Source organism: Streptomyces himastatinicus ATCC 53653, from assembly GCF_000158915.1.
GTDB lineage: Bacteria > Actinomycetota > Actinomycetes > Streptomycetales > Streptomycetaceae > Streptomyces > Streptomyces himastatinicus.
In genome coordinates, this window is record NZ_GG657754.1 from 5,624,973 (window position 1) to 5,669,813 (window position 44,841).

Sequence of the window (44,841 nt, forward strand, 5' to 3'; positions counted from 1 at the left end):
CCTGGTCGTGGACGCCGGGCAGCTGCCGGAGGCGGTCACCTCCGTCGTACGCCACCGCCTGGACCAGATGCTGCCGCTGTCGGAGGCGGAGCTGAAGGCCCAGGAGGAGGCCCGGAAGGCGGCCGAGGAAGAGGCGCGCCGCAAGGCCGAGGAGGAGGCCGCCCGGAAGGCGGAGGAGGAGCGGCTGGAGCGCGAGCGCCAGGAGGCGCTGGCCAAGGCGCGCGCCGAGGAGGAGGAGCGCAAGCGCCGCGAGCTGGAGGAGGCGCGGCAGCGCGAGGCCGAGCGGCAGGCGGAGGAGGCCCGTCAGCGGGCCGAGGACGCGCGTCGGCGGGCCGAGGAGGACCGCAAGCGCATCGAGGCCGAGGACCGCGCCCGCGCCGCCGAGCAGGAGCGGCTCCGCCGCAAGGCGGAGGCGCAGGCCCTGGAGCGGGCCGAGGCGGCTGCGCGCCGCCAGGAGGAGCAGCGCAAGGCGGAGGAGGCCCTGCTGCGGGCCGAGCAGGCGCGGATGGCGGCGGACGCTCCGACCGTGGAGACCGAGCTTCCGAAGCCGCCCGGTGCGGCGGATGAGGCCGGTGCGGCGCCTGATGCGTCGGCCGACGCATCGGCCGGGACGCCGTCCGACGCGCCGTCCGACGTGGCGGAGACGGTCCGGACGCCGCACTTCGACCCGCGGACGGCCCGCCCGGAGGCGGGCGAGACCGGCGCGGCCGCCGATGAGACCGCCGTGCTCCCGCCGGTGCGCCCCCGGCGCGAGCCGGATGCCGAGGAGACCACGGTCCTTCCCCAGCAGGAGTCCTCCGCGACCGACGAGACGGCTGTCCTGCCGCCGGTACGGGACGAGCGGCCCGTACGGGAGGAGGACCGGCCCGCCGATCCGGCCGACCGGGTTCCGCCGTGGATGTTCCGCAAGGAGGAGCAGGGCCAGGGGCAGGACCAGGGCCGGGCGGACGACCGGACGCGCGAGCTGCCGCAGTTCGACCAGGACCAGGGACAGGACCAGGGCCAGGATGAGCCGCGCCGTCGGCGTCCGCGCCCGGACTGGGCGGAGGAGACCCCGCTGGACGACCTTCCGACGCTCGCCGACGAACTCCTCGGCGACCCCGACCGCGACGACGAGGGCGGCGGTCGGCGCCGTCGCTGACCGCCCGGCGGTGTTGTCAGTGGGGTGCCCCACAATGGGACGCGTTGGGCAGATACGGCGGAGGCAGTCATGGCGGTATGGGACGACCTGGTCGGGCAGGACCGAGTAGCGGCCCAGCTGACCGCTGCCGCGCATGATGCGGACGCGCTGGTCACGGCCGGTGCGTCGGCCGAGCCCGCCGCCGAGCCCATGGCGTCGTCCAAGATGACGCACGCCTGGCTGTTCACCGGACCACCCGGTTCCGGCCGGGCCACCGCCGCCCGCGCCTTCGCCGCCGCGCTTCAGTGCGTGAGCCCCGACCGGGCGCTCGGCGGCGCCCCCGGCTGCGGTTTCTGCGACGGCTGCCACACCGCCCTGGTCGGTACGCACGCCGATGTGGAGGTGGTGCGTACGGACATGCTCACCATCGGCGTCAAGGAGACCCGCGAGCTCGTCCGCCGCGCCCAGCTCTCCCCGGCGGGCGGCCGGTGGCAGGTGATCGTCATGGAGGACGCCGACCGGCTCACCGAGGGCGCGGGCAACGTACTCCTGAAGGCCGTCGAGGAGCCCGCCCCGCGCACCGTATGGCTGCTGTGCGCGCCCTCCCTGGAGGACGTGCTGCCCACCATCCGCTCCCGCTGCCGCCTCCTCACCCTCCGTACGCCCCCGGTGGACGCCGTCGCGGACATCCTGATCCGCCGCGACGGCATCGACCCCGAGCTGGCCGCCTCCGCCGCCCGCGCCACCCAGGGGCACATCGGCCGCGCCCGGCGGCTGGCCACCGACGAGCGGGCCCGCACGCGCCGCAAGGCGGTGCTGAAGCTCCCGCTGCGCATCGACGACGTGGGCGGCTGTCTCAAGGGCGCGCAGGAGCTGGTCGACGCGGCGGCCGACGACGCCAAGCAGGTCGCCGAGGAGGTCGACGCCAAGGAGACCGAGGAGCTGCGCGCGGCGCTCGGCGCCGCCGCTGGTACGGGCGGGCGGCTGCCGCGCGGCACGGCCGGGGCCATGAAGGACCTACAGGACCGCCAGAAGCGCCGCGCGACGCGCACCCAGCGCGACAGCCTCGACCTGGCCCTGACCGAGCTGACGGGCTTCTACCGGGACGTGCTGGCCCTTCAGCTCGGCTCCCAGGTCGCGCTCGCCAACACCGACGTGCGGGACGCCCTGGAGCGGGTGGCGTCCGGTTCGAAGCCGGAGCGGACGCTGCGCAGGATCGAGGCGGTCTCGGCCTGCCGCGAGGCGCTGGACCGCAATGTGGCGCCGCTGCTGGCGGTGGAGGCGATGACGATGGCGCTGCGCGCGGGCTGAGCGCGGCGCGGCCGTCGCAGTGGGCCGGCCGTGGGGGCCTCCTCACCCGTACGAGTGAGTCCGGGGCCGCATGGAGCGTAGTCGGGCGGATACCCTCCGTATCGCTGGCGACTCCTCGCCGGCACCCGCGACCCGAGGGATCCGCCGATGGCCACCAGCCGCAGCAGCACGCTCACCACCATCGGCGTCGCCGTCGCGGGCGCCGCCCTGCTGTTCTCCGGCTGCTCCGTAGGAGCCTCGGCGCCGCGCGCCGAGGCCGTGCCGACGGCCGTCCCCAGCGCCCTCAAGCCGTACTACGAACAGACCCTGACCTGGCACAAGTGCCCCGGAGGCGCGGGCTTCGACTGCGCCACGCTGAAGGCCCCGCTCGACTACGCCAGGCCCGGCACCGGCCAGGACCTGAAGCTGGAGGTCTCCCGGAAGAAGGCGACCCGCTCCGCCCGCCGCATCGGCTCGCTCCAGGTGAACCCCGGCGGCCCGGGCGGCTCCGCGATCGGCTATCTCCAGAGCTTCGCGGCGATCGGCTACCCGGCGCCGGTCCGCGCACGGTACGACCTGGTCGCGATGGATCCGCGCGGCGTGGCCGGGAGCGAACCCGTCACCTGCCTGAACAACCGGCAGATGGACACCTTCACCCGGACCGACCAGACCCCCGACGACCCCGCCGAGACCCGTCGGCTCGTCGCCGCGTACAAGAAGTTCGCCCGCGGCTGCGCGGCCCGCTCCGGCCGCGTCCTCGGCCATGTCTCGACCGTCGAGGCGGCGCGCGACATGGACCTGCTGCGCGCCGCCCTCGGCGACCGCAAACTCGCCTACGTCGGCGCCTCCTACGGCACCTTCCTCGGCGCCACCTACGCCGACCTGTACCCGGCCCGCGTGGGCCGCCTCGTCCTCGATGGCGCCCTCGATCCCACGCTGACCTCCCGGCGCATGAACCGCGACCAGACCGCGGGCTTCGAAACCGCCTTCACCGCCTTCGCCCGCGACTGTCTCCGCCGCTCCGGCTGCCCCCTCGGCACGGGCACCGTGGGATACGCCCGCAAGCGGCTCAGCGCCCTCTTCCGCCGCATCGACTCCCACCCGGTCCGCACCGGCGGCTCCCGCACGCTGACCGAATCCCTCGCCACCATCGGCGTGATCACCGCGATGTACGACGAGGGCGCCTGGCCCCAGCTGCGCACCGCCCTCCGTGCCGCCCAGCGCGGCGACGGCAAGGGCCTGCTGGACCTCGCCGACCTCTACTACGAGCGCGACACCGACGGCCGTTACGCCAACCTCATGTACGCCAACCCCGCCGTCAACTGCCTCGACCTCCCACCCGCCTTCCGCACCCCCGCCGACGTCCGCACGTCCCTCCCCGCCTTCGAGAAGGCATCCCCCGTCTTCGGCAGGTCCCTGGCCTGGTCCGCCCTGAACTGCGGCTACTGGCCCGTCCGCCCGACCGGCCACCCCCATGCCCTCCGGGCCAAGGGCGCCGCCCCCATCGTCGTCGTCGGCACCACCCGCGACCCCGCCACTCCGTACCGCTGGGCCCGCGCCCTCGCCTCCCAGCTCACCTCCGCCACCCTCCTCACCTACGACGGCGACGGCCACACCGCCTACTCCCGCGGCAGCCGCTGCGTCGACACCGCGATCAACACCTACCTCCTCACCGGCCGACCCCCTGCCCCCGCCCACCGCCGCTGCACCTGACCTCCCGGTCCGCCGCCCCGGAACCCCGTACGGACCACCCCCCGGGACTGTGTAGACTTGGCGGAGCTGGTGCTGCCGAGCAGGCGCCACCAGCGTGCCGCCTTAGCTCAGACGGCCAGAGCGACGCACTCGTAATGCGTAGGTCAAGGGTTCGATTCCCTTAGGCGGCTCATCCTGAAGCCCAGGTCACACCTTGTGTGACCTGGGCTTTTTTGTGCGTCTCGCGCTCTGTTCAGGAGCCGCCACCGCCGCCGCCTCCGCCACAGCCGCCTCCGCCGCCTCCACCTCCACCGCAGGACGAGCCGCCGCCGCACGAGGAGCCTCCGCCGCAGGAGGAGCCGCCGCCTCCGCCGCCGGCCCACCAGCTGTTGGAGCCACGGCGCCTGCCGCCGAGGAGAGTGTCGTCCCTCGTCTCGGTCTTGGTCGCTTTGACGATGAGCGAGATGACCACGGCGCCGATCACGGCGGCCATCACGACAGTGAACATGGAACCCATCGAGTTCTCACCTTTCCTAGCTGGTCACCGTCGTAGACGAGTTGGGGAAGGCCCGCGGTTCGCCGCGGTAGCGATCTTTGCCTCTCGGGCGCCGATCAGGCGCCCTTCAGGTGGCGCATCAGACGCTCGAAGTCCTGCCAGCCGGAGAGGTCCGACGGGTCTCCCGGGAGGGGGTAGTACAGGGCGGGGCGGGTTTTGGGGCCGAGCTGGATCGGGGTGTCGGACAGGGGGGTGCGGCGGGCGCGGTCGCCGGGGAGCTGGCGGACTTCCTCCGCGCCGAGGACGAAGGCCAGCGGGACGCCGGGGCCCTCGAAGCGCGGTGGGACCGCGAGGTCACGGCGGGCCTTGCGGAGTTGGAGGAGCATGGACTGGAGGTGGTGGCGGGTGGCCAGGATCTCGGCGGTCCGGGGGAGGGCGTCCAGCGGGGGTTCCTCGTCGGGGCCGTAGCCGAAGGCCAGGGTGACGTCCTCCTCCACGCCCGCTGTCGTACGGCTGATGCGGACCGTGGCCAGGCCGGGGCGGGCGGGGGAGCCGACGACCACGAGCCAGGTGGGTTCGGGGGCCCGGTCGTGGGCGAGGTCGGTGAGCTGTCGCAGCGACCAGGGGAGGTTGGCCGGTTCGGCCGTGCCCCAGCCTGCCGGGGGTTCGCCGGTGATTTCGCGCCAGACCGACTCCAGGGCGCCGCCGAGGACGAGGCGGTCGTCGGCGGGGTGGACGGTGCGGTAGGAGATGGCCAGTTGGCGCTCACCGGTGTCCGCGAACTCCTGATAGGAGGCGGCGACTCGGGTGTGCGCGTCGTGGGCGGTCGCCTCGGCGGACTCGACCGTGGCGAACAGGCCGTTCTGCCAGGCCAGTACGGCCCCGGACAGGCCGTCGTAGTAGCCCTCGCGCTCGTCCTGCACGACCCAGCGCGACGGCCAGCCGCTCAGGCTGTTGCGGACGGCGGGGGAGAGGAGGACGTCGGAGGACGTGACGATCTGGAGGCCCAGTTCGGCGTCGGCGGCGGCCCGGTAGGCGTCCGCGAGCCAGGCGGTCATGGAGACCACCGGGCGGTCCTGGATGATGACCGCGACCTTGTCGGTGAGGGCGTCGACGGCGGGCTGCGCCGCGGCGGGCGTGGGCGCGACGCTCACGCCGTCGGTCTTCACCACGGCGAGGGAAGTCGCGGCCTCCGGCGGCCACGCGGAGCCGCCGGCCAGGGAGATGAGCCGGGCGGCGAAGGTACCCGCGAGCCGCTCGGCTTCCTCGACGCCGGTGGTGGCCCGGATCTCCGTCCACCAGAACGGAACCGGGGGCGCGGTGGCCCCGAGCAGCCGTTCGGCTTCGCCCGCGACCTGCACGAGCATCGGCGCCTCGACCGAGACGAGGGGGCGGCCCTCCGTGTCGCAGAGCTGCACGACGGCGTCGTCACCCGTCGTCCCGACCAGCTTGTCGGGGCCGCCGGAGAGCAGACCGGCGAGCACGCTCAGCGCGTCGGGCATGTTCGGGGTGAGGGTGATGACGTCCTTCGTCATGTGGTCGTCCGGCCCTTCGTGGTCCGTGGCGTGGTCCGTGGCGTGGTGGTCGTGTGCTCTGCGGCCCGTGTGCGCGGGGTGGCCGACGGGGTGGTCGCCCTGTGCCTCACTCGGGGGTGTAGACCGTCTGGATCAGGCGGTTCGGTCGGCCCCTGCGGACGAACACACCGCGGCCCGCGGGCTGCTGGCTCGCGTACACGCCGGGGAACAGCTGGCCCTCGCTGCGGTCGCCCGACATGAGGACGGCCGAGGCGCCCGACTCGCGCAGACCCAGCATCAGCGGCTCGTACATGCCGCGTGAGGCGCCCGCGACGCGTCGCGTCACGATGAAGTGGAGGCCGATGTCGACCGCCGAGGGGATGTAGGGCAGGAAGGGCGTGAGCGGCGCCTGCCCCGCCGTGGTCAGTACGTCGTAGTCGTCGACGAGGACCACGATCCGCGGACCGTTGCCCCAGCTCCCCGGTTCCAGGTCTTCGGTGTCCGCGCCTTCGTCGGGCAGCCGCTTGTCCAGCTCGGTGGCGATACCGGTGGCGAGGCCCGCGCACATCTTGGCGTTGTACGCGTAGCCGCCGCGGAACTCCTCGGGGATCGTGCCGCGCAAGCTGCGCCGCGGGTCCATGACGGCGAAGACCAACTCGTCCTCGCCGTAGCGCTCGATGAGGCCCTGGGAGATGGTCTTGAGGAGGTTCGTCTTGCCGCATTCGCTGTCGCCCAGGACCAGCAGGTGCTGGTCGTACTCGAACAGGTTGAGAAGGACGGGAGCGAGTGCCGTCTGATCGAGGCCGATGGGCACCTGCTTCGGCTCGGCGACCGGCCCGGGCAGCAGATGCGGTTCCAGGACGTGCGGCAGGACCCGTACGGGCTGGGCCACCTCACCGCTCCATGTGGCGCGGACGGTGCGAGCGGTGCGTTCCAGGACCGCGCCTAGATCCGAGGTGTCGGTGAGGCCGTCCGTGCGGGGCAGGGCGATCTGTGCGAAGAGCTTGCCGTCGGTGAGGACGCGGCCGGGCTCGTCGGGCGACAGGGTCTGGGCGAGCTTGCGGTCGATGCTGGACTCGCTGGGGTCGTTCAGCCGCAGCTCGACGCGGGTGCCGAAGTTGGACTGGGCCGCGATGCGGACGTCGTTCCAGCGCAGCATGCCCGCGACCACGTGGATGCCGTAGCCGCTGCCGCGCTTGAGGATGTCCACGACGGCGTCGTCCAGCTCCTCGAAGTCGTCGCGCAGCGCCCCGAAGCCGTCGATCATGAGCACGATCTCGGCCGAGGCCAGCTGGGGCAGTCGGCCCGCCGCGTGCAGGGTACGAAGCTGCTCGACGGAGTCGATGCCGTGCTGCCGGAAGAGATCTTCGCGGGCCCCGAGCATGTTGCGCACCTCCTCGACGGTGCGTGCGGCGCGCTCCCGGTCGGCGCGGCCCGCCACACCACCGACGTGCGGCAGCCCGGACAGCGCCTGTAGGCCGCCGCCCACCAGGTCGAGGGCGTAGACGCCGACTTCCTGCGGGGTGTGGGTCAGCGCGATCGAAAGGGCGAGGGTGCGCAGCAGGGTCGTCTTGCCGGATTGCGGGCCGCCGATGACGGCGGCGTGGCCGCCGGCCACCGTGAGGTCCAGGTACCACTGGCCCTGCCACTGTTTGGTGGGGTCGTCGAGCAGCCCGAGCGGTACCTGGAGCGGGCCGCGGCGCGTGGCGAGCTGCATACCGCGTACGCCGACCTCCACCGGGCCCGCGGCCTTGTCCAGGGCGATCGCGTCGGGCAGCGGGGGCAGCCAGATGCGGCGGACCGGATCGGCGGCGTTTTCCAGCTGTCCGACGACGACGCTCATCTCGGTGGGGCCGGTCTCGCGCCGCCGCATCGCCGGTTCCCCCTCACTCGAGGTCTCCGGACCGGCGAGGGTGTTGTACGCCTCGTACTCCAGGGCGAGCGGCCCGGTGTCCTCCTGCTCGGCGCGCTGCACCGGACCGCGGTAGGCACCGGATACGTAGCTCGCCTTGAAGCGCTCGTAGTGAGTGGTGTCGACCTTGAGGTAGCCGAAGCCGGGCAGCGGCGGCAGGTGGAAGGCGTCCGTGGTGTCCAGGACCGTGCGGGACTCGTCGGCGGAGAAGGTGCGCAGGCCGAGTCGGTACGAGAGATAGGTGTCCAGTCCCTTGAGCTTGCCGCCCTCGATGCGCTGGCTGGACAGCAGCAGGTGCACACCGATGGAGCGGCCGATGCGCCCGATGGACAGGAACAGGTCGATGAAGTCCGGCTTGGCGGTCAGGAGTTCACCGAACTCGTCGATGACCACGAACAGGTGCGGCAGCGGGTCGAGGTCGGGCCGCTTCTCGGTGCGCAGCGCGGCGTAGTGGCCGATGTCGGCGACATTGCCCGCGTCCTTGAGTACCTGCTGCCGGCGCTTGACCTCCCCGGCCAGCGACGCGTGGACGCGCTCCACGAGACCGGCCTGGTTCTCCAGGTTGGTGATGACACCGGCCACGTGCGGCAGGTTGGCGAACGGCGCGAACGTCGCACCGCCCTTGTAGTCGACGAGGACCATGGCGAGGTCCTCCGGTGGGTGCGTGGCCACCAGGGCGAGGACGAGGGTGCGCAGCAGCTCCGACTTGCCGGAGCCGGTCGCTCCGACACACAGCCCGTGCGGACCCATGCCGAGCTCGGACGACTCCTTCAGGTCGAGGAGCACCGGCTCGTGGGAGTCGCTGATACCGATCGGCACGCGCAGGAAGGCACGTTCACCGCGCGATGCCCACTGGCGCGAGAGGTCGAGCCCTGCCACGTCGTCGATGCCGAGCAGCCCGGCGAAGTCGACGGGGCCGGACAGGGGAGCGTCGACGAGCGACTCGGCGGACAGCCGCATCGGCGCGATCATGCGGGCCAGGCCCTCGGCGAACGGGATGCTGACCTCGTCCACGGTGCCGTGGGCGTTGATCGGTTCCTGCTCGCGCAGGTCCTCGATGACCACCCGGTCGTCGTCGACGGTGATCCGGACGCTGACGTGTCCCGGCTCCTGGACCCGCTCCTGGAGCAGGTGCAGGACCGTGACACCCATCTCGCGCAGGCCGACCGCGTCATCGGGACGCGGCAGGTCCACGGCGTCCTCACCGTGTCCGTCGGAGACGATGACCAGGCGGGACGTCATGATCAGGGCGTCCTTGCCGGACAGGCCCCGGCGCACCTCGGCCGCGTACGAGGCGCGGCGGCGCAGCTCCGCGCCGATCTGCTGGGCGAGCTGGGGCGGTGAGGGGGCGATACGGCGGGCGGCGACGGGGCCGTCGAGCTGATCGGGGTCGAGCAGATGCGGCATCCACTTGGCCCACTCCCAGTCGGCCAGGCGTTCGCCGGGCGCGGCGAGCGCGATGCCCACGTCGTCCGGCGCGTGGGTGGCGGCGGTCTGGACGAGGAGGGCGCGCGCGACGCGCAGGCAGTCCTCGCGCGGTCCGATGAGGCTGATGTTGCCGACCCGGTCGAGCGGGACGGTGAGCGGAAGTTCGGTACCGGTGCGGAAGCGGTCCATCAGCGCCGACGCCTCGTTCAGCATGAAGCGGTCGGGCGGGGTGAGGACCGACGAGCCCTGCTGGGCGATCTTCAGGTCGCGTACCGGCATCTCGCCGGTGCCGACCCGCACGCGCAGGAAGTCCCCGTCCGGGCGGCGGCGCTCCCACAGCCGGGCCGGGTCGCGCACGATGTCGTACAGGGCGTCCGGCGGCGGGTTGAGGACGTCGGCCTGCTCACGCCGCTCGCGCTCCTCGCCGGACAGCTCCTCGCGCAGGTCCTCCAGGTACGAGAGGTACGCCTCGCGCTGGGTGCGGCGGGTGCGCTGGGCCTTGCCGCGCTGCGAGAAGGCGAGGCCGAGGGTGCCTATCAGGGTGACGACGACGATGATCGCGCCGAGCCCGGCGAACTGGCTGTTCCGGACGACCGTCATCATGATCACGGACGACAGCACACCGGCGACGGGCAGCAGCGACATCGCGATGTTGCCCGCCTTCCCCTCGGGGAGGTTGGGCGGCGCTTCGATGGTGCGTGCCTCGGGTGCGGCCTGGGGCCGGACGGTCCTGGCCGGGCGGTGGATCAGTCGGGTACTCATCGGCGTCCGTCACTCACGGTCGGGCTCGGCATGGGGATCAGTGGCGCTGCTGGGAGAGCCGGAACGCGTCCGCGGCGAGGCGGGTGGCGGCCTCCCTCGTGGAGTGCGCGAGGAGTTCGGTACGGATCGTGCCGCCGGCCGCGAGGTGCCGGTCGTACGGCAGGGTCCGGACGCTCGCCCCGGTGGACGTCAGCTTCTTGACCGCCTCGCCGAGGTCGAGTCCGCTGTGCGGCACCAGCTCGGTGAGGACCACCACCGTGCCGGCGATCACGTGCGGGGGCAGCCCCTGCATCCACTGGAGCACCGCATATGTGCTGGTGACGCCCTCCAGCGTGGCGGGCGCGGTCAGCACACGGGCCTGGGCGGCGGACAACGCGACCCGGGCGACCTCGGCGGGCAGCGTCTCGCAGTCCACGACGGTCACGCCGAAGTACCGGCGCAGCGAGACCATGACCCGCTCGTACGCCCTGGTCTCCAGCATCGCGCCGATCTGCCCCTGGCTGCCGGGCAGCAGCCAGGCGTTGTTGGGGAGCTGCACGAGATAGCCGGTGACGTCCAGCAGCGACATCTGCGGCTCGACGATGCCCGCCAGGTCACCGGTGGTCCAGCGCAGCGTCTCGGCGCCGAGCCGCAGCGGCAGCGAGCCGAGCGACGGATCGGCCTCGACGAACAGGACCGGGTCCTGGCGGTAGTGCGCGTACGCCGTACCGAGCAGCGCCGCGACGGTCGACTTGCCGGAGCCGCCCCGGATGGACGTCACGGCGATCTGCCGGCCGGTGGTCACCGGCTGCTGGAGGACCTCGGCGCTGGCGGTGGTGTCGGCGACCTCGCGGGCGGCCGAGGAGGCGACGGTGCGGCGCAGGTTGCGCGTGGCCCGCGCGGCGAAGGACTCGCCGTGCCGCGGCTTGCGGCCGGTCAGGGCGAGCCCCTGGTCCACCACGGGCCGGGAGTCGGGGGTGCGCTGCGGGCGGGCCGGGGCGTACTGCTGCTGCGGCGCGCCCGGGTGGCCGGCGGCCTGCTGCTGGGGCGCGGGGTATCCGGAGGCGGGCTGCGGCACCGCCTCGTACCCGGGCGTGCCCTGTGCGGGCGCGCCGTGCGGCTCCCCGGCGGGGCCGTGCGCCCCCTGCTGCGGTGTGCCCTGCTGCTGCGGCGCCCCCTGTGGGGTGGCCCCGCCCCGCAGGTCACGCAGTACGTCGCCCTGCCAGTTGTCTCCGTTCGGCATGTCAGCCCTTCTTTTCCGCCCTGTTGCCCCGCCCGGAGCGCCTGCGCGTCGACTCGAACTTGTGGAGCATCAGAACTTGTTGAGTAGCTGTCCGTACACGCCGAACGCGCCGACGGCGAGCGGGAAGAGCCCCACCACACCGATCGACTCGACCAGATCGGCGATGCGCCGCAGCCGCACCTGCACATGCTCGGGCGGCTGCACGGCCAGGATCAGCAGCGGCAGCACCGCGGCCGCGCACAGCACGGCGAGCGGCCCGGCTCCCCCGGCGTGCTCCATCCACACCATCACCAGCCGTACGACGAGGACCGCGGCACCGGTGAAGAGCGCCACGACCTCCGCGACCAGCGGGAAGGCGCGCGCCCGGGAGAGCAGCACCAGGGCCACCAGCGAGGGGAGCGCCACGGTCCACACGGACGGCGTCGCGGCGCGGGTGAGCAGCCAGCTCCCGGCCGTCGCGGAGGCCGCGGTGACGATCGTGGCCAGTGCGAGACCGCGGTGGGTGGCCGCGAGCGCGTTGCCCACCTGGTGACGGCTGACGGAACTGCCGCCCGAACGGCGGTCGTCGAGCGCGGTGAGGCCCGAGGCCATCAGTGCGAGCCGGGGCAGCAGACCGAGCAGGATCACGGAGAAGACGGCCATCACGGCACCGAGCCGGACCGGGTCGTCCTGGATCGCGGTGACCGCCTCCCACACCACGGCCAGTCCGGTGGTGGCCGCGGCCCCGATGAGCCCCCCGCGGCCGAGCGGCGAGAAGTAACCGAGCAGGAGCAACATCACGACCAGCGCGCCCGTGACGGCGGCGAGCCGCGCCGTTCCCGACCAGCCGTAGGCATCGGCGGCGGTCCACGCGGTGAGCAGGCCGAGGCCGCCGGAGGCGAGCAGCAGCGCCGTGGCCAGCCCGCGGTTGCCCTCCCCGACCTTGGAGACCAGCGCGCCGGCGGTGAGGAGCACGAGCGTGACCGCGACCAGGACGCCCACGAGGGAGTCGAGCGCGAACTCACGGCGGGCGAGCAACGCGGCGATCACCGCGAAGGCGACCGTGGCCACCCCCGCGCTGATCCGGCGCGTGGCGGGCCGCCAGCGCCAGGCCTGAAGGTCGAGGTCGTCGGCCACCAGGTCCGTGACGTCGTGCACGACGGGGGCCGGCGGTGCGGAGTGGGCCCGGACGAGCCGCAGCACGGCGCCGTCCGCGACCTCGGCCGACGACAGCGTGCTGTCGTGCGGCAGCGCGGAGCCGTCGGACGTGATCAGCTGCCGGGTCATCGGGCGGGATGCCGCCCGGTCGTCCAGCAACTGGAGGATGTCCGGCAGCAGCTGCCCGATCGGAGTGTCGGAGGGCAGGACGATGTCGGCCCGGCGTCGCTCGCCGACCAAGGTCACCCGGCTGAGTTGCGCCCGGGATGTCGTTGTTGTGCTCACCACTTACGGGAACCTATCGTCGCGACTTGATGACTCGGGCCTGTTCGGCGTGCTCATATTACTAGGGCCTTTGCGTGGAATCCCTGGTCGGAGGTGCCGGAATCCCGTTTCGGGTACGTGAGTTGCGGTCGCCGTAATGCCGGAGATGCTACGAATTCCGAGAATTCTCCGCACTCTTCTGAGGATCTTGCGGTTTCGCCGTCTGCGGCGGCTGCTGGTATTGCTGTTCCTGCCGCTGCTGCTTCTCCTGCTCGGCCTTCTGCTTCGCCAGCGTGTGCTGGAGGAAGGACCACCCGACGCAGCCCGCGCACAGCACGGCCGCGATGGCGATCCCGGCGAACACCTTGCCGAGCCGCTCGTCCGCAGTGCGCCGCGCCCGCTGCGCGCCGAACAGCAGCGCGTCCCGCATCCTGCGCCGGCGTACCGCCACCGACTCCAGCAGCTGGCTGTCGTAATCCCGTGCCATCCGTCTTGTCGTCCGTTGCCTCAGTCGTGCGTTACGTGGGTCGTGGTCTTTGGAACATATGGCATGGGCGAGTTGGCAGTACACCCCAGGGGCGGGGCTGCGTCCGACTGCGCGGGGTGCGGAAGCTTTCTGATCTTGCGGCGTGCGACGAGATTCCAGATCAATGTGAACGGCGCGAAAACGAACCGCGAGAACGGGCTCCGCCGACCCTGCCCGGGCGGCTGGGCGTCGGGGGTGCCCCTCGCGTCGGTGCGTGCGGGCTCCGCCTCGTACCAGGTACGGAGCGACTCGACGGTGGCGTCCAGGAGGCCACTCTGCAACGCCTCGTCGATCATCCCGTCGCAGATCCGCTCCCCGAGCACCAGCACCATGGCCGCGCGGACGGCGTCGGCCGGTGACAGCCGCCCGTCCGGCGACAGCTGGGGAAGGGGGTTTGCCGACCACCGGTACTCGGTCGTGACGGCGATACCCCTCAGCGCGTTGACGGCACGCAACAGCCCCTCGCTGTAGAGGGGATACGGCATCTGGATCACGCCTCTGGCGTCCTTCTGCCCCCCACCCCACTCGACCTTCCGGTCCTCGTCCGTCAGCGCGTCGAAGGCGTCGGCGAGCTCCTGCCAGGCCGCCGCGTTGTCCCGGTCGAGCGCGGCGACCAGGCGCTGGTCGTCGGCCGGGGTGGCGGTACGGGCGAGCTCCTCGATGGCGTCCACATCGGGGGCGGCGGTGACGGGGCTGACGCCTGGCTCGCGGCTGAGGAGGCCGAGGACGTCAAGGGGTGCGACGCCGCGTTCCCGTGCCTCACGCACGTTGGCGTCGTACCACTCCATCCCCGCCTTGTAGGCATCGACGCTGCTCGCCTTGCGGTCCACCCAGCCGACATCGGCGGAGTCGCCCCAGGCGTACCCCATCACCTGTCCGTCGGGGGTGGCGACGCTGATGTAGTGCACGGGACCGGACATGTCGCTCAAGCTGTCCTGTCAGCCAGCCTTGGCAAGGGCCTCGACCGCGGCGGCGTTCGGGGCGTCGGCCAGGGAGCCGGGGAGGGGACGGCCCATGCCGGGCGGTTCCGGGTCGCCGTACAGCTCGGCGAGGGTCTGGCTCGGGCGGAGGCCGCGCGCCTTCCTCTCGCGTAGCAGGACGATCCAGGTCATGCCTTCGTTCGACGCGCGGGGGTCATTCTCCTCCCGCGGTTCGTAGGCGGCGGCGTCGTCCTCGTCGCCGGCCCAGAGGTACCCGAGGATCGAGCGGTCCTCTTTGTCGATGACGGTGAAGTACTGCACCGGCTTCTCGGTCCAGTCCTGGTAACGCGCCGGACCGCCCGGCTTCTCCCTGAACTGCAGGTCCTCTTCGAAGCTCGAGGGCTTCGGTTGCTCACTGCTCATAAGTCCACATTCCTTGAGTCGTCTGCCCGGTCCGGGACGCGGCTACGGCTTTGCCCTGGGCAGGACCTCTCCGTAGACCTGCCACTGTCCGCCCCCGTCCTTGAAGACGCGCGTCACCTTATATTCCGTACCACGAGCGAGGAGCAGCTCCCGCTCCCCCTTGTTCGAGGAGATGTGGTCGATCCAGAGCGCGGGAGTGCCCTTCGGGACCCGCAGATGCATGATCACCGGCATGTGGCCGAAGGCCGCGGTCTTGCCGAGCGACGTGGAGGTGTATCCGAGGTCGTCCCAGACACTGCCCTGCAATTCGAGTGGCGACCGCAGGTCGAGGTAGCTGACGTCGGTCCCTCGGACGACCATGACGTTCTCGGGCACTCGGCGGGCGCCCATGACCCGGTCCATGTTGTCAACGAGGCGCTGAATGTTGCCGTCCAGGGCCGCCCCCTGCCGGAGCGGGCCGTTGATGGACTTGTAGTAGAAGCTGCTGTACTTCTCCAGCGCACCCTTGGCTTCCGGGTCGAGCTGATCGAGGAAGTCGTTCCAGTGTGCGTTGCCGTACGCCTTACCTGCCTCGTCGGTGGCGCTGGGGCCGAGGTTGGTGCCGTCCGCCAGTTCGGCCTGGGCCACCGCATGCCTCTCCGCGTCAGTGCTCAGGCGGGCGAACTCGTGGTCCGACATGTGCGGCTTGTACTCGAACGGCTCCGCCGCACCGCTGCCCGGCACGTCCGTCCCCCCATGACCCGGGGCGACCGGCGCGTCGGTGCCGTGGTGCGCGGCGGCGCCCGCCACGTCGTCCACGTGGTCACCGGCGTGCGTCGCGTCGTCGCCGTGGCCGACCGCGTCGTCGCCGTGTCCGCCGTGCGCACCGTCGTGACCGTGCGCGCCGGGGGCGTCGTGGCCCGGCCCGTGCGGGGCATCGGCGGTGTGCGGGTGGCCGGTGCCGGGGACGTCGTGGGCGGGGACGTGCGGAGGGCCGGCCTGGCCCGGTACGTGGCTGCCCACCTCGCCCGGCACATGGCCGGCCGGAGCACCCGGGACATGATTCGACGGAGTCTGGTGGTACCACGGCGTTGACGAGCCGTGGCCGCCCCCGGGTACGTGTCCGGCGTTGCCGCCTGCCGCGTTGTCGAGGGACGTGGGGGCGGGCCCGTAGGAGCCCGGCGCGTGCGCGGGGCCGCCGGTCGGCACGTGGCCACCGGGGTTGGTGTGGCCGCCTGGTACGTGATCGAACGAGCCCCCCGGCGCATGCGCGCCTGCCGGGAACGGGGCTCCCGGCTGCTGGATTTGCCAGGACTCCGGCAGACCGGAGGCACCGTGGCCCGTGCCGTGCGCGGCGGGGGCCACGTCGACGGAGCCCGGAGGCGGGGGGACGAGGTTGCCGTTCGGCTCCAGGAGGGATCCGTTGGGCAGCTCTACCGCGCCGTCGGGCAGATGGGGGACGTCGACCTTCCCGATCCCCTTCAGCCCCTTGGTGATGTCGCCGATCTTGGACAGTCCTGCGCCCGCGCCCTTGGCGACGTAGGTCATGGGGTCGATGACCCGGCCTGCCTTGCCGGCGACGGAGAGGGCCTTGGCGACGGCGCCCGCCTTGCCGGCTCCTGCGGCGGCTCCGCCGGCGCCGCCGGTGAAGACAGTGGTGACGACGTTGAAGGTGACCGCTCCGGCGGCCCGGCCCGGGTTCTTGCCCCATTCGTCCCAGGCGACCAGAGCCTTGCCGGTTTCCTTCATGGCCGTGCGCGAGTCGCGGAGCCAGGAGGGGAGTTTGTCGTCGGGCAGGCCCCAGAAGGCTTCCCTGGCTCCGGGGACGGCGCTGATGGCCAGGCCGGTTCCCAGCTGGGCGAGGCCTTTCCAGGCTTGGCCCATGGCGTCCCAGCCGCCGCAGCCGACGAGCGTGCCCAGGCCCTTGATCGTGCCCCAGACGCCGTCGACGATGACGCCGTCCCAGACGAAGGATTTGACCCAGTGGCCGACTTCCCAGGCGTGGTGTTTTTCCTCGACCGGGTCGCCCCAGGGGAGTTTGGCGTTCTTCAGGTCATCCGCGTTGAAGCCGTACTGGTTCTTGGCCTTGGATCCGTCGCCGGCGACCATCTGGGTGCCGCCGAAGAGGGCGGTGATCTTGTTGTGGCAGGTGCGCTCGGCCGCCCAGAACGCGGCGACGGTGGCGGTGATGTCGTCGCGGAGCTGGTTGTGTTCGTCGACTTTGTCTTCGTCGTATTCCCAGTCGTCGTCGTCCTTGTTGTCGTTGACGAACTGGGTGGCGTCGGTTTTGAGCTGGGTCAGCTTGGTGACCAGGGGGCGGATCTCGGTGGCGTACTCCGACAGGGCGCTGGAGACTTTGCCCAGGTCGTCGGCGAAGGTGTCGGCTCGGTCCTTGACGGGTTTGGTGGTGGCGAAGAGCCGTTCGGCCTCGGGTGCCTTGTAGTAGGCGGACAGGCCCTGGAAGTGGGTGTGGACGTCCGCGCCGGTGTCCCGGATGTGCCCGGCGTCCGTTTTGAGGTTGCCGTGGGCTTTTTCCAGCAGTTCCAGGTTTCCGGTGTACTGGGGAATCTCTCCGGGCTTGATCATCCGGTCTGCTTCCCCGGCTTCTTCGGGTCCAGATCGGGTGCGCTCAGGGCCTTGGTCTGGGCCTGAGCAGCCCGTTCGGCCATGTGCTGGCCGCCCTTGAGGTACTCGGTCGTCGCGTCCATCGCCCCGTTCAGCGACTTGCCCGCACGCGCCGCGATGAACTTGAGATCGGGGGTGGTGTGCTCCGCGAACTGGGACAGAGCCAGGGCGACGAGGCCGCCCTTGGCCTCCCCGCCCTTGCCGCCACCGCCGCTGTCGCCATCGGCGCTGATGGTGCCGGCATTCTCTGCGGCCGACTGAAGATGCTTCCCGTACGACGTCGCGTGCTTCTCGATCTTCGCGGCGAACTCGCCCGTCGTCTTCAGCACGCTCGAAATGCCCTGCGGTTGCAGGTCCCAGCCCGTCATGACTTGCTTCGCGCTCCCCGTTACCGCCTGGTGCCTGTACGCACCAGATCAGCCGATGTTGTCGACCGCGGACTTCGCACGCGAGAGCGTGTGCTGGGCCGTGCCGTCGTTCTTCTCCAGTACCGTCTTCAGGAGCTGGATGATGCTCTTGACCTCCTGGGAGGCGCGGTTCCAGCGCAGTTCCTTGCCGTGGTACTCGTCCGCCACACCGTCCGCGGTGAAGTCGGTCATCGCCGCCTTCACCTGAGCGTCGCGCGCCGTGATCACCTGCTCCAGACGCGCGACCACCGCCTGGATGTTGACCTGCGCGTCCCCAGAGGCACCCGTGTCGTAGGAACGACGGTCATTGCCACCAGCCATCAGTCACTCACTCCCCGTCAAGTCCCGCAAAGATCAGCGGCCGCCGAAGCGGGCCGCGTCGAAGTTGGCTGCGGACATCTGCTGCCGCGCGTTGTCGCCATGCTCCTGGTCGCCCGAGCTGAACGCAGAGTCCATGCCCGCCTGACCACCGAGAATGCCTGACAGGGAACTCTGCAGAGACGAGGCGATCTCGTCCGACCGCGCCTTGAACGAGTCGAACATGACCTTCCCCGACCCGTTGAACTTCCCCTCCAACGGCTCCGCCGCCTGCACCAGTTGACGGATCAACGTTCCGAGGTCGTCGCTCGACCCACGCGACTTCGACTTCAGAGTCGACAGAACCTGCGATCCCATGTCGAACTTCATCTGGACTCCCCCTGCCAGGCTGAGCGGCTATATACGCAGAGTCCATCTCTATCAAGTGCCGGAAGGGCCCTGCAATGGGGGTTGGCTGATTGTGACGCGTTCATGGCTGAGTCGTGCCGCTGGGGCGGCGGGCGCATCATCCCGATGTGAGTCGAACGTCGCCTTTGACTGCGGTGACGAACGACGACCAACTGGCCGCCGGGAAGAGCAGCGCGGGGCCGTGGGGGTTCTTCGAGTCGCGTACGGGGACGCCTGACGGATGGCCATCCAGCACCTCGACGCAGCTGCCCCCATCGGGGTTGCTGTACGACGACTTCCGCCAGGCGCCCAGCGCGGCCGTGCTCCGGATTATGTGCTCAGCCATGATGTCCGTACTCCTTCGCGGTCGCCCTCATCAGGGCAAGTGACTCCTTCAGCGGCAGTGCGTCACCCAGCACAAGAGCGTATGTGGCTCGAAGCCGTTCAACCAGGGAGGGAGAGTCGTGCAGCCTGCCGACGCAATGAGCTTCGCTGTAGGCGGCCGGGGGCTGGTCCTCGAAACACATCAGCGACAGCATGCTCGACAACAACGGGTGAGTACCCAGGCCGAATGGCAGGACATGAATGCGTACGCGGTGGCTCTCCCCCAGACCGACCAGGTGCATGATCTGCTCGGCCATGACCTCCGGGCCGCCGACCGGGCGGCGTAGCACCGCCTCGTCAAACAGAGCACACACTACGGGCGTCACCGGGTCGTTGAGGATCGCCGCTCGCTCAAGTCGTGCGACGGCGAGCTTGTCACATTCCTCGTCACTCCGAGGGGGGAACGTAGAGCGCAGGACCGCATCTGCGTACCTTTTGGTTTGCAGGATGCCGGGGACGTAGGACAACGCGAACTCGTGGATCATGGTTGCCTGTTGTTCGAGCTGCCGCGCGGCCTCGAAGTAATCGGCGACCGGTGTGTCGTCCTGCGGCAGGAAACTGCTCAGCACATTGCCCGTGTTCAGGGCCTGGTCCAGGCGCCGGGCGTCTTCCTTGGACGGGATGCGGCGGCCTGCCTCGATGTGGGAGATGTGCGAGCGGGTCATGATCGCCGCGTCGGCCAGTTCCTGTTGGGTCATGCCCGCCGCTTCGCGTTGTTCCTTGAGCCAGTCGCCGTAGATGCTGCCCACCGGTCAACCCCCTTGCGACAGAACCTCTGTCACCTGCTGATTACTGGCGAGCCTAGCCCGCGTCGTCTCACTCTGTGAGTGGATCGCTACATAGCGATGCACGAGAAAGTCGATGACATGGAGGTAGCCGCGTGATCAGCCTGCCGGGCGGGGCCCGATTGCTCCCTTGGGCCACTGCGGAGGGCAAGCCCTGTTACGTCATCGGCGACGGGACGGGTTACGTGTCCCGCGTCGCCGACAACATGGAGTGCGTGCAACTCGGCATGGCCGCGGACCTGCTCGACCACGCCGCCGACATGCTCGGCGACGGCAAGGCCACCCCCGTGCAGCTCCGGTATCTCGCCGCGCGGCTGGCCGAGGCCTTGCGCGATGCGCACCGGATCGCTGAGAGCCGGGGAGCCCGCTTGTCCGAGTTCACGCCCCCTTCAGGCGGCGCATGAGGCGTTCGAAACCCTGCCGCCCGGACAGGTCCGCCGGGCCTCCCGGCCGCGGGGTCATTGCTCGGCGCCAGACCTTTTTTCGATGACCGCTTCAATGAATCGGGCGGCTTCGACGTCCCCAATCCGGGTATATGCGGCGGGCTGTAGTTCCTCTGTCGGCTCCCAACGAAGGCTCCAGGTGAAGATCTCGTCGCGCCTTTCCGTTCCACCGTTCAAGAGGCGTTGCCTCAGGACAGGCCCATGGGTCCCTGCTGCCGCGTAGTACGTGATCCGCCCTTCGGCATCAAGGGCGTCCAAGGTGGCGTTGCCGAGCGTGAGGAAGGGCGTGGTCCTGAGGTTGTCCCGCAGGCTCAGGGGTTTGATCGCTACGCCGGTCAGATCGAGGAACCCTGCGTGATCGGACAGGAATTCTCCGCCACGTTCATAGAAGAGGATCAGCGGCTCATAGAGGTCGGCCAGATCAGGAAGTGTTGCCGGCTTCTGGTCTCGGAGCCAGGCCAGGCGTACCGCGCCCAGGCACGTCTTTCGGATGGAGTACGAGGCGATGCTGCTGAGCAGTTCGTCCAGCTCCGTGGCGAGTTCGGACGGCAGGCGGAAGTTCGGATCCACGTAGTCGGTGACGTCGAAGAAAGGCCACGCGGCCTCGGAGGCATACGCCTGCGCCCAGAGCGCGGCGCGCCGCAGGTACTCGCGCATCAACAGGCGGCGTGAGCGTGCACGACGGCGTACGGAATTCCAGTCGCCGATCCAGTCGACAGCTCGGAGCCGCTCCAGCGTGATGAACGACGACCTGCCGGTCACGTCAACTTCCCCCGTATGCGGTCGTACGGAACGGATGAGCTCGGTCGCGGAGGGTCGCAGCCGCCCCTGGTGGGATCACTCTTGGCGGTCGTCTCAGCTCTTGCGCCAGTCCTTCGTGGGTTGCCCTTCTTCGTCCCACTGAAGGTCTTCCAGAATGGCCTGTCCGTTCTCAGTGAATAGCCGCTCGGAGGCGAGTGTGCCATTGGGGTGCCACGTTCTCGAGACGCCGACGGGGCACCCCATGTGCGCCGTGCCTTCGGAGCGGAGCGTGCCGTCCATGTACCACTCGCGACTCGGACCATGCTGGATGCCGTCCACGTACGCATCCAGGCTGACGACCGCGTCTCCCAGGCGCTCCTCAACCTCACCGGTGAACAGCTCGCCCTGGTACAACAGGCGTTGGCCATAGTCCATGTCGACTTCGGGATCGTCGATGTCGATTCGCTTCACGTCAGCCAACAGAGATTCCAGTTGTCGTTATTCGGCGGATTACCGGGGCACCTGCCCTGGAAGCCATCTAGCCCGCCTGGCAGCGTGCATGGTGTGCCTTGCTCGGGTGGGCTGTCGTCAGAGAGTGATGTGCACGCCCAGTTCCTGGGGGTGCATACGCTGCGGGGTTCTGTGGTTTTGCCGTGATCTGGGTGCCCTTGTCCGCGGATCATCTTGGAGGCCATGGCGGAACCGTCGAAGTGCGGAGCTGTCTCTTGGAGTGTGGTGGTGCGGCCGTCGTCCCGTGCGTCGTCCAGGGCCCACAGCTTATCGGACACCAAAGCGGACTCGGCGCAGCTTCCCGTGAAGAACCTGCGCTGCTCGGGCGGTAGCGATCCGACGAAGCCCGAGATGGCGGGGTGGAGATTCGCCTTGCCCTCGCCGACCAGGCTGGTGTGGCTGACCACTTTGCCGCCGACCAGCAGGGAAGAGGCAACCGCCGGGAACTGCTCAGACAAAGAAATCCTCCGCGTCTGGATCGGTGACGCCGCCCATGAAACGAGAGAATGCGTCGAATTCATTCTCCCTCAAGTAGTACCCTCCGGTGTGGTGGAGGTGGAAGAAGCGTCCTGTTTCGTCTACCAGGAGAATTCCTTGCTCGGACGTTTCGTATCCGATCGGAAAAATTTCGACTCCGAGTCCGAGTGCCAGTTCCCGGATCGATGCGGCGTCACCGTCGTACCCGACCGTCGGCTTCACTACCCAGGCAACCCCCGGTACTGTGGGGTGGCTGAGAGTGAGCAAGCCATAGGTGTGGATGAAACGTACGGCGGCCGGTACTGGTGTCAGAGGTGCTTCCTGCCGCTCGGTGTCCCGTACCCGTACCTGAATGAGTTCATCGGCGTGCTCTCCAATGTCGCGGCCCGGGGACCAGCCATTCCGGGTCAGCCAGTCGTGCACGAGTTGATGTCCCATCAGGATGTCAGTAGCGGCCTGACAACTCTTCCAGGAAGTCCAGGGACGGGGCTTCTTGCGGAGTAGCTTCGGTGATCGTGCCAATTTTCGGTCGTGAGGGAAGACGGGTCAGCCAGTCGAGAGCTGCTACGGCGTCGAGCCCTTGCTCGTGCGCTGTTCTGAGGCGTAGGAGCCATTCCCTTCCAGCCTCGAATGCCTCGTCGCCAGCTGCTGTTCGGGGCTCGTAGCACGCGGCGTTGTCACCGATGGAAGCCCAGACGTAACCGATAGTCCGGCCCTCACGCTGAATAGTGAAGTACCGCACCGGGTGGTCGGTGATCTCTTCATAATCGTTCTCGGTCAGCGGTAGGTCGGCTCGGAGCCGACGGGATCGAGCCGGGACCTCGAAGGTTCCCCAGGAGTCGGCATAGGCAGTCCCCTCGACCATCGGGTCCTCGAAGCCAGTCTCCGTTGGGGTCGCGTGACGGTTCGGGTCGCCGGGGGTGGGCGCGCTTCCGAGCGCTGCCGAGATCTCCTCCAGGGCGGCGGCAAGCCTGGGAGCGTTTTGTGCGTGTACCGAGATTTGCTCGCGCTCACGCGTATCCATGGTCAACCAGGCGTCAGAGTAGGTTTCCAACGTGACCACGATGAGATTGCGTTGCCAGATGTCAACTGTGGCGACGAATAGTTGTTCTACTCTGTGGGTATTTCCTGATTCATACCACAGGCCGGGGCACTGAGCCCGAGCGCTGACGACGAGGTCACCCTCATTTTTTTCTACCCGGCTAACGGCGTCCGAAATGGTGGTCCCGGAACGGAACGAACCTGCATGCAGAATCTGATCTTGGACATGCACCCAGGTGTCACTCATGTTGCCTCTGGGCCGTGCCGAGAAGCTGATTCTTCCTGGCGGGGTTGCCAGGTCGAACTTGGCCAGGATGCGCCAGATTGCGGTGGTGATCTCCACGGCGCGAGAAGGGCGGGCGTCGCCATGGCTGGGGGTGATCTCCCATGTCCAGTCGCCGATGGGATCCGTGGTGATCACAGCATGTCCTTAGGGTCGGTCTTGCTCCCCGGTGGGATCACGAGTGTTCCGTCGTCCAGACGTACGACAAACGTGATGCCCTCGCCCTTCGGTCCTCGTCCGCCTCGATGGATGTCCATGAGGTCATCGTAGGCACCGTTGGACATCCACTCGGCGCGACTTCCCTTTCCGCCGTCCACGAGCATGACCTGATGGTGTGCTTCGGATTTGGCCAACTGGAGCAGGTACTTGCCTCGAGTGATCTCATTTATGGGGTCTATGGGATCGTTGAGGTGCTTCATCTGGTAGGCGTATATTTCCCCGGATTCATCCTTGATGCGCACGTCCATGTCGGCGCCCACTGGGACCTTTTGTTCGAAATCGATGGCATGCGCGGGTACGCCGCCGCGAACCAACTCGTCCGCGAAGAGGATTTGGTCGGCGGCGGGCCGGTACATTGCCTCTTTTCGTGCTCCGAGAGCGGACACGACTTCCCCGAAATTGTCGCGTTGATTGAATTTTCCAGAGGAGATGACTTCGGCAACTTGCTGCCCGCCAGGTTCCGACGCGAGCCGGTCGAGTGCCCGCTCCAGGACATCCGGCTTCGGTCGCTTCTTGCCCGGGATGCCCTTGACTGCGTCACGGAGACGCTGTTCTGTTTCGCCTCCGCGGGCCATGGGCTGTGCTTCGTGGCCAGCCGGGTCTCTCGGCTCGACGGGTACATCATGGTTGGAGCTGTGGGAGCCATGTGGGGGTTCTGTCCCGCCAGGGGTGCCGGTGTCGCCGTGCCCGTGTGAATTCGGTTCATGGCTATCGCCGTGGTGGACACCGTCATCTGCATGGCTGTTCAGTGCTGTGCTGTCGCCATGAGATGCGGTCGACGACGGGTCACGGGGGCCACCTGGGGGTTCATGGCTGGCGGAGGGGCCGTGGCCGAGGTCGTGGGCGCTGCCACCGGGGAGGTGGTCGCCTGCGTGGCCGCCGGGCATGTGGTTTCCGCCCAGCCCGCCGCCCGGCAGGTTGTCCCCGACGTGGCCTGTGGGTAGCTGGTCACCGACGCCGCTGCCCGGGAGGTTGTCGCCGATGTGGGACGGGCCGGGGACGGTGTCGCCGGTGCGGCCGATGTCTCCGAGGTCGTTGCCGAGGCTGTCGCCCAGGCGGATGTGGGTGGCGTTGTCGGTGGTGCGGGCGCCGGCGCCGACCAGGGCCGGCTGTTTGGCGGGGTTGGTCGGGTCGGGGGCGTTGGTGTCGGTTGCCGGGGCGGTGTTCGGGGGGTCTTCCTTGCGGGCGTTGTCGATGCTGTCGAGGACGTTGCCGTGTTCGTCGAGGAAGTTGCCGTCCGGGTCGTAGTACCGGGCGGGTTTGCCCGGGTCGGTGGGCAGCTTGGTGGTGCCTTCCGGGAGCGCGGGGACGTCGTCGGGCAGTTTGACGGTGCCGTCGGGGAGCTTGGCCGCGCCCTCGGGGATGGCGGCGCCCTCGGGGAGGTCGACGGTGCCATCGGGCAGCCTGACGGTGCCTTCGGGGAGTTTGATCGTGCCGTCGGGGAGTTTGGGGATCTCGATGGCCTGGATGCCCTTGAGGCCCTTGGCGATGTCGCCGACCTTGGACAGACCCGCGCCGACGCCTTTACCGACGTAGGTCATGGGGTCGATGACCCGGCCCGCCTTGCCGGTCGCGGACAGGACCTTGGCGACCGCGCCGGCCTTACCCGCGCCGGAGGCGGCTCCGCCGGCGCCGCCGGTGAAGACGGTGGTGACGACGTTGAAGGTGACGGCTCCGGCGGCCCGACCGGGGTTTTTGCCCCATTCGTCCCAGGCGACGAGGGCCTTGCCGGTCTGCTTCATGGTGTTGCGGGAGTCGCGGAGCCAGGAGGGGAGTTTGTCGTCGGGCAGGCCCCAGAAGGCTTCCCTGGCTCCGGGGATCGCGCTGATGGCCAGGCCGGTCCCCAGCTGGGCGAGGCCTTTCCAGGCTTTGCCCATGGCGTCCCAGCCGTCGACGCCGACGAGGGTGCCCAGGCCCTTGATGGTGCCCCAGACGCCGTCGACGATGACGCCGTCCCAGACGAAGGATTTGACCCAGTGGCCGACTTCCCAGGCGTGGTGTTTTTCCTCGACCGGGTCGCCCCAGGGGAGTTTGGCGTTCTTCAGGTCATCCGCGTTGAAGCCGTACTGGTTCTTGGCCTTGGATCCGTCGCCGGCGACCATCTGGGTGCCGCCGAAGAGGGCGGTGATCTTGTTGTGGCAGGTGCGCTCGGCCGCCCAGAACGCGGCGACGGTGGCGGTGATGTCGTCGCGGAGCTGGTTGTGTTCGTCGACTTTGTCTTCGTCGTATTCCCAGTCGTCGTCGTCCTTGTTGTCGTTGACGAACTGGGTGGCGTCGGTTTTGAGCTGGGTCAGCTTGGTGACCAGGGGGCGGATCTCGGTGGCGTACTCCGACAGGGCGCTGGAGACCTTGCCCAGGTCGTCGGCGAAGGTGTCGGCTCGGTCCTTGACGGGTTTGGTGGTGGCGAAGAGCCGTTCGGCCTCGGGTGCCTTGTAGTAGGCGGACAGGCCCTGGAAGTGGGTGTGGACGTCCGCGCCGGTGTCCCGGATGTGCCCGGCATCCTTCTTCAGATCGCCGTGGGCCTTTTCCAGCAGCTCCAGGTTGCCGGTGTACTGGGGAATCTCTCCCGGCTTGATCATCCGGTCTGTCTCCCGGGCTTCTTCGGGTCCAGATCGGGTGCGCTCAGGGCCTTGGTCTGGGCCGCTTGAGCCCGCTCGGCCATGTGTTGACCGCCCTTGAGGTACTCAGTCGTCGCGTCCATCGCCCCGTTCAGCGACTTGCCCGCACGCGCCGCGATGAACTTCAGATCAGGCGTGGTGTGCTCCGCGAACTGGGACAGGGCCAAGGCGACCAAGCCGCCCTTGGCCTCCTTGCCACCACCGTCGGCGCTGATCGTGCCGGCGTGCTCCGCAGCCGACTGGAGATGCTTCCCGTACGACGTCGCGTGCTTCTCGATCTTCGCGGCGAACTCGCCCGTCGTCTTCAGCACACTCGAAATACCCTGCGGCTGCAGGTCCCAGCCCGTCATGTCCTACGTCACCCCCCGGCGACTGCCCCCTTCGTGGGTCAGCCGATGTTGTCGACCGCGGACTTCGCACGCGAAAGCGTGTGCTGCGCCGTACCGTCGTTCTTCTCCAACGTCGTCTTCAGCAGCTGGATGATGCTCTTGACCTCCTGGGAGGCGCGGTTCCAGCGCAGTTCCTTGCCGTGGTACTCATCCGCCACGCCGTCCGCGGTGAAGTCGGCCATCGCCGCCTTCACCTGGCCATCGCGCTCCGTGATGACCTGCTCCAGACGCGCGATCACCGCCTGGATGTTGCCCTGCGCGTCCGCTGAGGCGCCCGTGTCGTACGAACGGCGGTCATTGCCACCAGCCATCAGTCACTCACTCCCCGTCAAGTCTGCAAAGATCAGCGGCCGCCGAAGCGGGCCGCGTCGAAGTTGGCCGACGACATCTGCTGCCGCGCGTTGTCACCCTGCTCCTGGTCACCTGTGCCGAACGCCGAGTCCATGCCCGACTGGCCGCCGAGGATGCCCGACAGGGAGCTTTGCAGGGACGACGCGATCTCGTCCGAGCGCGCCTTGAACGAGTCGAAGGCCACCTTCCCCGCGCCGTTGAACTTGCCCTCCAACGGCTCGGCGGCCTGTACCAGTTGGCGGATCAACGTTCCGAGATCATCGCTGGACCCACGCGACTTCGACTGCAGAGTCGACAGCGTCTGGGCCCCCATGTCGAACTTCATGTGGCTCCCCTTGCCAAACGAGAAGGTCGTTACCGGGGTTATTTTCACAACCTCGGGAAATCGCCGCAATGGACTATCGATCGGCTGTGACACATGCGTGACAGACGCATTGGCCCGGCGACGGGCAGGGAGGGCGAAGCGGGACCGGCAGTTCTTCAGCGCCTGTAGCTGTCCTGAACCCTCTGCCCTGGAGCTTTCAGAGGGGGAGCCCGATCAGCCCCCACCGGCGCCGTTCGGCTTCGCCCACGGTTTCGGCCCAGCCGGACAGCAGCGCTGTGAAGTCCTCGAAGTCCGCGGCCCACCCCCCAGGGGATGCGGCGTGGCGCGCGTACGGTTCGCGCAGTTGCGGCAGTACGGGGGCAGCCGCCTGCCAGTAACGGTTCAGGTGGGCCACGGTCTGGGGGCCGCGGGCGATGAGCGGCCCCGACCGCCACAAGCGAGCGCCGGAAGGGAAGACACCTGCATCCACGTGCTCAGCGTCGGTGTCAACCTCAGGACCCCACCAGATCAGAGCGCTCAGGAAGCCGTCCAGGGCCACCCGCAGCTCGCGCTCGGCCCCGCCCCGGACGTAGTCCCATGCATGGGCGGCCCAGAAGTGCGGCTTGTACGAGCCGAGGGTGCCGCCGAACTCGTACCGGCCCAGCCAGGACCTGTCCGGCTCGGCAGGCCACACCCACCCCGCGTCGATGTCGAGGTCGCTGTCGTCGTCCGCGTACGCCGACTCCTGCAGCACCTCGAGCCGGTCGTCCGGCGCGATCTCCATGAGGTGCTCCCAATCGACGACCAGCACCGTGATGTCCACGCCCATGCCCTGAGGCTAGCCAGTACCGGCTACTGCGTGTAACGCGTTTTCCGTGTGGCGAGCCGGTAGTCGACCGTCACCCTGAATCCGGCCCTGACCGGTCCAACCGGGCGGGTGGCTGCGTCGGTTGGGGGGTCGGGGTGCCCAGGTCGGCTGCGGCGTCCTCTTTTGTTGCTCATGGAAAAGGCATGGGGGTGTGAATGCTGGGTAGGCGGGTCCTCGTTCAGCTGAAACAAGCCGAGTGGGCCGGGAGGGCGAAGTGAACGGCACGGCAACCGTGGATTCGTCGGAGCTGACGGCAGGGGAGGCTGAGCGGACGTGCGTGGCGGTGGGGCTGCCGGCCGTAGCGGACCCGACCAAGGTGACGCCACAGGACGCTCGTGCGCTGACCAAGGTCTTCCTTGACCGGCTAACCGAGTTGGAAGAGGGGACGCACGACTACCAGTACGTGCGGAACACCCTGATCGAGTTGAATCTGTCACTGGTGCGGTACGCCGCTCGGCGGTTCCGTAATCGTTCGGTGGAGATGGAGGACGTCGTCCAGGTCGGGACGATCGGGTTGATCAAGGCGATCGACCGGTTCGACCTGAGCCGTGAGGTCGAGTTCACGACCTTCGCCGTTCCGTACATCGTCGGTGAGATCAAGCGGTTCTTCCGTGACACGAGCTGGGCGGTGCATGTGCCGCGCCGGTTGCAGGAGTTGCGGATCGACTTGGCCAAGGCGAACGAGGAGCTGTTCCAGCGGTTCGACCGGTCGCCGACGACGACCGAGCTCGCCGAGCATCTGAACCTGAGCGAGGACGAGGTCCTCGACGGGCTGGTGGCCAGCAATGGGTACAGCACCTCGTCGCTGGACGCGCCCGCCGATCCCGAGACCGGTACGACCCGCGTCACCACGTACGCGGACCGGATCGGTGAGGTCGATCCCGCGATGGAGGTCGTGGAGAATCTGCACGCCCTCAAGCCGCTGGTGGAGCAGCTCGGGGAGCGGGACCGGCGCATCCTTCAGATGCGGTTCGGCGAGGAGATGACCCAGTCCGAGATCGGTGCCGAGCTGGGCGTCTCGCAGATGCATGTGTCGCGGCTGCTCACGAAGTCGCTGACGCGGCTGCGGCGCGGGGATGCTGACGCGGCTGCGGCGCGGGATGCTGGCCGACTAGGTCGATGCAGCGTAGTTGAAGCTCGATGAGCGTATGAGTGGGGCCCGACCGGAGATCCGGTCGGGCCCCATTTTCCTTGTGGTGTGCTACCAGCGGTACCAGCGTCCCCTGCGGCCGCCCGTCGTGGGACGGACGATGAAGCCGAGCAGCCAGACGGCGAGAACGATGACGGCGATCCACCACAGTGCCTTGAGGGCGAACCCGGCACCGAAGAGGAGGAGCGCGAGAAGCAGTACCACGAGAAGGGGGACCATGATTATCAACCTCCGCCGCTCGAGTACCCCTCCGCGTATGGCACACGCCTGATCATTTCGGTCAGTTGTCGAACGCCGTCGCGAGGCGCAGCCTGGAGGTGTAGAGGGCGGTTAGGGCAGAGGGTGATGGTCATGATCCAGCCGGCTGATATCCGTGAGTGGCGCGACCGCGATGTCGTGGACGACGAGGGGCGCAAGATCGGTGCGCTGGAGTCGGTCTACGTGTCGACGTCGACCGACCAGCCCGAGATGGCGACGGTCCGTACCGGGGTGCCCACCCGGCACCGTCTGGTCTTCGTTCCCGTGGACGACGCGATCGTGGGGCCGGGCTACGTGAAGGTGGCGTATGCGCGGGCGTTGGTGAAGAAGGCCCCGTCGCTGGGTGTGGACGATGTGCTGCCCGCCGACGAGGAGGGCGAGATCTTCCAGTACTACGGCAAGGCGTACCAGGCGGGTGCGGGCGGTCAGCGGCGGCTCGCCCGTCGCTGACGGTCGTCCCTGAGGGGATGGGAGGTGTCGCGCGGTGGCTCTCTTCCTCTTCTTCGTGATCGTGGCGATGGTGCTCGGGCTCATCGGCACGGTGGTGCACGGGCTGAGCAATCTGCTGATCGTCGGCGTGGCGGTGTTCGTGGCCGATGTGATCTTCCTGGCCGTGCACTGGTCGCGGCGGGCGCGGCGGCGGCCACTGCGATGAGGAGGGCGGAGCGGGTCGGCGTTCCGTTCGGCGGGCATTCCTTCCCGTACGCGCCCGGTGTGCTGCGGCTCTCCGGCGACCCGGAGGCCGTCGACCAGCGGGTTCTGGAGCACTACCGGCTGTGGAAGAGCCATTTCGTACGGCCCCGGGGCGATGGCTCGTGCGCGGTGTACGCCCCCGACGCCGCGTATCCGTACGTCGCCGAAGCGCAGGGTTACGGCATGGTGATCAGCGCGCTGATGGCGGGCGCCGACCCCGAGGCCCGGGACGTCTTCGACGGAATCCTCCGGTACGTCCTCGCCCATCCGTCCTCCGGCCATCCCGATCTGCACGCCGCCCAGCAGGACGGGGCGGGGCGGGACGTCGGAGGGGCGAACTCCGCGACCGACGGTGACCTGGACATCGCTTACGGGCTGCTGCTCGCGGACCGGCAGTGGGGCGGCGGCTACCGGGCGTCGGCCCTCCGCCGGATCGACGCCCTCCGGGAGACGGAGCTGCCCGCGGCGGGCGGGCCGATCAAGCTCGGCGACTGGTCCTCCGGCCACTTCGACGAGGTCTCCCGCACCTCGGACTGGATGCCCGGCCACTTCAGGGCGTTCCGGGATGTGACGGGTGACCTGCGGTGGGGCGAGGCGCTGGACACGCATCTGTCGCTGGTGCGGGCGTTGCAGCGGCAGTACGCGCCGGACACCGGGCTGCTGCCGGACTTCGTCGTGGACGCGGGGAGCGACCCGAAGCCGGCGCCGGGGCGGGTGCTGGAGAGCGAACACGACGGTGACCACCACTGGAACGCCTGCCGCGACCCCTGGCGGATCGGCGCGGACGCGGTGGTGAGCGGCGACGCGCGGGCGCGGGCGGCCGCCGGGCGGATGGGGCGGTGGATGTGCGCGGCGACGAACGGTGATCCCGGCCGGATCCGGTGCGGGTACCGGCTGGACGGCGCGGCGTATGGGGAGGGCGCGTCCGGGGCGTTCGTCGCGCCGTTCGGGGTGGCGGCGATGGCGGGCGGCGGCGGGCAGGAGTGGCTGGACGCGCTGTGGGAGTGGATGGCGGCGTCACCGCCGGAGCCGGACCGGTACTACGCGGCGAGCGTGCAGTTGCAGGCGATGCTGGTGGTCAGCCACAACTGGTGGCCGCCGTAGCCCGGTCCCCGGGGTGGAATCGGGCGGCGCCGGGCGGGGTTCCCGTGAGGTGGAGACGCACAGGAGACCGAGCGCTGCCGCTGCCGCTGCCGCTGGCGCGGGCGGGTACGGGTGCGATGGTGCGGGCGCGCGCCGATGCGGTGGCGCGGGCGGTGGCGCGGGGGTGCGGCGGGTCGTGGCGCGGGCGCTGGTACGGCGGCGCGAGCCACTGGACCCCGGGGCGCTGGCCCGGCTGCGGCGCTTCGGGGAGGCGCTGTCCCGGGGCGAGCGGCCGTCGTGAGGGTGGCCGCGGCCGTGGGACTCGGCGGGCGTCCGGGTCAGGTGGCCTCGGCCACCGCGTCGCACAGGTCCGCCAGGGCCGTGCGGGCCGGGCCGGCGGGGAGGGGGGTGAGGGCTGCGTGGGCCGCGGCGCACTGGCGGAGCACCTCGTGGCGGGCCTCGGTCAGGGCCGGGGCCGTCGGGTCGCCGGAGAGCAGGACCGGGAGGGTGGGGGCGCCCTGGACCGGGGTGCGGAGTTCGGCGGCGAGGTGGCGGGCCACGCCCAGCCGCTCGCCGTACACCGCGAGCGTGTCCGCGATCTCCTCCGTGGCGCCGGAGGTCACCGCGCCGAGGCGGCCGGAGACGGCGGTGAGGGCGCCGGTGCGGGCGGCCAGGGTCCGGAGGTGGTGGGCGACGGGGTCGTGGCCGTCGCGGGGGCCGGTCGTCTCCAGGATCTGGCCGCTGACCAGGCGTTTGAACGCGTCGGCCTGGAGCCGTACGGCCCGTGGCCCCAGCCCGGCCAGGAGGCGGGAGGCGCGGGCGAAGAGGAAGTCGCCGATGAGGACGGCGACCGAGGGTTTCGCCTCGTGGCGTACGTCGTCGTGGTAGCGCGTCGCCAGATGGGTCAGCTCGACGACGACCGCCGCGGGCACCACGCCCGGGGCGTCCGGGTCGCCGAACCGGGCGGCCAGCAGCACCAGCAGCGGCCGTAAGCGGCGGCCGCCCGGGCGGGCCAGATGCCGGGCGGCCTCGGAGATGAACGGCACGTCGCTGCGGGTGGCCTCCACGAGGCCCTCCTCGACCGCCGCCAGCGCGGCCCGCAGGTCCGGTTCCCGCGTGTGGTTCCCGACGACGGTCACCCGGGGCTCCCTTCAAGAGGGTCAGAGGTCACAAGGGTCAGAGGTCAGCAGCGCAAGAGGTCAGCAATGTCTCATATGTCGCTCGGGTCCGGCTCAGGGCTCGGCCGGGACCGTGGCGCGGATCCGGCTGCCCTGCCCCGGGCGGCTGTCCACGAGCAGGGTGCCGCCCACCTCGCGGGCCCGTTCCCGCATCGAGAGCAGCCCGAGGTGGCCGGGGAACGTGCCCTGGGAGTCGAAGCCCACGCCGTCGTCGGCCACGGTCAGCGTGACCGTGCCGGGGCCGCTGAGCAGATGGAGGGTGACGTTCCGGGCCCGGGAGTGCTTGGCGATGTTGTGCAGCGACTCCTGCGCGATCCGGTACAGGGCGTGCTTGGCCTCCGGTGTGGTCTCCGGCTCGGAACCGAGCGTCGCCTCGGCCGTGATGCCGTACCGGTCCCGCAGCGTCTCCACGTGCTGGGTGAGCGCGGCGACCAGGCCCTCGGCCTCCAGCGACTCGGGCCGCAGCTGGCACAGCAGGGTGCGGGTCTCGGCGATGGCGACGTCCGCGAGCCGCCTGATGTACTCGATGGGCTCGGCGAGCTGGGCCAGCTCGGCGACCCCCGTCGGCTCGGCCAGATCGCGTTCCAGCAGCTCACGGGCGGTACGGGCGCCCAGGGCGATGCCGTACAGCGCCTGTGAGACCGAGTCGTGCAGCTCCCGGGAGACCCGCCGGCGTTCCTCCCGTACCGCCGTCTCCCGGGCGGCCGCGCGCTGCCGGTCTTCCTCCACCGCGCACGCCGCATGGCCCGCGATCACCTCCAGGACGGTCATGTCGGTCTCGCCGGGGCGGCGGCCCGCGGGGAAGTGGCAGCACATCGCGCCGATCACGGTGGTCTCGCGCAGCAGCGGCCAGGCGGCGACCGCGCCCCGCGCCGGGGCGTCCTCGGTCCCGGGCTCGCCGGCGAGGAGGACGGGCGCGGCGCCCGCGATCGCCTCCAGCGCGGGTTTACGGGACGGCGGGGTGTGCCCGTGGCCGCCGCCCGCCATGCGCAGTACGGCGCCAGGCCCGGGCTCCAGGAGGTAGACGGTGCAGCTCGCGGCGGTGGTACGGGCCACCGCGCCAAAGGGCGGGGAATCCAGGGTGCGCCGTACGGAACCCTGTCCGGCGGCCGCGGCGGTGGTGGCGGCCACCCGGCGCAGCTGTTCGCGGCCGCGGAGCCGGGCCACGGCGAGTCCGGCGGGCTCCGCGAACATCCGGACGGTCCGCACATCGGCCCGGGTGAGCCGTCGGCCGCCGCGCCGCGTCGCGACCTCGATCACGCCCGCGACCTGGCCGCGCACCAGCAGCGGCGCGTCCAGTACGGAGGTCAGGGCCGCGTCGTGCGGGACATGGTGGAAGAGACCGGACCGGCGCTCGCCCCCGGAGACCGTGGGCCGCCCGGCGCGGATCGCCTTGCGGGCGGGCGCGGACCCGCCAGGGGTGAGCAGCCCGCGGGGGACGGCGTCCGGGGTGCCGTCGGTGGCGCGTACGGCCAGGACGTCGCCCGGCTCCAGCACCATCACCCGCGCCAGGTCGGCGCCCAGCAGCTCGCGCAGGCGCCGGGCGATCAGCCGGAGCACCTCGTCGCCCGGCTCGCCCGTCAGGACCCGCTCGGTGACCTCGGCGAGCGCCGCGCGGCGCCGCCGCCACCGGAACGGGAAGCCACGCCCCAGGCCGTACCCCCGGCCGCAGCCGCACCCGTACCGGTGCCCATGGATCTCGAATGCGATCACGCCGACCACCACTGCTCCCTCGTCGTGGATTCCAGCGCCTCGGGCGGGGTCAGCTCACCGGCCGGCACCAGGCCCGACTGCACCGCGTACACCGCCGCCTGGGTCCGGCTGTGCACGCCGAGTTTGGTCAGGATGTGGCTCACGTACGTCTTCACGGTCTGCTGGCCGATCCGCAGATCGCGGGCGATCTCCTTGTTGGCCTTGCCGCGGGCCAGCATGGTGAGCACCTCGGTCTCCCGCTCGGTGAGCTGTTCGGGTCCGCTCGGCTCGCGGACCTGGCCCATCAGCCGGGAGATCGCGGCGGGGGAGACATGGATCTGTCCGGCGGCCGCGGCCTTCACCGCGTTCCTCAGGTCGTCGGCCTCGGCGTTCTTCAGCAGGAAGCCGATCGCCCCGGCCCGTACGGCGCCCATCACCATGGCGTCGTCGAGGGAGCTGGTCAGCGCCACCACCTCGACCTCGGGGATGTCCTGGCGGATCTCCGCCGTGGCCGACACCCCGTCCATCACGGGCATCAGCAGGTCCATCAGGACGACGTCGGGGCACAGCTCCCGGGCCAGCCGTACGGCCTCGCGGCCGTTGGTCGTCTCGCCGACCACCTTGATCTCGTTGTCGAGTCCCAGGATCATGCGCAGGCCCTGCCTGACCACCGCATGATCGTCTGCGATCAGAACGCGAAGCGCCACGTTGACTCACCTGCCCACGAAAAGGAGAACGACGGGAACAACGGAACGGAGCGTCCAGCTGTGCGCAGGGGGTGCGCACGGGAGGGGAACCCGGTGAGCGGTGTCCGGAATTCCATCAGTCGGGGGATTTCGTCCCCCATTCGTCCGCCCCTGGTTGGCGGAGGCGCCGGAAGGGGGAGCTACCGGGGTCTCACTCCGGTTCGACGGGCCGGAAGCCCCACTCGGTGGCCTTGGCGACCGCCTCCAGCTGCGAGCGCACCTCCAGCTTCTCCAGGATCTTGCGCACATGGGTGCGCACGGTCGCGTAGCTGATGCTCAGCTGCTCCGCGACCGCCCGGTTGTCCAGGCCCTGGCCCATCAGGGTGAGGATCTCCTGCTCGCGCCGGGTCAGGCTCTCCAGCCGCCCGGTCTGCTCGGCGGTCGAGCGCGCCGATTCACGGTGCCGGGACAGCACCTCCACCAGGGTTCCGGCGGGGATCAGGGTCTCGCCCTCGGCGGCGGAGCGGATGGCGGAGGCGATCTCGTCGCCGCTCGCCGACTTCAGCAGATAGCCGCAGGCGCCCGCCTCCACCGCGGCCAGCAGCGCGGAGTCGCTGGCGTCGGCGCTGAGGATCACGATCGCGCAGGAGGGGTCATGGGCCCGGATGCCCGCGGCCGCGTCGGCCCCGGTGCCGTCGGGCAGCCGGAAGTCGATCAGGGCCACATCGGGGGTCAGCTCCTTGGCCATGGGCACGGTCTCGGCGACCGAATCGGCCCACCCGACCACGGTCAGGTCCCCGTACTCGGCCAGCAGCGCCCACAGGCCCTCGGCGACCACCCGGTGGTCCTCGACGATCAGGACCTTGGTCAGCTCCGCCGGGGCGGTCACGGCTCCGGTTCCCCTTCCGAGGACGGGGAGCCGAGGGACGAGGCGCCGAGGGCCGGGACCGGCGGATCGCCCAGCGGCACCCAGAACTCGACGGTGGTGCCGGTGCCCGGGGCACTCTCGATGCGGCACCAGCCGCCCGCGATCTGGGCGCGCTCCTGGATGAGGGACAGCCCGAGGTGGCCCGGGCGGGACTCGACTTCGAGGGGGTTGTAGCCCCGGCCGTCGTCGACGATCCGTACGAGACAGCCCTCGTCCAGCCCGAGCAGCTGGACGTGCACCGTCTTCGCCCGGGCGTGCTTGCGCACGTTCATCAGGGCTTCCTGCGCGGTCCGGTAGATCAGCGCCATGGTCTCGGCGGGCGGCTTGGCCGCGAGCCGGTCCTCCAGCCGGTAGGTGAGCCCGGTCTCGGTACGGATCTGCTCCAGCAGCCCGCGCAGCGCGGCGGCCAGGCAGCCGTGCTCCAGGCTGGACGGGCGGAGGTCGAAGATCAGCTGCCGCAGTCGGCTCAGCGACAGCTTCAGGGTCTCGTCCAGCTTGTCCATCACCCGCTGCTCCTCGGGGTCCCGCAGCCGCCGCCGCAGCTGCTGGAGCCGGAGGCTGGCCGCGGTGATCACCTGGATGGTGTCGTCGTGGATGTCCGCGGCGATCCGCCCGCGCTCGGCCTCCTGGGCGTGGACGAGATGGCTGAGCAGGGCCTGCCGGTCCCGGTCGGTGACCTCCAGCAGCTCCAGGCTGCGCTCCAGGACGAACTGGGCGCGCTGCACCTCGGTGATGTCCCGGACGGTCAGGACGGTCAGCATCCCCTCCTCGGTACGCAGCGGGCTGATGCTGACGTCGGCCGGGAACTGCTTGGCGTCGCTGCGCCGGCCGACCAGCTCCATGCTGTGGCCGAGCGGTTCCTCGGACTCGTCCCATTCGCGCAGCGAGATGGTCAGCGGCTGGTCGGGCAGCAGCGCCTCGACGGCGCGGCCGATGAGATGGTCGCGGTCGTAGCCGAAGAGGCCCTCGGTGCGGTTGTTGGCGGCCTGGATGCGCCCGCCGGTGTCGACGATCATCATCGCGTCCGGGGAGGACTCGATGAGCTGGCGGAACCGGCTCTCGGCGGCCCGCAGCTGGCTCAGGTCGGCGACGAAGACGACGCCGCGGGCCCGCTTGCCCTGGAGATGGCCGCCGCTGAACTGGGCGGGGAACTCGGTGCCGTCCCTGCGGCGGCCCGTCATCGCGGAGGGCGCGCTGAACACCCGGCCGACGAGCTGTTCGGAGGCGGTGCGGTAGCGCTCGGGGACGAGGTCCCGCAGCCGCTTGTCGCGCAGCTCGGCCGAGCTGTAGCCGAACATGTGCCGTACGTGGGCGTTCGCGAACTCGATCCGGCCGCGGGAGCCGAGGACGAGCACTCCGCAGGGGGCGTGGCCGAGCAGGTCCACGTACGACTCCTCCAGCCGTCCGCCCACCAGGTCCTCGAAGCGCCAGGAGGCGCGGTCGGCGCGGCGCAGCGGCTCCGCGCAGTCGGCGAGCAGATCGGCGGACATGGAGAACTGGTCGCGGGCGGCCCTGTTGATCGCCTCGAGTATCTCCTCGGCGGGGGTGCCCTTGACCAGGTAGCCGGTGGCGCCGACGGCGAGCATGTTGAGGACGGTCTCGCGGTCGCCGTGGGCGGACAGCGCGACCACGCGGGCGTCGGGGGCCTGGTCACGGATGGCGCGGACGCTGCCCGGGGCGTCGCCCTTGGGCATGTGCACGTCCATGATCACGACGCGGGGGTGGTGCTCGACCGCCTCGTGCACGGCCTGCTCGTGGTCGATGGCGAGCCCGACGAGTTCCAGGTCGGGGTGGGAGTCGATGAGGTCCGCGAGGGCTTCCCGGACTGCCGGGTCGTCATCGGCCACCACAACGTCGATCCGGTCGTCACCCATCGCTACCCACCTCCCTTGAGGACGGCACCCTGGAGTTCGCGGGTGCTGAGTTCATCGCGCCGGCAGTGCGACAGCGACGGCATGACCGCTGCGAGCGGCGCGACCAGCACGTTGTAGTGGCTTCCGATGCGATCGCATACGGCGACCGCCGCCGCGGCGTCCCACACCGCGGCCCAGAAGGCCCAGTCGTGACGCCGGTGGTTCTGCGCCGCGTCCAAGGCGGCCCGGCGCGCGACGGCGGCGGCCACGAGGATGCGGTACCGCTCCTCGTCGGTCGTGGTGCGGTGGACCTCCGCCCATCCCTCGGCGCGGGTCTGGCTGGAGGTCTGCTTCCACAGATCGGCCACCCGGTCGATTTCTTCGGGGGAGAGGTCCTCGATATGGGTCAGGAACTGGAGGACTCTTCGCGAGTTCGGGCCGAAAATAATACTCATAGGACACTCCAGGACGCATGGTACATCTCCGGACTATCGCGAACGTGGGCCCAGGCCCCCGAGGCGGCCGGAACGACCTTCCGGCCCACGCTCCCGCTCGGGCGTCATCGCCGACGTCACCGGCGTCACCGGCGTACCTAATCGTTCTGTCCGTGGCCCGAGGACATGTTGATGCTCGCCTTGGCGATACCGCCGCTCTTCTGGCCGACGAGCTGGAACGCGACGCCGTTCTCGTCGGCCGCGGTGATCCGGTACGAGCCCACCGCCGACGCCTTGCCGCGCTCGTCGACCTGGAAGGTCCCGATCTTCCGCTGCCCGGTGGAGCCGGACCCGGCGTACGCGACCACCGTCTCGCCCGGGGCGAAGCCCGCGACGTAGAAGCTCAGCGTGGTGCCCGCCCTGCCGCCGAAGGCGCTGGGCTCGGCGGACGGGGAGTACGGCAGCACCGTGAAGCCGGAGCGCACCACGGCCCGGCTCTGGTCGCCGATCGCCATCAGCGTCTGGCGGCCCTTGAGCCCGAACGGCACGTTGAACGCCACGTCGCGGATCTGGCCCATGCCGTTCGCCTGGGCGGTGAAGGCGGGCAGCCCGCTGTTGCGGTTGATGTAGACCAGGACCCGCTCGCCGGGCGCGAACTTGTTGGCGGACAGCGTGATCCGCTGACCGGCCTTGAGCGCGTACGGCTTGGACTTCATCGACGGGTACATGGCCAGCATCTGGAAGGGGGCGGTGGCCGTGGTCTTGCTGCGCTTGCCCACCAGGACCAGCGTGCTGTTGCCGGTCGGCGCCACCCCGACCTTGATGTCCGCGCGGCCCACGCTGCCGCCGCTGTCGGTGTGCAGCGTGGTGACGGGGGTGCCGGTGGTCCGTCCCCAGAACACGTCGATCGACTCGCCGGGCCGGAAGCCATGGGCGCTGACCATGACGATGTCGCCCGGGCGGCCGACCATCTTGTTGATCCGCGCGGTGCCGACCGCACCGCCTGTGATCACTTTGGCCTCGGCCGCGTTGGCGCTGCCGCGCTGCTGGGCGACGAGGGTGGCGGGCCGTCCGCTGTTGGACTCGGGCACGGTGAACCGGGCGTAGATCGAGCCGTAGCGGTCGGTCTTGACGCTGCCGATCGCCCGGCCCTTGGTGTCCGACGCCCGGGCCTTGAGCAGCAGGTCCACGGTGGACTTCTTGCCGAAGCCGCCGCCCTCGACCGTCGCCTTGCCACCGGGGGTCACCAGGCCCGGGTTGAGCACGATGATCGGGCCGGACGCCTGCGGGATGCGCTGGTTGCCCAGCTTGATGGTCTTGGGCTGCTTGGGCGGCCGTACCTCCTGCCGCTCATGCGGATGCCCCTTCTTCGGGGCGCCGCCGCCTCCGTTGCCGGTGGTGTCGAGGGCGCCACCGAAGCCACCGCGCGCGATCACCTGCACGAGCGATCCGACGATCGCGAAGACCACGAGAGCGAGCAGGACCGTCTTCCAGGTGAGCTTCTTCTTGTGCTTGTCGCCCGGGTCTTTCCCGGCCGGGGATTTCTCCTCGTACTCGGGAACATCCCTGTCCTCCGGAACATCCCAGTCGTCGTCGTACTCAGGCATGGCCTTCACCTCCTCTTCCCGCGGCTATTGCACCCGGTAGATTTCGAGCTTGATGTTGCCCTGGATTCTCGACCAGACCCGGTCGGAATTCTGGAGGGCCTTGAGAATCCAGTTCTCGCGCCCGTCGGCGTTGTTTGTGGCCATCGACTTGCGCATCTTGTTCGACATGATGATGTAGTCGATGTTCTGCCATCTCTTTTTGAACAGCTTGTCGCGCACATCGGGGTCGGATGCGGCGTTCCAGTGGGAATGCGCGTACGGGTAGAACGGGCGCACATCGTGCAGCTCGCCCCAGAGGTCGTCGTCCATGATGATGCGTGCGTTGGACGGGACGTGTTTGCGCACCCAGGCGATCTGATCATGCTGCATTTTGGTGAGGTTCAGCTTTTTCTGGTACTGGTCCGCGATTTGCACGACGCCCTCGGTATTGGTGTGCACCAGATATCCGGAGGACGGTGACATCAGCAGGACGACCGCGACCAGTGAGGGCGCACCGACCCGGACGAGCCCATGGGCTCCCCGCAGGAAGCGGTTCTTGAACGAGGCCTTCAGCAGCCGGTCCACGGCCATGCCGATGCACATCGCGAACATGGGGATCAGCGGGGTGACGTAGAAGTCCAGCACCACGCTGCCGCGCAGCAGGTAGAAGGTGTAGCCGAAGGCCAGGGTCCCGATGATCAGGTGGCCCAGGTTGCGCTGCCGGTCCCGCAGCCCCCACCACAGGCACAGCAGCATCGCCGCGAACCCGGCGATCAGCATGAACGAGTCGCGCATCAGCCAGCTCGTGTACAGCAGCCCGTCGTGGCTGAGCAGGTTGCCCTGGCTGCGGTTGAGCTGCCACCACAGGGTGTAGAGCAGCGAGACGTGGTCCGCGGGCGGATTGTTCAGGTCGAAGTCGAAGCTGCTCGGCAGCAGCTCGTTCTTGAGCAGCGCGTACGTCACATAGGCGCCGATCGGGGCCGCCGCGGCGAACGGCCAGAGCGTCCGGAGGAACCGGTGGCTCGGCGACCCCTTGATCCGCCGGTAGAGCAGATAGATGAAGCTCGGCACGAAGAAGATCGCGTTTTCCTTGGTGATCAGTGCGAGCCCCAGCGCCACCCCGCCGCCGAACACCGACCTGATGGTGGTCTCCCGGCGCAGCAGGGCGAACAGGCTCAGCAGCAGCCAGAACATCATCAGGTTGTCCAGCAGCACCTGGCGCTGGTAGTAGACCGCGATCGGCGAGACGTTGAAGAAGAACGCGGCGACGGTGGCGGCCAGCACGCTGCCCGACAGCCGCCGGGTGATCTCGAACAGCAGATAGACGCTCGCGACATGCACCAGCAGCATCAGGAAGCGACCGGTGTTGATCGCGTTGCCGAACGTCTCGAACTGCTGCGGCAGCGGGAAGACCCAGCCTGCCAGCGTGATCCAGCCCGCCGGGGCGTGGTCGTAGTCGTAGGTGTACGGGGACAGGCTGGTCTCGCGCACCAGCGACCAGGCCCGCTGCATGTAGATGCCCTCGTCGGTGAGGTAGAGGGGGTAGCGGAACAGGTGGTAGCCGTGGGTGAGCGCTCCGGTCAGCAGGGAGACCGCCAGGGCGATCTTCCCGGCGTTCCCCAGCGGCGGGAACCAGCCGCGCTCCACGGAGAACCGGCGGCGGCGCCGTGCGGGAGGCCGCTGCGGGGCGGCCTGGTCCTGGCCTGCGCTCTGGTCGGCACTTTGGTCGGCGTTCTGGCCGACGGCGACCGGCGGGTTCGAGGGTGCCCGGCTGGGCACGGGGTCATGCGACACGCGACTCCGCCTCCTCGGTCGAGCCCCGGTGGGCGCCCACGTGCTGTGTCTTCTCCCAGTCGTGGCGGCCGGCCAGCTGCCGCCGCATGGCCCGCAGCGCCGCGTAGGCGAGGACCATCTGGAACGGGAACCAGGCGATCGCCATCCGGAGGACGGCCTTCGGCGAGGCCTCGAGGCCATGGGCGTCGGTGAACTCGTACAGGCCGACCATCTGCACCAGGAAGTGCGCGACCAGCAGCAGTACGGGCAGATACGAGCAGAGCGCGATCAGCACCGGCACCTTGAGGATCAGGATCATGCCGAGCGAGATCGGCAGATAGAGGCCGAGCAACGCCTGCCCGCGCGGGAACACCAGCACGTAGAAGGCCAGCCAGCGCTGTTTGCGCGTCGGCATCTTCTTCCACGTGCCCTTCTTCAGGGTCTGCATGAAGCCCTGGCTCCAGCGGGTGCGCTGCCGGATGAAGTGGCCGAGGGTGGGCGGCGTCTCCTCCTTGGTCACGTACCGGTCGTCGTAGACCACCCGCACCCGCTCGCCCATGGCCGAGATCCGCAGGCCCATGTCCGCGTCCTCGGTGAGGTTGCGGTCGTCCCAGCCGCCGAGCCGCAGCAGCAGTTCGCGGGCGAAGAAGACGGTGTTGCCGCCGAGCGGGATGGAGCCGTGGTGGGCGTGGTAGTGCAGCCGGCTCTTGAACCAGAAGAAGTACTCCAGGACGTTCAGCGTCGAATACCAATTGGACTGGTAGTTCATGAGCTGGACGCCCGCCTGCACCACCCGGACCCGCTCCTTCACCATCACGGTGTTGACGAGCCGGAATATCTTCGGGTGGATGTCGTCCTCGGCGTCGAAGATGGTCACCACCTTGTTGGCGGTCTGCGGCAGGGCGGTGTTGAGCCCGTGCGGCTTGTTGATCGGCCCGTCGTCGAAGACCACGACCCGCACGTTGTGCAGCCCTTCCCGGGCCAGCTGGTCGATCTTCTCCTCGGCCTTCTTCACGGTGCCGTCGTCGTCCTGTGAACAGATCACGAAGACCTCCAGCAATTCGGCCGGATAGTCGGCGCGCACCACTCGCTCGATGGTGGACTGGATGACGTCTTCCTCATGCCGGGCGGGCAGCAGCACGCTGAAGGAGAGCCGCGGCGGAATGAAGGTGTCCGGCGCCCTGGCCTTCCGTTCGGCGTCCCGTCGGTCCCAGGTGTAGAGCATGAGGTAGAGGACGTGGGTCGACTGCACCGTGAGCAGGATCGAGACCAGCACCAGCACCAGATAGACGATGGGGATAATCATCGGCTCCGCCTCCCCCAGACCCATCCCGTACTACAGGCGAAGTTGACCGCGAACGCGGCGGAGATGCCGAGGCAATTCGCCAGCAGGAGATGCATTCCGGAGCGGACCAGCGACCAGACGAGAACGACGTTGACCGCGAGTCCGCCCAGTACGGATACGTTGAACTTGACGAAACGTCCGGCCGACGGCGTGGGGACGGCGAAGGTCCACCGGTCGTTGAGCAGAAAGTTGTGGACCACGGCGAGTTCCACCGCGATGCCGGAGGCCACCAGAAGCGGAAGCCCGGCCCAGTGGTAGAGCGCGAAGAGCGCCGCCGAGTTCACCAGCACACCGCCCCCGCCGACCACGGCGAAGCGCAGCGCCAGACCGGGCAGACCCGCCATCCTGTTCCGCGGCGAGCGGGCCCGTACCGGGCTCCCGTTTCGCCTGTCGGTGGCCACGTCCGCTCGATCGCCCGGCTCTCCCGCGCGCTCACTGAACGTTCGGAAACGCTGCATCGCGACTCCCTCGACAGGAGGCTCTTATCGCCGTCGAGTCCCAGAGTGCGTCACCCGCAAAGGAGGTAGTACCCGCGCCCGGGGGAGCGGTGAGTGCACCTTCGGCGGACCTCTTTCCTCCCCCATTTCGGGGAGCGCGGGGTTTTCCGGACCCGGGCCCTTCCCCCGAAGAGGGGAAGGGCGGATCCCTCACCCGCGGGTGTCAGTACTTCCGGGGGCTGCCCAAGATGAAAGGGGCCCGACGGCCTTGCGTCCCGTGCGACGAGAGTAGGTGACGTAATGTCAGGTCACGTGATGTCACGCCATCCATTCGCCGGCCGGGCCGGAGCGGTCATCGCAGCGATGACCCTCGCACTGGCCACGCCGGCTGCGGCAAGTGACGCCGCGGCGAGTGATTCCGACAGCGGTGCGTTGCACGATTCCGAATGGGCGCTGACCGCGCTCAAGGCGGAGCGCGCATGGAAATTCAGCAAGGGCGCCGGAGTGACCGTGGCGGTCGTCGGCACCGGGGTGGACGCGACCCATCCGGATCTGCGCGGGCGGGTCGCCGCCGGAAAGGACTTCGCGGGCGGCGGCAGCCCCGTCACCCGGGACGACGGGAACGAGGACGAGCAGAGCACCCACGCCGCGGGCATCATCGTCGGCACCGGCCGCAACTACCGCGGCGACGGGGTGTACGGGCTCGCGCCCCGGGCCCGGGTCATGCCCCTCGGGGTGTACCGCAATGGAAAGCCCCAGGTCACAGCCACGGCCCGGGCCATCCGCCATGCGGCGAGCCATGGCGCGCACATCATCCACGTGGCCGTGTCCTTCAAGCGCCCGAGCGCCGACCTGAAGTCCGCGGTGAAGTACGCCGCCGGGCAGGACGCCGTGGTCGTGGCGGGCGCCGGTGACAACGGCAAGGACGGCAACAAGCCCACATACCCGGCCGCCCTCCCCGGCGTCGTCGCCGTCGTGGCCACCGACAAGAAGGGCGCCGTGTGGACCTCGTCCCACCACGGCGGGACCATCACGCTCGCCGCGCCCGGTGTCGCCATCCTCACCACCGCGGGCAACAACGACTACTGGACCGGCGACGGCACCGGCTACGCCGCGCCCTGGGTCGCCGCAGGGGCGGCGCTGCTGCGCTCGGAACACCCCCGCTGGAACTCCCGCCAGATCGTGCGGAAGCTGATCGACACCGCCGACCGGAAGGGCTCCGCGGGCCACGATCCGCGCTACGGCTACGGGGTGATCGCCCCCGCCAAGGCGCTCGCGGACCGGGCCGCGCCGCCGCCCTCCGCCGAGCCCACCGTGGCCCCCTCCCCGCACCGCACCAAGGCGGCCGCCGCCTCCGAGGCGGCCGGGGATACATCCGCCCTGGTCACGATAGGGGTGGTGGCCGCCGTGCTGGTCGTGCTCGCGGTGCTGGCCGTGGTGCTCATCAGCCGCCGCCGCCCGCCGCCCGGCAACTCCCACAACGGCTGACGGCGGAGCCGGCGATGTTCACCGGACCGCGCGACCGCGCCGACCGGGCCCGCCGGCCGGTGCGGTCGCGCCGGACCGCATGGCTGAGCCGCGGCATGGCCCATGTGCTGGTCATGGTGCTGGTGGCCGAGGTCGTGATGGCCATCACCACGGTGGGCCCGCTGCTGGAGCCCGCGGCCACGCATGCCTTCAGACCGTCACTCCCCGTGACCAAGCCGTTCTATCCCGCGACGACCCGCTTCTACACCGACCCGCACAACCCCGCGGCGTCCTGGGTGCGCGCCCATCCGCGCGACCGGCGGGCGGCGGCCATCCGCAAGCACATCGCCGCTCAGCCGCAGGCAGCCTGGTTCACCGAGACCAACGAGTCGCTGGTCGAGGAGCGGGCCCGGGGCCTGGTCGACACGGCCGCGGCCCAGCGG

43 protein-coding genes, 1 tRNA gene and 2 pseudogenes are annotated in these 44,841 nt (G+C 69.9%); 11 read left to right on the forward strand and 35 right to left on the reverse strand.

The features are described 5' to 3' along the window. The 4 genes and pseudogenes from SSOG_RS23785 to SSOG_RS23800 form a co-directional block, all read left to right on the forward strand. Nucleotides 1-1,141, forward strand: a pseudogene (locus tag SSOG_RS23785) (dTMP kinase); the annotation flags it as partial. 69 nt (nucleotides 1,142-1,210) lie between these two features. After that, a complete protein-coding gene (locus SSOG_RS23790; RefSeq protein ID WP_009716796.1) occupies nucleotides 1,211-2,431 on the forward strand; it encodes a DNA polymerase III subunit delta' in 1,221 nt (406 codons plus the stop codon). 147 nt (nucleotides 2,432-2,578) lie between these two features. After that, complete coding sequence (locus SSOG_RS23795; protein WP_009716797.1) at nucleotides 2,579-4,123, forward strand: alpha/beta hydrolase; 1,545 nt, start codon at nucleotides 2,579-2,581, stop codon at nucleotides 4,121-4,123. 96 nt (nucleotides 4,124-4,219) lie between these two features. After that, nucleotides 4,220-4,293 (forward strand) — tRNA-Thr (locus tag SSOG_RS23800). Nucleotides 4,294-4,355: 62 nt separating this feature from the next. Here the strand turns inward: SSOG_RS23800 and SSOG_RS23805 are convergent. From SSOG_RS23805 to SSOG_RS23865, 14 genes are all read right to left on the reverse strand, one after another. After that, nucleotides 4,356-4,610, reverse strand: coding sequence for a hypothetical protein (locus SSOG_RS23805; RefSeq protein WP_106516660.1), 255 nt, complete (start codon nucleotides 4,608-4,610; stop codon nucleotides 4,356-4,358). Nucleotides 4,611-4,714: 104 nt separating this feature from the next. Then, nucleotides 4,715-6,133, reverse strand: a complete 1,419-nt coding sequence (locus SSOG_RS23810) for a DUF6177 family protein (protein WP_009716799.1) — start codon at nucleotides 6,131-6,133, stop codon at nucleotides 4,715-4,717. A 106-nt stretch (nucleotides 6,134-6,239) separates the two neighbouring features. Next, complete coding sequence (locus SSOG_RS23815; protein WP_009716800.1) at nucleotides 6,240-10,214, reverse strand: type VII secretion protein EccC; 3,975 nt, start codon at nucleotides 10,212-10,214, stop codon at nucleotides 6,240-6,242. A gap of 37 nt (nucleotides 10,215-10,251) precedes the next feature. Beyond that, nucleotides 10,252-11,436, reverse strand: a complete 1,185-nt coding sequence (locus SSOG_RS23820) for an ATPase (RefSeq protein WP_009716801.1) — start codon at nucleotides 11,434-11,436, stop codon at nucleotides 10,252-10,254. Between the two features lie 69 nt (nucleotides 11,437-11,505). Continuing rightward, the gene (gene eccD, locus SSOG_RS23825) at nucleotides 11,506-12,861 is read right to left on the reverse strand and encodes a type VII secretion integral membrane protein EccD (protein ID WP_009716802.1); all 1,356 of its coding nucleotides are present in this window, start codon (nucleotides 12,859-12,861) and stop codon (nucleotides 11,506-11,508) included. 145 nt (nucleotides 12,862-13,006) lie between these two features. Further along, on the reverse strand, nucleotides 13,007-13,324 hold the full coding sequence (locus SSOG_RS23830) for a hypothetical protein (protein ID WP_050799943.1): 318 nt from the start codon (nucleotides 13,322-13,324) through the stop codon (nucleotides 13,007-13,009). Between the two features lie 20 nt (nucleotides 13,325-13,344). Next, nucleotides 13,345-14,283, reverse strand: a complete 939-nt coding sequence (locus SSOG_RS46855; RefSeq protein WP_050799944.1) for a DUF6508 domain-containing protein — start codon at nucleotides 14,281-14,283, stop codon at nucleotides 13,345-13,347. Between the two features lie 18 nt (nucleotides 14,284-14,301). Beyond that, a complete protein-coding gene (locus SSOG_RS23840; protein ID WP_009716805.1) occupies nucleotides 14,302-14,706 on the reverse strand; it encodes a hypothetical protein in 405 nt (134 codons plus the stop codon). Nucleotides 14,707-14,748: 42 nt separating this feature from the next. After that, on the reverse strand, nucleotides 14,749-17,271 hold the full coding sequence (locus SSOG_RS23845) for an ADP-ribosyltransferase (protein WP_009716806.1): 2,523 nt from the start codon (nucleotides 17,269-17,271) through the stop codon (nucleotides 14,749-14,751). Further along, nucleotides 17,268-17,678, reverse strand: coding sequence for a DUF6507 family protein (locus SSOG_RS23850; RefSeq protein WP_009716807.1), 411 nt, complete (start codon nucleotides 17,676-17,678; stop codon nucleotides 17,268-17,270). Before SSOG_RS23850 ends, SSOG_RS23845 begins: the two co-directional genes overlap by 4 nt. A 48-nt stretch (nucleotides 17,679-17,726) precedes the next feature. Further along, entirely contained in the window at nucleotides 17,727-18,038 is a 312-nt protein-coding gene (locus tag SSOG_RS23855) for a pore-forming ESAT-6 family protein (RefSeq protein ID WP_009716808.1), read from the reverse strand. Between the two features lie 33 nt (nucleotides 18,039-18,071). After that, on the reverse strand, nucleotides 18,072-18,404 hold the full coding sequence (locus SSOG_RS23860) for a hypothetical protein (protein ID WP_009716809.1): 333 nt from the start codon (nucleotides 18,402-18,404) through the stop codon (nucleotides 18,072-18,074). A gap of 136 nt (nucleotides 18,405-18,540) precedes the next feature. Next, a complete protein-coding gene (locus tag SSOG_RS48840; protein ID WP_009716810.1) occupies nucleotides 18,541-18,768 on the reverse strand; it encodes a DUF397 domain-containing protein in 228 nt (75 codons plus the stop codon). Beyond that, a complete protein-coding gene (locus tag SSOG_RS23865; protein ID WP_009716811.1) occupies nucleotides 18,761-19,555 on the reverse strand; it encodes a helix-turn-helix domain-containing protein in 795 nt (264 codons plus the stop codon). Before SSOG_RS23865 ends, SSOG_RS48840 begins: the two co-directional genes overlap by 8 nt. Nucleotides 19,556-19,686: 131 nt before the next feature. Here SSOG_RS23865 and SSOG_RS23870 point away from each other — a divergent pair, with 131 nt between their 5' ends. Next, entirely contained in the window at nucleotides 19,687-19,995 is a 309-nt protein-coding gene (locus tag SSOG_RS23870) for a hypothetical protein (RefSeq protein ID WP_009716812.1), read from the forward strand. Nucleotides 19,996-20,049: 54 nt separating this feature from the next. Here SSOG_RS23870 and SSOG_RS56255 read toward each other — a convergent pair whose 3' ends face one another. The 10 genes from SSOG_RS56255 to SSOG_RS23905 all read right to left on the reverse strand — a co-directional run bounded on the left by SSOG_RS56255 (nucleotide 20,050) and on the right by SSOG_RS23905 (nucleotide 27,796). Continuing rightward, nucleotides 20,050-20,796, reverse strand: coding sequence for a hypothetical protein (locus SSOG_RS56255; RefSeq protein ID WP_039938541.1), 747 nt, complete (start codon nucleotides 20,794-20,796; stop codon nucleotides 20,050-20,052). A gap of 93 nt (nucleotides 20,797-20,889) precedes the next feature. Then, nucleotides 20,890-21,246 carry a toxin-antitoxin system YwqK family antitoxin gene (locus tag SSOG_RS23880; RefSeq protein ID WP_039941612.1) on the reverse strand — a complete coding sequence of 119 codons (357 nt, stop codon included), beginning with the start codon at nucleotides 21,244-21,246 and terminating at the stop codon, nucleotides 20,890-20,892. Further along, the gene (locus SSOG_RS48850; protein ID WP_009716815.1) at nucleotides 21,243-21,743 is read right to left on the reverse strand and encodes a YwqJ-related putative deaminase; all 501 of its coding nucleotides are present in this window, start codon (nucleotides 21,741-21,743) and stop codon (nucleotides 21,243-21,245) included. Before SSOG_RS48850 ends, SSOG_RS23880 begins: the two co-directional genes overlap by 4 nt. Then, nucleotides 21,736-22,200: an SUKH-3 domain-containing protein gene (locus SSOG_RS48855; RefSeq protein WP_106516450.1), complete on the reverse strand. Its 465-nt coding sequence runs from the start codon at nucleotides 22,198-22,200 to the stop codon at nucleotides 21,736-21,738. The genes SSOG_RS48850 and SSOG_RS48855 overlap by 8 nt, the downstream gene beginning before the upstream one ends. Nucleotides 22,201-22,207: 7 nt before the next feature. Then, nucleotides 22,208-23,224, reverse strand: coding sequence for a hypothetical protein (locus SSOG_RS48860; protein ID WP_009716817.1), 1,017 nt, complete (start codon nucleotides 23,222-23,224; stop codon nucleotides 22,208-22,210). After that, a complete protein-coding gene (locus SSOG_RS48865; RefSeq protein WP_009716818.1) occupies nucleotides 23,221-25,884 on the reverse strand; it encodes a hypothetical protein in 2,664 nt (887 codons plus the stop codon). Before SSOG_RS48865 ends, SSOG_RS48860 begins: the two co-directional genes overlap by 4 nt. Beyond that, nucleotides 25,881-26,273 (reverse strand): DUF6507 family protein, encoded by a 393-nt coding sequence (locus SSOG_RS23890; RefSeq protein WP_009716819.1) that lies wholly within the window; start codon nucleotides 26,271-26,273, stop codon nucleotides 25,881-25,883. Before SSOG_RS23890 ends, SSOG_RS48865 begins: the two co-directional genes overlap by 4 nt. 38 nt (nucleotides 26,274-26,311) lie before the next feature. Then, nucleotides 26,312-26,623 (reverse strand): pore-forming ESAT-6 family protein, encoded by a 312-nt coding sequence (locus tag SSOG_RS23895; RefSeq protein ID WP_009716820.1) that lies wholly within the window; start codon nucleotides 26,621-26,623, stop codon nucleotides 26,312-26,314. Nucleotides 26,624-26,655: 32 nt separating this feature from the next. Further along, complete coding sequence (locus SSOG_RS23900) at nucleotides 26,656-26,988, reverse strand: hypothetical protein (RefSeq protein WP_009716821.1); 333 nt, start codon at nucleotides 26,986-26,988, stop codon at nucleotides 26,656-26,658. Nucleotides 26,989-27,184: 196 nt separating this feature from the next. Next, entirely contained in the window at nucleotides 27,185-27,796 is a 612-nt protein-coding gene (locus SSOG_RS23905; protein WP_009716822.1) for a hypothetical protein, read from the reverse strand. Between the two features lie 253 nt (nucleotides 27,797-28,049). Between SSOG_RS23905 and SSOG_RS23910 the strand changes: the two genes are divergently transcribed. Continuing rightward, nucleotides 28,050-28,979: an RNA polymerase sigma factor SigF gene (locus tag SSOG_RS23910; RefSeq protein WP_078510628.1), complete on the forward strand. Its 930-nt coding sequence runs from the start codon at nucleotides 28,050-28,052 to the stop codon at nucleotides 28,977-28,979. A gap of 57 nt (nucleotides 28,980-29,036) precedes the next feature. Here the strand turns inward: SSOG_RS23910 and SSOG_RS23915 are convergent, their stop codons facing one another. Next, complete coding sequence (locus tag SSOG_RS23915) at nucleotides 29,037-29,204, reverse strand: hypothetical protein (RefSeq protein ID WP_009716824.1); 168 nt, start codon at nucleotides 29,202-29,204, stop codon at nucleotides 29,037-29,039. Nucleotides 29,205-29,336: 132 nt separating this feature from the next. Here SSOG_RS23915 and SSOG_RS23920 point away from each other — a divergent pair, with 132 nt between their 5' ends. Genes SSOG_RS23920 through SSOG_RS23925 form a run of 3 tightly spaced genes read left to right on the forward strand, consistent with a single transcriptional unit; the run spans nucleotide 29,337 to nucleotide 31,040 of the window. Beyond that, a complete protein-coding gene (locus tag SSOG_RS23920; protein ID WP_009716825.1) occupies nucleotides 29,337-29,693 on the forward strand; it encodes a PRC-barrel domain-containing protein in 357 nt (118 codons plus the stop codon). A 34-nt stretch (nucleotides 29,694-29,727) separates the two neighbouring features. Further along, entirely contained in the window at nucleotides 29,728-29,898 is a 171-nt protein-coding gene (locus SSOG_RS53855) for a hypothetical protein (RefSeq protein ID WP_167542510.1), read from the forward strand. Further along, entirely contained in the window at nucleotides 29,895-31,040 is a 1,146-nt protein-coding gene (locus SSOG_RS23925; RefSeq protein WP_039938542.1) for a family 8 glycosyl hydrolase, read from the forward strand. Before SSOG_RS53855 ends, SSOG_RS23925 begins: the two co-directional genes overlap by 4 nt. A 317-nt stretch (nucleotides 31,041-31,357) precedes the next feature. Here SSOG_RS23925 and SSOG_RS23930 read toward each other — a convergent pair whose 3' ends face one another. The 10 genes from SSOG_RS23930 to SSOG_RS23975 form a co-directional block, all read right to left on the reverse strand. Further along, the gene (locus tag SSOG_RS23930) at nucleotides 31,358-32,158 is read right to left on the reverse strand and encodes a polyprenyl synthetase family protein (RefSeq protein ID WP_009716828.1); all 801 of its coding nucleotides are present in this window, start codon (nucleotides 32,156-32,158) and stop codon (nucleotides 31,358-31,360) included. A gap of 93 nt (nucleotides 32,159-32,251) precedes the next feature. Continuing rightward, nucleotides 32,252-33,910, reverse strand: a complete 1,659-nt coding sequence (locus tag SSOG_RS46860) for a GAF domain-containing sensor histidine kinase (RefSeq protein WP_154685978.1) — start codon at nucleotides 33,908-33,910, stop codon at nucleotides 32,252-32,254. After that, nucleotides 33,907-34,596, reverse strand: a complete 690-nt coding sequence (locus SSOG_RS23940; protein WP_009716830.1) for a response regulator — start codon at nucleotides 34,594-34,596, stop codon at nucleotides 33,907-33,909. Before SSOG_RS23940 ends, SSOG_RS46860 begins: the two co-directional genes overlap by 4 nt. Before the next feature lie 190 nt (nucleotides 34,597-34,786). After that, the gene (locus tag SSOG_RS23945; protein WP_039938544.1) at nucleotides 34,787-35,464 is read right to left on the reverse strand and encodes a response regulator; all 678 of its coding nucleotides are present in this window, start codon (nucleotides 35,462-35,464) and stop codon (nucleotides 34,787-34,789) included. Continuing rightward, entirely contained in the window at nucleotides 35,461-37,377 is a 1,917-nt protein-coding gene (locus SSOG_RS23950; protein WP_009716832.1) for a PAS domain S-box protein, read from the reverse strand. Before SSOG_RS23950 ends, SSOG_RS23945 begins: the two co-directional genes overlap by 4 nt. A 2-nt stretch (nucleotides 37,378-37,379) precedes the next feature. Further along, nucleotides 37,380-37,811, reverse strand: a complete 432-nt coding sequence (locus tag SSOG_RS23955; RefSeq protein WP_009716833.1) for a hypothetical protein — start codon at nucleotides 37,809-37,811, stop codon at nucleotides 37,380-37,382. A 137-nt stretch (nucleotides 37,812-37,948) separates the two neighbouring features. Then, entirely contained in the window at nucleotides 37,949-39,397 is a 1,449-nt protein-coding gene (locus SSOG_RS23960) for a hypothetical protein (protein ID WP_039938546.1), read from the reverse strand. A 24-nt stretch (nucleotides 39,398-39,421) separates the two neighbouring features. Beyond that, entirely contained in the window at nucleotides 39,422-41,170 is a 1,749-nt protein-coding gene (locus SSOG_RS23965; RefSeq protein WP_245606365.1) for a glycosyltransferase family 39 protein, read from the reverse strand. Further along, nucleotides 41,160-42,455, reverse strand: a complete 1,296-nt coding sequence (locus SSOG_RS23970) for a glycosyltransferase (RefSeq protein WP_039941617.1) — start codon at nucleotides 42,453-42,455, stop codon at nucleotides 41,160-41,162. The genes SSOG_RS23965 and SSOG_RS23970 overlap by 11 nt, the downstream gene beginning before the upstream one ends. After that, nucleotides 42,452-42,838 carry a GtrA family protein gene (locus SSOG_RS23975; protein WP_245606366.1) on the reverse strand — a complete coding sequence of 129 codons (387 nt, stop codon included), beginning with the start codon at nucleotides 42,836-42,838 and terminating at the stop codon, nucleotides 42,452-42,454. The genes SSOG_RS23970 and SSOG_RS23975 overlap by 4 nt, the downstream gene beginning before the upstream one ends. A 525-nt stretch (nucleotides 42,839-43,363) precedes the next feature. Here SSOG_RS23975 and SSOG_RS23980 point away from each other — a divergent pair. After that, nucleotides 43,364-44,419 carry a S8 family serine peptidase gene (locus SSOG_RS23980; protein WP_245606367.1) on the forward strand — a complete coding sequence of 352 codons (1,056 nt, stop codon included), beginning with the start codon at nucleotides 43,364-43,366 and terminating at the stop codon, nucleotides 44,417-44,419. 14 nt (nucleotides 44,420-44,433) lie between these two features. Continuing rightward, a pseudogene (locus SSOG_RS53860) lies at nucleotides 44,434-44,841 on the forward strand (glycoside hydrolase family 6 protein); the annotation flags it as partial.

What these genes read in the sequence shown, in the direction of transcription:
- SSOG_RS23790 (WP_009716796.1), top strand. Translation starts at nt 1,211, where the DNA reads ATGGCGGTATGGGACGACCTGGTCGGGCAGGACCGAGTAGCGGCCCAG.
- SSOG_RS23795 (WP_009716797.1), top strand. Translation starts at nt 2,579, where the DNA reads ATGGCCACCAGCCGCAGCAGCACGCTCACCACCATCGGCGTCGCCGTC.
- SSOG_RS23805 (WP_106516660.1), bottom strand. Translation starts at nt 4,610, where the DNA reads ATGTTCACTGTCGTGATGGCCGCCGTGATCGGCGCCGTGGTCATCTCG.
- SSOG_RS23810 (WP_009716799.1), bottom strand. Translation starts at nt 6,133, where the DNA reads ATGACGAAGGACGTCATCACCCTCACCCCGAACATGCCCGACGCGCTG.
- SSOG_RS23815 (WP_009716800.1), bottom strand. Translation starts at nt 10,214, where the DNA reads ATGAGTACCCGACTGATCCACCGCCCGGCCAGGACCGTCCGGCCCCAG.
- SSOG_RS23820 (WP_009716801.1), bottom strand. Translation starts at nt 11,436, where the DNA reads ATGCCGAACGGAGACAACTGGCAGGGCGACGTACTGCGTGACCTGCGG.
- SSOG_RS23830 (WP_050799943.1), bottom strand. Translation starts at nt 13,324, where the DNA reads ATGGCACGGGATTACGACAGCCAGCTGCTGGAGTCGGTGGCGGTACGC.
- SSOG_RS46855 (WP_050799944.1), bottom strand. Translation starts at nt 14,283, where the DNA reads ATGTCCGGTCCCGTGCACTACATCAGCGTCGCCACCCCCGACGGACAG.
- SSOG_RS23840 (WP_009716805.1), bottom strand. Translation starts at nt 14,706, where the DNA reads ATGAGCAGTGAGCAACCGAAGCCCTCGAGCTTCGAAGAGGACCTGCAG.
- SSOG_RS23845 (WP_009716806.1), bottom strand. Translation starts at nt 17,271, where the DNA reads ATGATCAAGCCCGGAGAGATTCCCCAGTACACCGGAAACCTGGAACTG.
- SSOG_RS23850 (WP_009716807.1), bottom strand. Translation starts at nt 17,678, where the DNA reads ATGACGGGCTGGGACCTGCAACCGCAGGGCATTTCGAGCGTGCTGAAG.
- SSOG_RS23855 (WP_009716808.1), bottom strand. Translation starts at nt 18,038, where the DNA reads ATGGCTGGTGGCAATGACCGTCGTTCCTACGACACGGGTGCCTCTGGG.
- SSOG_RS23860 (WP_009716809.1), bottom strand. Translation starts at nt 18,404, where the DNA reads ATGAAGTTCGACATGGGATCGCAGGTTCTGTCGACTCTGAAGTCGAAG.
- SSOG_RS48840 (WP_009716810.1), bottom strand. Translation starts at nt 18,768, where the DNA reads ATGGCTGAGCACATAATCCGGAGCACGGCCGCGCTGGGCGCCTGGCGG.
- SSOG_RS48855 (WP_106516450.1), bottom strand. Translation starts at nt 22,200, where the DNA reads ATGGGACATCAACTCGTGCACGACTGGCTGACCCGGAATGGCTGGTCC.
- SSOG_RS48865 (WP_009716818.1), bottom strand. Translation starts at nt 25,884, where the DNA reads ATGATCAAGCCGGGAGAGATTCCCCAGTACACCGGCAACCTGGAGCTG.
- SSOG_RS23890 (WP_009716819.1), bottom strand. Translation starts at nt 26,273, where the DNA reads ATGACGGGCTGGGACCTGCAGCCGCAGGGTATTTCGAGTGTGCTGAAG.
- SSOG_RS23895 (WP_009716820.1), bottom strand. Translation starts at nt 26,623, where the DNA reads ATGGCTGGTGGCAATGACCGCCGTTCGTACGACACGGGCGCCTCAGCG.
- SSOG_RS23900 (WP_009716821.1), bottom strand. Translation starts at nt 26,988, where the DNA reads ATGAAGTTCGACATGGGGGCCCAGACGCTGTCGACTCTGCAGTCGAAG.
- SSOG_RS23905 (WP_009716822.1), bottom strand. Translation starts at nt 27,796, where the DNA reads ATGGGCGTGGACATCACGGTGCTGGTCGTCGATTGGGAGCACCTCATG.
- SSOG_RS23915 (WP_009716824.1), bottom strand. Translation starts at nt 29,204, where the DNA reads ATGGTCCCCCTTCTCGTGGTACTGCTTCTCGCGCTCCTCCTCTTCGGT.
- SSOG_RS23920 (WP_009716825.1), top strand. Translation starts at nt 29,337, where the DNA reads ATGATCCAGCCGGCTGATATCCGTGAGTGGCGCGACCGCGATGTCGTG.
- SSOG_RS23925 (WP_039938542.1), top strand. Translation starts at nt 29,895, where the DNA reads ATGAGGAGGGCGGAGCGGGTCGGCGTTCCGTTCGGCGGGCATTCCTTC.
- SSOG_RS23950 (WP_009716832.1), bottom strand. Translation starts at nt 37,377, where the DNA reads ATGGGTGACGACCGGATCGACGTTGTGGTGGCCGATGACGACCCGGCA.
- SSOG_RS23955 (WP_009716833.1), bottom strand. Translation starts at nt 37,811, where the DNA reads ATGAGTATTATTTTCGGCCCGAACTCGCGAAGAGTCCTCCAGTTCCTG.
- SSOG_RS23960 (WP_039938546.1), bottom strand. Translation starts at nt 39,397, where the DNA reads ATGCCTGAGTACGACGACGACTGGGATGTTCCGGAGGACAGGGATGTT.
- SSOG_RS23970 (WP_039941617.1), bottom strand. Translation starts at nt 42,455, where the DNA reads ATGATTATCCCCATCGTCTATCTGGTGCTGGTGCTGGTCTCGATCCTG.
- SSOG_RS23975 (WP_245606366.1), bottom strand. Translation starts at nt 42,838, where the DNA reads ATGGCGGGTCTGCCCGGTCTGGCGCTGCGCTTCGCCGTGGTCGGCGGG.